At 60.2% G+C, this 57,671-nt stretch carries 48 protein-coding genes (1 of these 48 only partly in view); 27 read left to right on the plus strand and 21 right to left on the minus strand.

The genetic code is table 11. From position 1 onward, the window contains the following. Positions 1–78 precede the first annotated feature (78 nt). Positions 79–672, minus strand: a complete 594-nt coding sequence (locus tag ABFX23_RS16895; protein ID WP_230293266.1) for an RNA polymerase sigma factor — start codon at positions 670–672, stop codon at positions 79–81. 207 nt (positions 673–879) lie between these two features. On the opposite strand from ABFX23_RS16895, the gene ABFX23_RS16900 reads away from it, so the two are divergent. Both ABFX23_RS16900 and mrdA read left to right on the plus strand, forming a co-directional pair. After that, positions 880–1,602 (plus strand): lysophospholipid acyltransferase family protein, encoded by a 723-nt coding sequence (locus ABFX23_RS16900; protein ID WP_230293265.1) that lies wholly within the window; start codon positions 880–882, stop codon positions 1,600–1,602. 253 nt (positions 1,603–1,855) lie between these two features. Next, positions 1,856–3,763 carry a penicillin-binding protein 2 gene (gene mrdA / locus ABFX23_RS16905; RefSeq protein WP_346034092.1) on the plus strand — a complete coding sequence of 636 codons (1,908 nt, stop codon included), beginning with the start codon at positions 1,856–1,858 and terminating at the stop codon, positions 3,761–3,763. Positions 3,764–3,767: 4 nt separating this feature from the next. Here the strand turns inward: mrdA and ABFX23_RS16910 are convergent, their stop codons facing one another. The 5 genes from ABFX23_RS16910 to ABFX23_RS16930 all read right to left on the minus strand — a co-directional run bounded on the left by ABFX23_RS16910 (position 3,768) and on the right by ABFX23_RS16930 (position 11,349). Next, complete coding sequence (locus ABFX23_RS16910; protein WP_230293263.1) at positions 3,768–4,769, minus strand: hydroxyacid dehydrogenase; 1,002 nt, start codon at positions 4,767–4,769, stop codon at positions 3,768–3,770. Beyond that, the gene (gene ppsA, locus ABFX23_RS16915) at positions 4,766–7,186 is read right to left on the minus strand and encodes a phosphoenolpyruvate synthase (protein ID WP_322295896.1); all 2,421 of its coding nucleotides are present in this window, start codon (positions 7,184–7,186) and stop codon (positions 4,766–4,768) included. Before ppsA ends, ABFX23_RS16910 begins: the two co-directional genes overlap by 4 nt. Positions 7,187–7,330: 144 nt before the next feature. After that, on the minus strand, positions 7,331–8,545 hold the full coding sequence (locus ABFX23_RS16920; RefSeq protein ID WP_230293261.1) for a cation:proton antiporter: 1,215 nt from the start codon (positions 8,543–8,545) through the stop codon (positions 7,331–7,333). Next, on the minus strand, positions 8,542–10,194 hold the full coding sequence (locus tag ABFX23_RS16925; protein ID WP_428831682.1) for an L-lactate permease: 1,653 nt from the start codon (positions 10,192–10,194) through the stop codon (positions 8,542–8,544). Before ABFX23_RS16925 ends, ABFX23_RS16920 begins: the two co-directional genes overlap by 4 nt. Positions 10,195–10,305: 111 nt before the next feature. After that, positions 10,306–11,349 (minus strand): alpha/beta fold hydrolase, encoded by a 1,044-nt coding sequence (locus ABFX23_RS16930; protein ID WP_230293260.1) that lies wholly within the window; start codon positions 11,347–11,349, stop codon positions 10,306–10,308. On the opposite strand from ABFX23_RS16930, the gene ABFX23_RS16935 reads away from it, so the two are divergent. Continuing rightward, positions 11,348–12,277: a 1-phosphofructokinase family hexose kinase gene (locus ABFX23_RS16935; RefSeq protein ID WP_046904079.1), complete on the plus strand. Its 930-nt coding sequence runs from the start codon at positions 11,348–11,350 to the stop codon at positions 12,275–12,277. The two genes, ABFX23_RS16930 and ABFX23_RS16935, sit on opposite strands and share 2 nt — an antisense overlap. Before the next feature lie 85 nt (positions 12,278–12,362). Further along, positions 12,363–14,756: a heavy metal translocating P-type ATPase gene (locus ABFX23_RS16940; RefSeq protein WP_230293259.1), complete on the plus strand. Its 2,394-nt coding sequence runs from the start codon at positions 12,363–12,365 to the stop codon at positions 14,754–14,756. Between the two features lie 54 nt (positions 14,757–14,810). Here the strand turns inward: ABFX23_RS16940 and ABFX23_RS16945 are convergent, their stop codons facing one another. Continuing rightward, positions 14,811–16,466 (minus strand): acyl-CoA dehydrogenase family protein, encoded by a 1,656-nt coding sequence (locus ABFX23_RS16945; RefSeq protein ID WP_346034094.1) that lies wholly within the window; start codon positions 16,464–16,466, stop codon positions 14,811–14,813. Positions 16,467–16,548: 82 nt separating this feature from the next. Here ABFX23_RS16945 and ABFX23_RS16950 point away from each other — a divergent pair, with 82 nt between their 5' ends. The 5 genes from ABFX23_RS16950 (at position 16,549) to ABFX23_RS16970 (ending at position 22,890) form a co-directional block, all read left to right on the plus strand. Beyond that, the gene (locus ABFX23_RS16950; RefSeq protein WP_230293257.1) at positions 16,549–17,883 is read left to right on the plus strand and encodes a hypothetical protein; all 1,335 of its coding nucleotides are present in this window, start codon (positions 16,549–16,551) and stop codon (positions 17,881–17,883) included. Between the two features lie 86 nt (positions 17,884–17,969). After that, positions 17,970–19,334: an MBL fold metallo-hydrolase RNA specificity domain-containing protein gene (locus tag ABFX23_RS16955; protein ID WP_230293256.1), complete on the plus strand. Its 1,365-nt coding sequence runs from the start codon at positions 17,970–17,972 to the stop codon at positions 19,332–19,334. Next, positions 19,331–20,869 (plus strand): thymidine phosphorylase family protein, encoded by a 1,539-nt coding sequence (locus tag ABFX23_RS16960; protein WP_230293255.1) that lies wholly within the window; start codon positions 19,331–19,333, stop codon positions 20,867–20,869. The genes ABFX23_RS16955 and ABFX23_RS16960 overlap by 4 nt, the downstream gene beginning before the upstream one ends. Beyond that, positions 20,866–21,783, plus strand: coding sequence for a ribose-phosphate pyrophosphokinase (locus ABFX23_RS16965; protein ID WP_230293254.1), 918 nt, complete (start codon positions 20,866–20,868; stop codon positions 21,781–21,783). The genes ABFX23_RS16960 and ABFX23_RS16965 overlap by 4 nt, the downstream gene beginning before the upstream one ends. A gap of 57 nt (positions 21,784–21,840) precedes the next feature. Beyond that, positions 21,841–22,890: a type II glyceraldehyde-3-phosphate dehydrogenase gene (locus tag ABFX23_RS16970; protein WP_230293253.1), complete on the plus strand. Its 1,050-nt coding sequence runs from the start codon at positions 21,841–21,843 to the stop codon at positions 22,888–22,890. A 272-nt stretch (positions 22,891–23,162) separates the two neighbouring features. Here ABFX23_RS16970 and ABFX23_RS16975 read toward each other — a convergent pair whose 3' ends face one another. Further along, positions 23,163–23,792 (minus strand): RNA polymerase sigma factor, encoded by a 630-nt coding sequence (locus ABFX23_RS16975; protein WP_230293252.1) that lies wholly within the window; start codon positions 23,790–23,792, stop codon positions 23,163–23,165. Between the two features lie 136 nt (positions 23,793–23,928). Here ABFX23_RS16975 and ppk2 point away from each other — a divergent pair, with 136 nt between their 5' ends. Beyond that, positions 23,929–24,705, plus strand: coding sequence for a polyphosphate kinase 2 (ppk2, locus tag ABFX23_RS16980; protein WP_346034095.1), 777 nt, complete (start codon positions 23,929–23,931; stop codon positions 24,703–24,705). Between the two features lie 6 nt (positions 24,706–24,711). Here ppk2 and ABFX23_RS16985 read toward each other — a convergent pair whose 3' ends face one another. The 7 genes from ABFX23_RS16985 to ABFX23_RS17015 form a co-directional block, all read right to left on the minus strand. Further along, positions 24,712–25,818 (minus strand): ABC transporter permease, encoded by a 1,107-nt coding sequence (locus ABFX23_RS16985; RefSeq protein ID WP_046904073.1) that lies wholly within the window; start codon positions 25,816–25,818, stop codon positions 24,712–24,714. Between the two features lie 4 nt (positions 25,819–25,822). Then, positions 25,823–26,914 carry an ABC transporter permease gene (locus ABFX23_RS16990; protein WP_230293250.1) on the minus strand — a complete coding sequence of 364 codons (1,092 nt, stop codon included), beginning with the start codon at positions 26,912–26,914 and terminating at the stop codon, positions 25,823–25,825. Between the two features lie 23 nt (positions 26,915–26,937). Then, complete coding sequence (locus ABFX23_RS16995; RefSeq protein WP_230293249.1) at positions 26,938–28,659, minus strand: ATP-binding cassette domain-containing protein; 1,722 nt, start codon at positions 28,657–28,659, stop codon at positions 26,938–26,940. Positions 28,660–28,665: 6 nt separating this feature from the next. Beyond that, positions 28,666–29,670: an HlyD family secretion protein gene (locus tag ABFX23_RS17000; RefSeq protein WP_219148268.1), complete on the minus strand. Its 1,005-nt coding sequence runs from the start codon at positions 29,668–29,670 to the stop codon at positions 28,666–28,668. Beyond that, on the minus strand, positions 29,667–30,284 hold the full coding sequence (locus ABFX23_RS17005; RefSeq protein ID WP_219148266.1) for a TetR/AcrR family transcriptional regulator: 618 nt from the start codon (positions 30,282–30,284) through the stop codon (positions 29,667–29,669). The genes ABFX23_RS17000 and ABFX23_RS17005 overlap by 4 nt, the downstream gene beginning before the upstream one ends. A 156-nt stretch (positions 30,285–30,440) precedes the next feature. Continuing rightward, positions 30,441–32,393, minus strand: coding sequence for a cytochrome c/FTR1 family iron permease (locus ABFX23_RS17010; protein WP_219148264.1), 1,953 nt, complete (start codon positions 32,391–32,393; stop codon positions 30,441–30,443). 94 nt (positions 32,394–32,487) lie between these two features. Further along, a complete protein-coding gene (locus ABFX23_RS17015; protein WP_219148262.1) occupies positions 32,488–33,105 on the minus strand; it encodes a cation efflux transmembrane domain-containing protein in 618 nt (205 codons plus the stop codon). A gap of 75 nt (positions 33,106–33,180) precedes the next feature. Between ABFX23_RS17015 and ABFX23_RS17020 the strand changes: the two genes are divergently transcribed. Further along, positions 33,181–33,579 (plus strand): MerR family transcriptional regulator, encoded by a 399-nt coding sequence (locus ABFX23_RS17020; protein ID WP_219148260.1) that lies wholly within the window; start codon positions 33,181–33,183, stop codon positions 33,577–33,579. Between the two features lie 137 nt (positions 33,580–33,716). Here ABFX23_RS17020 and ABFX23_RS17025 read toward each other — a convergent pair whose 3' ends face one another. Both ABFX23_RS17025 and ABFX23_RS17030 read right to left on the minus strand, forming a co-directional pair. Continuing rightward, positions 33,717–35,111 (minus strand): aldehyde dehydrogenase family protein, encoded by a 1,395-nt coding sequence (locus tag ABFX23_RS17025; RefSeq protein ID WP_224801008.1) that lies wholly within the window; start codon positions 35,109–35,111, stop codon positions 33,717–33,719. After that, the gene (locus tag ABFX23_RS17030; RefSeq protein WP_224801007.1) at positions 35,108–36,748 is read right to left on the minus strand and encodes an acetolactate synthase large subunit; all 1,641 of its coding nucleotides are present in this window, start codon (positions 36,746–36,748) and stop codon (positions 35,108–35,110) included. The genes ABFX23_RS17025 and ABFX23_RS17030 overlap by 4 nt, the downstream gene beginning before the upstream one ends. Before the next feature lie 501 nt (positions 36,749–37,249). Here ABFX23_RS17030 and lspA point away from each other — a divergent pair. Continuing rightward, positions 37,250–37,741, plus strand: coding sequence for a signal peptidase II (lspA, locus tag ABFX23_RS17035; protein ID WP_090479092.1), 492 nt, complete (start codon positions 37,250–37,252; stop codon positions 37,739–37,741). Between the two features lie 26 nt (positions 37,742–37,767). Here the strand turns inward: lspA and ABFX23_RS17040 are convergent, their stop codons facing one another. Continuing rightward, the gene (locus ABFX23_RS17040; RefSeq protein WP_010412699.1) at positions 37,768–38,163 is read right to left on the minus strand and encodes a MerR family transcriptional regulator; all 396 of its coding nucleotides are present in this window, start codon (positions 38,161–38,163) and stop codon (positions 37,768–37,770) included. A gap of 138 nt (positions 38,164–38,301) precedes the next feature. Here ABFX23_RS17040 and ABFX23_RS17045 point away from each other — a divergent pair, with 138 nt between their 5' ends. The 14 genes from ABFX23_RS17045 (at position 38,302) to ABFX23_RS17835 (ending at position 55,937) form a co-directional block, all read left to right on the plus strand. Then, positions 38,302–38,943 (plus strand): cation efflux transmembrane domain-containing protein, encoded by a 642-nt coding sequence (locus tag ABFX23_RS17045; protein ID WP_219148254.1) that lies wholly within the window; start codon positions 38,302–38,304, stop codon positions 38,941–38,943. After that, the gene (locus ABFX23_RS17050) at positions 38,940–40,871 is read left to right on the plus strand and encodes a cytochrome c/FTR1 family iron permease (protein WP_224801006.1); all 1,932 of its coding nucleotides are present in this window, start codon (positions 38,940–38,942) and stop codon (positions 40,869–40,871) included. Before ABFX23_RS17045 ends, ABFX23_RS17050 begins: the two co-directional genes overlap by 4 nt. A gap of 159 nt (positions 40,872–41,030) precedes the next feature. After that, positions 41,031–41,375: a hypothetical protein gene (locus ABFX23_RS17055; RefSeq protein ID WP_219148252.1), complete on the plus strand. Its 345-nt coding sequence runs from the start codon at positions 41,031–41,033 to the stop codon at positions 41,373–41,375. Positions 41,376–41,439: 64 nt separating this feature from the next. After that, positions 41,440–42,693, plus strand: a complete 1,254-nt coding sequence (locus ABFX23_RS17060) for a TolC family protein (RefSeq protein ID WP_219148250.1) — start codon at positions 41,440–41,442, stop codon at positions 42,691–42,693. Positions 42,694–42,704: 11 nt separating this feature from the next. Continuing rightward, positions 42,705–43,853, plus strand: a complete 1,149-nt coding sequence (locus ABFX23_RS17065; protein ID WP_219148248.1) for an efflux RND transporter periplasmic adaptor subunit — start codon at positions 42,705–42,707, stop codon at positions 43,851–43,853. A 37-nt stretch (positions 43,854–43,890) separates the two neighbouring features. Beyond that, complete coding sequence (locus ABFX23_RS17070; RefSeq protein WP_219149915.1) at positions 43,891–47,154, plus strand: efflux RND transporter permease subunit; 3,264 nt, start codon at positions 43,891–43,893, stop codon at positions 47,152–47,154. A 13-nt stretch (positions 47,155–47,167) separates the two neighbouring features. Further along, complete coding sequence (locus ABFX23_RS17075; protein WP_224801004.1) at positions 47,168–47,593, plus strand: hypothetical protein; 426 nt, start codon at positions 47,168–47,170, stop codon at positions 47,591–47,593. Positions 47,594–47,709: 116 nt separating this feature from the next. Continuing rightward, positions 47,710–50,205 (plus strand): heavy metal translocating P-type ATPase, encoded by a 2,496-nt coding sequence (locus tag ABFX23_RS17080; RefSeq protein ID WP_224801003.1) that lies wholly within the window; start codon positions 47,710–47,712, stop codon positions 50,203–50,205. Then, a complete protein-coding gene (locus tag ABFX23_RS17085) occupies positions 50,202–50,831 on the plus strand; it encodes a cation efflux transmembrane domain-containing protein (RefSeq protein WP_224801002.1) in 630 nt (209 codons plus the stop codon). Before ABFX23_RS17080 ends, ABFX23_RS17085 begins: the two co-directional genes overlap by 4 nt. After that, entirely contained in the window at positions 50,828–51,694 is an 867-nt protein-coding gene (locus tag ABFX23_RS17090) for a hypothetical protein (RefSeq protein WP_224801001.1), read from the plus strand. The genes ABFX23_RS17085 and ABFX23_RS17090 overlap by 4 nt, the downstream gene beginning before the upstream one ends. Continuing rightward, on the plus strand, positions 51,694–52,647 hold the full coding sequence (locus ABFX23_RS17095; protein WP_224801000.1) for a cation diffusion facilitator family transporter: 954 nt from the start codon (positions 51,694–51,696) through the stop codon (positions 52,645–52,647). Before ABFX23_RS17090 ends, ABFX23_RS17095 begins: the two co-directional genes overlap by 1 nt. A 201-nt stretch (positions 52,648–52,848) precedes the next feature. Beyond that, entirely contained in the window at positions 52,849–55,083 is a 2,235-nt protein-coding gene (locus ABFX23_RS17100; RefSeq protein ID WP_224800999.1) for a TonB-dependent receptor family protein, read from the plus strand. A gap of 195 nt (positions 55,084–55,278) precedes the next feature. Continuing rightward, on the plus strand, positions 55,279–55,587 hold the full coding sequence (locus tag ABFX23_RS17830) for a redoxin domain-containing protein (RefSeq protein WP_428831680.1): 309 nt from the start codon (positions 55,279–55,281) through the stop codon (positions 55,585–55,587). 2 nt (positions 55,588–55,589) lie between these two features. Then, entirely contained in the window at positions 55,590–55,937 is a 348-nt protein-coding gene (locus tag ABFX23_RS17835; RefSeq protein ID WP_428831681.1) for a thioredoxin domain-containing protein, read from the plus strand. 163 nt (positions 55,938–56,100) lie between these two features. On the opposite strand, the gene ABFX23_RS17110 is transcribed toward ABFX23_RS17835, so the two are convergent. After that, positions 56,101–56,679 (minus strand): class I SAM-dependent methyltransferase, encoded by a 579-nt coding sequence (locus ABFX23_RS17110; RefSeq protein WP_224800998.1) that lies wholly within the window; start codon positions 56,677–56,679, stop codon positions 56,101–56,103. Positions 56,680–56,687: 8 nt separating this feature from the next. After that, entirely contained in the window at positions 56,688–57,050 is a 363-nt protein-coding gene (locus ABFX23_RS17115) for a DUF3703 domain-containing protein (RefSeq protein ID WP_010412645.1), read from the minus strand. Positions 57,051–57,132: 82 nt separating this feature from the next. Here ABFX23_RS17115 and ABFX23_RS17120 point away from each other — a divergent pair, with 82 nt between their 5' ends. Beyond that, on the plus strand, positions 57,133–57,519 hold the full coding sequence (locus tag ABFX23_RS17120; RefSeq protein WP_010412642.1) for a MerR family transcriptional regulator: 387 nt from the start codon (positions 57,133–57,135) through the stop codon (positions 57,517–57,519). Positions 57,520–57,566: 47 nt separating this feature from the next. Here the strand turns inward: ABFX23_RS17120 and ABFX23_RS17125 are convergent, their stop codons facing one another. After that, positions 57,567–57,671: the final stretch of an AlpA family transcriptional regulator gene (locus tag ABFX23_RS17125; RefSeq protein WP_137678726.1), read on the minus strand. Its footprint extends 162 nt past the window's final position; only the last 105 of its 267 coding nucleotides appear in the window; its start codon lies beyond the right edge, outside the window; the stop codon is at positions 57,567–57,569.

A 57,671-nucleotide genomic window follows, 5' to 3' on the forward strand; every position in this document is an offset into this window, starting at 1 on the left:
TACAGCGCAGACCTCGTTTCGGTCTCACTGAATAGGCATGACAAAGTCTCTGCCCGCCCACACGAGCGCGTCGGCTCCTCAAGCTTGCAAAGCAATAGGAGTGTCGGCCAGAGCATCGCGAAATGCGCCGCGCGCACGGTGGAGCCTTACGGCGAGATTGTTGGGCGAAATGTGGAGGCGCGAAGCGATGGCCGAAGGCTCTTCCCGTCCCAGGTCCATTTGCCGGATGATTTGCGTATAGGCTGGCCGAAGCGTCGCCAATACCTCCTCGACCACCTCGCTTTCATCGACCGATAAACTTTCTCCCAAGATTTCTTCCAAGGGTGAACCGCCGGGTTCGAGCGGGGTCGTTTTGGCGTTGAGCCGCGCCGAGGCCCGGTAATGGTCGAGCAGCGTCGTTTCGAAGAGACGCCGCAGCCATCCGTGGACGGCCTTTTCATCGCGCAGCTGGTGCGCGCGCTCAAGCGCTTTGACGCAGAAGGACTGAAGGACATCATCCGCCGCGACACGGTTGCGCAGACGCTTGAGCGCAAGACGGCGGATGATGACATAATCATCAACAAGAACCCGCTCAATAATCTCTCTGTTCGTCTCTTGTGGGCTCGAAGGTTCGGAACGCTCCTGCTCTTCGGCAACAATATCCTCTGATTGTGCGGCGTAAGATAATAGCATGAGTTCTTCCCCACCGAAGTTCCACCTACTTGGAATACGCAGGGAGAGGCCCCGCCCCTCAAATTTCTTTGGTGTTTCGGCGGATGATGGGAGGTTCTGGCCGGGAAACAACGCGCTGATGCGCTTCGTCCTGTAAGCCGAGCTGCGGCGACCCGTCTCTTGAATGAGCCCGTTTAGAAATCCTCTGCACCGAGACTAGAAAGCCCGATGAGCCGCCTGATCACCACTATGCGAAGTCTCGCCTTTGCAGTGTCGGCGGCGGTGTGGACTCTCCTTTTTGCGCCCTTGATCCCGCTATTGGTTCTTCTAGGTCGTCCGCCGCGGATCATTCGGCAGCTCACCCGGATTTGGGCGCGCGGCCTTCTCTGTCTCCTCGCTGCGCTGGCAGGAATCCGCTATACGGAAAGGGGACGCGTTAACCTGCCCGAGGGTCCCGTCCTCATCATCGCCAACCATCAATCGGCCTGGGAAACGTTTGCCGCACTCGTTCTCTTCCCTGACGTGGCGATTGTCACCAAGCGTGAGCTTCTGGCGCTGCCGGTGATAGGATGGTTCCTGAAGCACTCCCCCATGATCCCGGTCGATCGCGCTCAATCCGCGCGGGCGCTGCGTGAAATGCTTGCGGCCTGCCGCGCGCAAGTAGCGGCGGGTCGCTCGGTGCTCATTTTCCCCGAAGGCACACGCAAGCAGCCGGGAAGCCCCATCGAATTCAAGCGCGGAGTGGAACTGCTCTATCGTAATCTGGCGATACCCGCGGTAATCGTTGCCCACGATGCCGGCCGGCTCTGGCGGCAGGGCATGCGGCTGCATCCTGGATCGATTACCGTTTCGATACTCCCGCCGATCCCACCTACGACCGATCATCGTGTTCTTGTCGAGCAGGCACAGCGGTCCCTCACGGCCGAAGTCGCCAATCTGAACGAGGCCTAGACTGACCGCCGAAAGGGCCCGGATCCCTATGAGGACGAGGAGGCCTGCGCCCCCATGAACATGATCCTGCATCTCATGGCGAGAGGCAACACCCATTTGTTCCGAGCTTCGCCGTCGGCGGCGTTCTCGTAATCACCAAGCGCGCCATGCGTCTGTTTATCCGAATGAGGTGCCGCCCGGGCAGGCCAGCGCGCACCAGGAGCCGGTCTAGACGGGCGATCAAAACCGGGAACCCTGCAATCAGGAGCAGTCTGTGGCGAAACAGCCAACAAACAAAAGGATATTGGAGCAGAAGTTTTCTCGCCGGGCCGCTATCTTGGGCGCGTTGCAGCTCGGTCTCGGCGGTGTGTTGGCAGGCCGGCTCGCTTGGCTTGCGATCGCCGAAAACCAAAAATGGCAACTGCTCTCCGAGAGCAATCGGCTTCAGCTGAGCCTGATCCCGCCGAGGCGCGGATTGCTGCTTGATCGCACGGGCGTCCCCCTCGCCAGCAACAAATCGGTCTTCATGATCGATCTCCTGCCCGATCGCCTCGAGGACGCCGACGGAGTCCTGAAGCAGCTTGCCGAGCTGCTGGGTCTTAGCGCCGATGAGACGGACCGCCTCAGGAGCGACCTCGCACAAGCATTGGATCACCAGCCCGTGCGGGTTGCGAGCGATGTCGAGTGGGACCAATATGCCGCTGTAAATGTACGCCTTCCCGACCTCCCCGGCGTATCCCCGATGAGAGGGTTTTCGCGGCACTATCCAGCAGGAGCCGCGACAGCTCACTTGCTCGGCTATGTCGGGGCCCCTAGCCGCGAGGAGTATGAAAAAACCGGCGATCCCTTGCTAATGGTTCCGGGCATGCAAGTCGGCAAGGATATGCTCGAGAAGACGCTCGAGAAGGATTTGACGGGCAAGCCCGGCGCGCGCCGGGCCGAAGTGACAGCCACGGGCAAGGTCGTACGCGAGCTCGCAGTCCGATCCGACACTATAGGTAAAAGCGTACAATTGACCATTGATGGCGGGCTTCAAACCTATGCGTCCCGTCGGCTTGGAACCCAGTCCGGCTCGGTCGTGGTGCTCGACGTGATCAGTGGCGGTGTTCTCGCTATGGCTTCGATGCCGGCCTACGATCCGAACAGCTTTTCGGATGGGATCAGCCAGTTCGAATGGGACATGCTGTCGCAAGACGAACGCGTTCCGCTCAGAAACAAGACCCTCCAGGGTCTTTATCCGCCCGGATCGACCATCAAGCCGATCACGGCCCTGGCTTTGTTGCATGAGAACATCGACCCAGACGAAACCGTCCTTTGTACCGGCCGGATCAACATTGCCGGCGGCACGTTCCATTGCTGGCGCCGTAGTGGCCACGGTGTAGTCGACATGAACCGGGCAATCGCAGAAAGCTGTGACATATACTTCTATGTCATGGGCATTCGGGTGGGCATTCAGCCAATTGCCGACATGGCCAGACGTTTTGGGCTTGGCGAGCGGTTTTCAGGCCTGCCGGTTCCCTATCAGTATTATGGGACTGTCCCCGATCCGGCCTGGAAGCGGCGTCGATACAACGAGCCTTGGGAAGCCTATGACACTGTCAATGCGACAATCGGGCAAGGCTATCTGCTCGCCAACCCGCTGCAGCTTGCGGTCATGACGGCGCGGCTTGCCGCCGGTGAGAAAACCCATCCCAAGCTACTAGCCGCAAAGGTGGCGCCTGCCGCCCCGCTCGGAATTGACCCCCGAATGCTTGCGATCGTCCGCCAGGGAATGGAGGATGTTGTCAATGGCCGGGGCACCGCAACCCGCGCCCGCCTCCCCCTTGCGAACATCAAGCTGGCGGGCAAGACGGGCACCGCGCAGGTTCGTCGCATCACGATGGCCGAACGTCGCCGGGGCGTCCGCTCCAATGCCTCTCTCCCTTGGAAGCTGCGCGATCATGGATTGTTCATTGGTTATGCGCCGACAGACCGGCCCCGCTATGCGGTGGCGGTGGTAATCGAACATGGCGGAGGCTCTGGAGCGGCCTATCCCATCGCAAGCGACACGCTGCTCTATCTGTTTGACAAAGGCCAGGCCATGGAGCGCCTGGCATCGCTGGAGAATGGCTGGGGTGGCGGAATCGAGGAGCGAATGGCGCGCGAAGCGGCAGAATTCGCCGCCCGCACACCGAGCGACTGACCCCCTAAACAATGAGGTTCTGCGGCGAACCCATTGCAAAGGCTTCGATATTCTCGATTGTCGTCTCGATGATGCGCGCGACCGCCTCATGCGTGTTATAGGCGACATGCGGGGTCACGATGACGTTCGGAAAGCGCAGGAGCACATGATTGGCCACGAGGGCCTCCAAATTCTCCTTCTCAAGCGGCGGTCCGCGGAACACTTCTGCTTCTTCGCGGACGAGCGGCTCCTGCGGGAGCACATCGAGACCAGCGGCGCGAAGTTTCCCCTCCGCCAGCGCGCGCACCAGAGCGGGAACGCTGACGATGTTGCCGCGCGCCGTATTGATCAGGAGCGCGCCGGTCTTCATGGCAGCGAACTCGGCATCGGACAGGAGATCCTGGGTCTGAGGGGTTGCCGGCAGATGCAATGTGACGATGTCGGCTTGGGAAAGGAGTTCGGCGAAAGGCAAATAGGTAAAGCCGAGATTTGCTGCCGCAGAGCCATCCGGATCGACGTCGAAGGCTACGACATTCATGCCAAACCCGCGCGCGATCTCGATCGCGCGGCGCCCGATGCGACCGGTCCCGACGACGCCCAAGGTCTTCCCGCGCAGCTCGATACCGCGCAGATCATCCTGCGAAAAATTTCCGCGGCGTGTACGTTCGACTGCCGGAACGAGATGCCGCGCTGCCGCCAGCATCAAGGCAAAACTGTGCTCGGCTACAGTAACATCACCATAGTCGGGAACGTTGGCGATCTCGATGTCTTCGGCGGCGCACCAGGCCAGATCGATGTGGTCGTGGCCGGTCGAGCGGGTGGCGATCAGCCGCAGCTCGGGGAACTGGCGCAGGACTTCTGCATCAAGCCGTGAGTTGATGAATGTGCTGATCACTTCGGCATCGCTGTATCTTGCCGCATTATCAGATGTCAGCCGTTCCTTGACACAAGTGAGCTCGTGATTGCCGGAGAGCGCACGGCACGCCCGCGCCTCCCATTCCTCGGCCTCGAAGATGACGACCTTCATATCCGCGAGCCCTCAGCCGGTTGTGCTCGGCCTTTATCCGACATGGCCTCGGCTTGAGCGACCACCTTGACTGCGGCAACAAAACTGTCGGGGTTAAGCGAAATGGAGTCGATCCCGCAAGCGACCAAGAAACCGGCAAAGTCGGGATGGTCACTCGGCGCCTGGCCGCAAATGCCGATCTTTATCCCGGCTTGGTGCGCCTTGGTGATGGCTTCGCCAATCGCCCGTTTTACCGCGTCGTTGCGTTCGTCGAACTGATCGGCGAGAAGCTCGGAATCGCGGTCAATCCCGAGCACGAGCTGGGTGAGATCGTTGGAACCGATCGAAAATCCGTCAAAGCGCTGCGCAAATTCCTCCGCGAGCAGGACGTTCGCCGGAATCTCGCACATCATATAGATCTGGAGTCCGTTTCGGCCCCGTTCGAGACCGTTTTCCGCCATCACTTCGAGAACTCTATCGGCTTCGGCGAGCGTGCGACAGAATGGCACCATGATGACGACATTTTCAAAACCAATTTCCTCGCGTACGCGGCGTAAGGCGCGGCATTCGAGCGCGAAACCCGCCTTGTAACCGGGGCTGTAATAGCGCGAGGCGCCGCGCCATCCGATCATCGGATTTTCCTCATCGGGTTCGAAGGCCTCTCCTCCGAGAAGATGAGCATATTCATTTGTCTTGAAGTCGCTGAGCCGGACAATCACCGGCTGCGGATGAAACGGAGCTGCGAGCTTTGCTATGCCGAGCGCAAGCGTGTCGACGAAATAGTCGGCCGGCTCGGCATATCCGCGCGTAAGCTCGGCGATCGCGCGCCTGGCATCCTCGCTCGTGACCTTCTCCGGGGCGACGAGCGCCATCGGGTGAACTTTGACCAGGTGGTTGATCACGAATTCCATCCGCGCGAGGCCTACTCCGCGCGCGGGAAGGCGCCACCAGCGCATGGCGGCGGCCGGACTCGCGATATTCAGCATCACATCGGTTTCGGTCTCGGGCAGATCCGCCAGGTCGAACTCGATGGTTTCGAACTCGAGCGTCCCTTCATAGACCGCACCGCGGTCGCCTTCCGCGCATGACAGGGTGATGGGCTGCCCGTCCTGCAGGGTGCGCGTCGCTGTCTGTGTCCCAACGATGGCCGGCACGCCGAGTTCGCGGCTGACGATCGCTGCGTGGCTGGTAGTTCCGCCGTGATCAGTGATGATACCCGCTGCGCGCTTCATGATTGGCACCCAGTCCGGATCGGTCATGCCTGTCACAAGGATTGCACCATCTCGAAAAGCCTCGATCTGCGAGGCGTCCCGGATCGCGCAAACCTCCCCGGTGGCGATCGCCTCGCCGACCGCCGCGCCCGTAAGCAGCGGTTCGGCGCGCTGTTTCAACCTGTAGGTAGTCAGTCTTCCCGCTGCCTTGCCCGCCTGAACCGTTTCCGGGCGGGCCTGGACGATGAAGAGTTCGCCGGTTGCACCATCTTTCGCCCACTCCATGTCCATCGCGCGACCATAATGCTTTTCGATGGTCTTGGCGCAGCGCGCCAGCTCAAGTACCTCGTCATCGGAGAGGACGAAGGTCTCGCGTTCGCGGCGCGTGGTTCTCTTGGTCAACGTCCTGACGCTGCCGCCGGTCGCATAGATCATCTTGCGCTCCTTGGCCCCAAGACTGCGCTCGATAAGCGGAACCGTATCTGTACGTTCGAGAAAGGGTTTGAAGACACGGTAGGTGTCAGGATCGACCGAGCCCTGGACGACAGTCTCCCCAAGCCCCCAGGCGGCACTTATCACGATCACGTCGGGGAAACCCGTTTCGGTATCGACTGAAAACATGACCCCCGATCCAGCGAGATCCGAGCGCACCATGCGCTGCACTCCGATCGACAGGGCAACATCCATATGGTCGAAACCCTGTGCCTGACGGTAGCTGATCGCCCGGTCGGTAAAGAGCGAGGCAAAGCAGCGCCTGCAGGCATCGAGAAGTGCGCGCTTCCCGGTGACATTGAGAAAGGTCTCTTGCTGCCCGGCGAAGCTCGCTTCGGGAAGATCCTCCGCTGTCGCGCTGCTGCGGACCGCGACGCTGACCGCATCCTGTTCGCTGCGCGCAGACAAAGCGTCATAGGCTTCACCGATGGCCGCCTCGATCTCCGGTGGAAACGCCCCTTCCAGAAACGCATGCCGGATCGCAGCACCTGCCACTTGAAGCGAGGCGCGCCCGGCATCGAGCGCTTCGATCCAGCGCCTCATTTCGGGTTCAATGCCGTTGGCCGCGATATAGTGCCGATAGGCCTGCGCCGTTGTGGCGAAGCCTCCCGGCACTCTGATACCGCGCTTCGACAGCGCGCCGACCATCTCACCGAGCGAAGCATTCTTTCCGCCAACCATGGCGACGTCGCCGCGTCCAATATCCTCAAACCAGGCAATAAGGGCGTCGGGCATCGAAATCTCCGGGTCATTCGCGAGCGGTGCTCGGCAGTGGTCGAACGTGGACGTTGCCTCGAGCGGCGGCTAAATCTTACCCGTCGCCGCCGAAGCATCGTCCATATGGTGAGACGGTTTTCAGCCCGGCCGATTACAGGCTTTCTACCCCCGATCGCGAAAAAGCCAGCGCAGTCCGATGGGCGTGACAATCGTGGTGACGAGCGCCATCAGCACAAGAGCTGAGAAGAGATTGGCAACGACCGGGTCGGGATAATCAAAAAGCCCTGCTTCCAAGGCGATACTTACGATGATCAGTTCGACCGCTCCGCGGCCGCTCATGCCGAACCCGACCCCAAGCGCCTCTTTGCGGGTGAGACCAGAAAGCAGAGCAGGAATCCCTGCGCCGATGATCTTGCCGCCAAGTGCGGCTAGGATCAGCGCCAGCACGATGCCAGGAATGATGGCAAGGGCCGCGAAATCGACGCGAATGCCGATCGAAAGGAAGAAAAGCGGGGCCAGCAAGCCCATCGTGAGATCGCTGACCGCTGCTTTCAGGCGCGCGAAAGAGGCTTGACCCAGGCTCTTGGCGTTGAACAGAAGGGCGGCAGCAAAGGCTCCGATGATGAAGTCCATTCCGAGCACTTCGGCCAACCCTGAAAACCCCAACGCTGTCAGAATGAGCGCGGTAAATTCAGGGGCGGGGATCCGAAGCCGCGAGATCAGATTGGCGATCCTCGGCGCTCCGAAATAGCCCGTGCCAGCGACAATGAGGAAGAACAGCGCGGCTTTGCCAAGCAGCGGCAACATCGCCCCAATCCCCGGGACGGAACCTGCCGCAATTGCGCCGGTCAAGATCGCGAGCAGCACAAGTCCGATGATATCGTCGAGAATTGCAGCGGCGATCACCGTACGGCCGGTTGGCGTATGGACCATGCCGAGGTCCATGAACACGCCGATGGCGACCGGGACCGCAGAAATTGACAATGCAACGCCCACCAGCAGAGCCTGGACAAATTTCATCGGGTTGTCGGGAATCACCCACCACGCAAGGGCCAGGCCCAGGGCGAGTGGCAACAGCACGCCCCCGAGCGCAACGGCAGCCGAGCGACCCGAATGTCTGAACAGCTCTCCGGGGGCAATTTCAAGGCCGGCAAGCAGCAGCAGGAAGAAAATTCCGAATTCGGCGGTCAGATCGAGAAAGGCGCTGCGCGACAATTCGGCGAGAAACGGGGCGTTGAGGGAAGCCGCCAAAACCGCCAGTGCTAGCCCGGCACCTATCTCCCCCACCAGCGCGGGCTGGCCAATGCGCGTTGCGATCTCGCCGAAGGATCTCGCCGCCAGCAACAGGAGAATGAGATGCAGCACATGCTCGATCATCGTGCCAACCCGATTGCGGCAGCGGCGACAAGGCCAACGGCAGCAGTATAGGCGAGCATGGGTACGAGCGTGACCCGGATGATCTCTCCCTCGCGCCCGACACGGCCGACGACGGCTGCAGCTGCCACCACATTGACTACCGACACCATGTTCCCCGCGCTAGCGCCAAGGATCTGGGCGCCAAGGACGGTTTCCGGTGGCAGTCCGGCCTGATTGGCTGCGGTGAACTGAAACAGCGCAAATGTCATATTGCTGAAGGTCGCACTTCCTGAGAGAAAACTGCCCAGCGCTCCGATGAATGGTGCAATCACCGGCCAGTTCTGTCCGGCGGCATCGGCCGCAAGAACTGAAAGCGCCATTGGCATGCTCGGCAGACCGTTTGAATTGATTGCCGAATGCACAAAGACGCGCACCATCGGGACCGCCGCCGCCAGCGTCACCGCGCTTGCGACCGTAATTTTCAATGTGTCCCGGCCAGCGCGGCGGAGCCGCTCACGGTCGAGAGGCAGAAGGAAGACGGCCAAAAGACCCGCGATCAAAAACATCGAACCCGGCAAATATAGCGGCGCAATCGCAATGTTGATCGGTGTCCCCAAGACCGAAAGCCAGGCAAACGAGACATCCTGCATGACCTGTTTAACCGGCAACAGATCTGCGCGGCTCACGAGAAGGAGCGCGGCGAGCAAGAGATAGGGTGCCCAGGCTCGCTTCAGTGTAACGCGTGACGGTTCTACGGCAATCGGCGCACCCGGATCAGCCCCGCTCGAGCGGGGCATGAGAAAGCCGTGCCGTGCTGCTGGTACCACGAGCACGATGGCACAAAGCGCGCCGGCAAGCGCGGGAAGTTCCGGTCCTAGCGTCGCACTGACGATAAAGGCAGGTATGGTGTAAGCCAGACCGGCAAACAGAGCGAACCGCCAATAGCCCAGCGCACTGGACCAGCTTAGTTCTTTGGAAAAGAACCGCGAATAGATAAGGATGAGCGCGAACGGGACGAGCGATCCGGTAGTCAGATCAATTGCAGCTGCCATCTGCGCCGAGTTTTCGATCAGATTATCGAGCCCGCCATTTGCGGCAGGTTGACGGAGTCCTTCGCGCAGCCCGATGGCCACCGGCGTACCGATCGCACCGAAGGCAACCGGGCTGCTATTGGCAATCAGTGCAAGCGACACGGCTGCCATGGGTGTGAAACGAAGCGCCACAAGCAGCGGAGCGGTAATGGCGGCCGGTGTGCCGAAACCGGCGACGCCTTCGAGGAAAGCACCGAAGGTCCAGCTGATGACGATGAGCTGGACCCGCGGTTCCGGCGATATGGCCGCGAATCCTTCGCGTATCCGGGCCATCGCCTCGCCTTCGGTAAGGAGCCTCAAGAGAAGTATCGCACCAAAGATGATCCACAAGACCGAGGCCGCGATCGCCAAACCCTCGATCGAAGCGGCCAGGATTGTGCGGGGCGCCATGTGCCACAGGAAATAGCCGGCAGCGGCGGTTACGATATAGGCCAGTGCCATGGCCCGCGATGCGGGCATCCGCAGACCGACAAGGAAAAGCAGAACCGCGAGCAGGGGCGAAAGCGCTGCAAGAAATAGGCTGAATGTAATGTCGCCCTCCGCTCGGCCGTAAGCAGCGCCAGACTGCGTCTCGTCTATCGGACGGGAAAGAGGGCCGGCGATTACGGCGGAGATCGGCGCAGAGGCACCCTCGGCCCGCATCAGCGCGGCTCGGCCCTCCCCGTCCGGGGCCAAAGGAGTCAGGCGGGCTCAGCCATTCGGCAACATGGCTTCTCGCGCCGCTTGCTCGGCAAAGCTCGCGATAAGCTCACAGCACCTTTCCGGCTCGCGCAGAAAGGGGTGATGATCGAGCCCCTCAAGGACACAAAGCTGCACATTCGAGAAAGCTTCTGCCAGCGCTCTTACCGGCGCAAGCGGTGCCATGATGTCATCGCTCCCATGAATACAAAGCACGTTGTGAACGGGCTCTAGAATTCTCAGGTCGTCCGCAACGTCATGGCGATAGACAACATCCCATAGCGACGAGGTAGATGACCTCCACGTATGCTTGACAAGGTCTTCGACGACCTCGCGCGGAATATCTCGAATGAGATAGGGCAGGATTCTCCCTAACAGGCGGCGCGTGATGATGCAGGCTAGCATGGTCAACAGGACGTTGGTGTATATGAGCCCTCCTTTAACCGGTCCCTGGCGCATATATGTATACGCCGCGTCCTGCGATCCGAAGTGAGGCAAGCTGATGAGGACGAGGCGCTCGACAGTCTCGGTATGTCTGGCCGCATAGGCTGCGGCAATCAAAGCGCCCAGCGAATGGCCAACGAGCGTTACCGGCCCGAGAGGGGCGAGAACGCGCCGCAGGGCATCGACATGCCGTTCGACGCTATACTTCACCCAGGGCTTGGGCGATCGTCCGAAGCCCAAGAGGTCGACGAGCACAATTCTATGCTCTTGCGCAAGCTCGGTTACCCGCGTCTCCCAATATCGCGTGGTCCCACCCAGCCCCGCAACGAACACCAGGGTCCGGACACCGCTTCCAAAAATCTTCACAAATAGCTCAGGGTCGCGATCGCGTCTTGAAGGGAGGATCAAATCTTGCACCATTTCTCTGATTTTTCGCGCGTCGCCTGCGAGGACAGACGCCTTGGCGTCGCCAAGGTTACACGGGCGGCTCAGCCTGACGAGCGCCGACGAAACCAGACAGGCATACGAGCGGATCATGGCGGCGTAAGGCTGCGTATCCTGCCGCGTCTTAACCGGGGAGACCGTAAAAACGACAAAGGATCCCCTCGTCATGATAGCCACCCTGACGCTCAACCCGACTATCGATGGCGCGGCGCAGGCCGAGGTGGTGAAGCCGATGCACAAGATCCGCACATTCGATGAGCATTATTACCCTGGCGGAGGCGGTCTCAACGTTGCGCGCGTCATCAATGAACTCGGCGGCCAGTCCTACGCGCTTTACCTTGCAGGTGGAGCAACAGGCGGCGTGCTGCAGGAGCTCGTCAAGCAAGCAAGGGTGCGTGCCGAACGCTTCTCGATCTCCGGCTCCACGCGGATCAGCCACGCGATCTACGAACGGTCCACCAATCTCGAATTTCGCTTCGTGCCGCAGGGTCCGGAAGTCTCCGAACGCGACTGCGAAGTCGTCCTGCGAGCGCTGCAAACGCTCGATTGCAAATATCTCGTGGCAAGCGGGAGTCTTCCGCGCGGGCTGCGTAGCGATATCTACGCCGTCGTCGGTGCGATTTGCCAGCGCCGAGGCATCAAGCTGGTGCTGGACAGTTCTGGAGACGCTCTGCGGCATGGCATTGGTGGCGGCGTTCACCTGGCAAAGCCGAGCCTAGGCGAACTCGAAACGCTCGTCGGCCGAAGGCTGGCGACCGCGGCAGAGCAGGAAACGGCGGCCCAAGCCATCGTGCGCGATAATGGCCTCGACATGCTCGCTCTCACTCTGGGGCGCGATGGCGCCATGCTTGTAACGCCCGAGAAGACCGTGATGCACGCCGCACCGAAGATCAATGCACAAAGCGCCGTCGGTGCGGGAGACAGCTTCCTTGCCGCAATGACCGTTCGCCTTGCCGCAGGCGACGCGCCCGAGGCGGCCTTTCTTTACGGCATGGCAGCTGGCGCTGCCACGGCGCTTACACCAGGAACTTCGCTATGCAAGCGCAGCGATGTCGAGCGGCTCTATGCCGAACTCAGAGCGCGCAGCGAGGGTTAGGGTGGCAGGCAAGCAACTGTAAGAGCCAGCGCTCATTACCGTCTTGATCCAGAAGCACTATGGTTCAGCCTAGAGGGAATTCGCTTTGGCAACACTCACTTTAGAAGTCGGAAATCTCTTTGAAGAACTCGATCACCTCGGCGTGGAGAAGCAGCTGCGGCATGAAGCCGGCGTAAGCCGGGCCACTGCAAACCCCGCGGGGGGCAGCGTGACCGTGGAATACGACCCTGCGCAGACCGATGGGACGCGGCTTCAGAGCCTGATCAAAAGCTGCGGTTTCCGCTGCCGTGGCGGCATCATGCCGAAGCATGTCTGCAAACCGGCGGAAGCAAATCTTTCGGAATCCGGCAGGGGACCGGGGCGCGGTGCGGACAGCAGGGGAGAACAGGCAGTTCACCACGACCACCGCCAAGGCGGGGCGAAGGACGAAATGGCCCAGGAAATGGGCCACGGGGCAGGCATGGACATGCAGGAGATGGTACGCGACATGCGCAACCGTTTCTGGATTGCCTTCATCTTCACGATCCCGATTTTCATCTACTCCCCGATGGGCGGCTTTTTCACTCCTCCGGCCCCGCCGTTCGGCATGAATCTTGAGCTTTTTCTGTTCGGCCTGGCGAGCGCGGCCGTGCTCTATCCGGTCTGGCCATTTGTGGTCGCTGCATGGCGCGCCCTTCGCAATGGCATTCTCAATATGGCCGTGCTTGTCGTGCTTTCGGTCGGCACCGGCTATCTCTTCAGCGTCGGATCGACATTTTTCTTTCCCGGCGTGCAATTCTATGAGGCCGTCGCCATCCTGCTCGTGTTCATCCTCCTCGGGCACTGGCTGGAAATGCGCGCGCGCGCGGGCGCGTCGGCGGCGATCCGGGCTCTGCTCGACCTGGCCCCGCCAATGGCGGTCGTTCTGCGCGATGGCGAGGAGCAGGAAATCCCAACGGCCGACGTCCTTGAAGGCGACACCGTGCTCATCCGCCCGGGCAACAAGATCCCCGTAGACGGGGAGGTATTGGAAGGCAGCTCCCAAGTCGATGAATCGATGCTGACCGGCGAATCCATGCCGGTCGCAAAAGGACCCGGTGACGAGGTCATCGGAGCGACCATCAACAAGAGCGGCAGTTTCCGCTACCGGGCGACCAAGGTCGGCGCTGACACGGCGCTCGCGCAAATCGTGAAGCTCGTGCAGGAGGCGCAGAATTCCAAGGCGCCCGCGCAATTGCTCGCCGACCGCGCGTCGCAATGGCTTGTTCTGATCGCGATCGTCATTGGCCTCGGAACGTTTGCTGTCTGGTTCTGGTGGATCGGTGAGACATTGCTGTTTGCCGTGACCCTGACAATCACGGTCTTCGTGATCGCCTGCCCCGATGCGCTCGGACTGGCCACACCGATGGCGGTCATGGTCGGCACCGGGCTCGGCGCAAGTCGCGGCATTCTGTTCAAGAACGCGTCGGCGCTGGAAGACGCCACAAAGCTCAATGTCGTTATCTTCGACAAGACCGGCACCTTGACGATGGGCGAACCGCGCGTCGTGGATATCGTGGCCGCCGAGGGCCGCATGCCCGAACAGGTGTTGCTACTGGCCGCTGCGGTCGAAAAGGGATCGGAGCATCCGCTCGCCCTTGCCATCCTTGACAAGGCCGAAGGACTGAAGATCCCCGAAGCGCGCGATTTTCTCAACCGCGACGGGAGAGGGGCGCAGGCGGACGTCAACGGCGATACCGTTTTCCTCGGCAACCGCCGGCTGATGGACGAAGAATCAATCTCACTGGGAGGGCTGGCTGACAAGGCCGAGGAACTCAAGGGAGCGGGCCGCACGGTCGTCCATGTCGCTCACCAGGGGATTCTTGTAGGCCTGATCGCGATCGCCGATGCGCCGCGTCCGACGGCCAAGGCCGCGATTGCCCGGCTGCATGACAAGGGCGTCGAGGTCGCCATGCTCACCGGCGACAATGAGGGTACCGCGCGGCGCGTGGCCGAGGAACTGGGTATCGACATCGTGCTCGCCGATGTGCTTCCCGGCCAGAAGGCCGACAAGGTGAAAGAGCTTCAGGCGCAAGGAAAAAGAGTCGGAATGGTCGGGGATGGCATCAATGATGCGCCTGCCCTGACCCAGGCCGATGTGGGCTTTGCGATCGGGGCCGGTACCGATGTGGCCATGGAAAGCGCAGACGTCGTGCTGATGCGAAGTGATCCCTACGATGTTGTCGGCGCGGTGGAGCTGTCGCGTGCGACGCTGCGAAAGATGCATCAGAACCTGTTCTGGGCGGTCGCCTACAACGTCATCGCCTTTCCCGCCGCCGCCGGTGTCTTCTATCCGTTCATTATTAGTCCCGCTGTCGCAGCAATCGCCATGTCCGGCAGTTCCGTCCTTGTCGCGGTCAATGCCCTGCTGCTCAAACGCACCCGCCTCGACAGCTATACGCCTGGAGACTCCGCCCAAGAGGCCCCCGCCCCGCTTGTTCCCGGTCAGGCACCTGGCTGAGTGTCAGGCCTTGATGCCGAAGAAGCGTCCTTCACTGCAAGAGCGTCCGACGCCTCATTCGCTTGGCAGGGCACGGGCCAACAGCCGGTCGGTGTCAAGCGAAGCACTCGCAGCGCCATGAAGAAACGCACGGTTGTCGGGATCGAGCCGCGTCGCGCAGAACCCGGCGAGAACGGCAGATGGTGCATCGCGAAGGCAGGCTGCTTCCAGCGCGAGCGCGACCGTCTCGACGAAGGCGCGCGCTTCGGATTCCGCGGGAACACCATTGACACGAATGCCGTCGATGCGATCGATGGCCGCATCGAGCAGCGGATGCGCGCCCTGCGCCAGGCCAAGTTCCGCGCGCAGGGCTTCCCACGCCCCCGGTTCCCGCGTAAGCGCGCGGAGGGCATCGAGCGCGATCACGTTGCCCGACCCCTCCCAGATCGCATTCAGAGGGCTCTGCCGAAAAAGGCGCGGCATGGGCCCCTCTTCCACAAAGCCGGCGCCGCCAAGACACTCAAGCGCTTCGTAGACGAAGCCGGGTTGACGTTTGCAGACCCAATATTTTGCGATCGGCGTCGCGAGGCGCGCAAAGGCCGCTTCGCGTTCGTCGCTGGCCTGCGCAGCGTCGAACGCCGAGGCGATGCGGATCATCAGCGCCGTCGCGGCCTCGACCTCGAGCGCGAGGTCGGCGAGAACACCGCGCATGGCGGGCTGGTCGGCCAATTGGCGCTGGAAGGCCGTGCGGTGCCGCGTATGCCATGCGGCTTGCGTAAGAGCTGCACGCATTCCCGCGGCGGACCCTGCAATGCAGTCGAGCCGTGTACCCTGCACCATATCGATGATGGTCCGTATGCCCCTACCTTCTTCCCCGACACGCTGGGCCCAGGCGCCGTGATATTCGATTTCGGACGAGGCGTTGGAGCGGTCGCCGAGCTTGTCTTTGAGCCGCATGATGTGAATGGCATTGCGGGTCCCGTCGGGGCGCCAGCGCGGCACGAGAAAGCAGGTCAGACCGCCTTCTGCGTAGGCGAGGGTCAGAAAGGCGTCGGACATCGGGGCGGAACAGAACCACTTGTGGCCGATCAGCTCATATTCCCCCGTCCCGAGCGCATGCGCGCGTGTAGTATTCGCGCGAACGTCGCTACCGCCCTGCTTCTCGGTCATCGCCATGCCCATTGTCGCGCCAGTCTTCTCAGCCGCCGGGATAAACCGCGGGTCATATCGGCCGCTGGTAACGCGCGGCTCCCATTCAGCGGCTACGGCCGGTTCGGCGCGGAGCGCGGGAACGACCGCGTAAGTCATCGACATCGGGCAGGCCGTGCCCGCGTCGGCCTGGGTCATGAGGTAGAGGAGCGAAGCGTGCAGCGTATGACCCGCCTGTTCGGCGGTCCAGGCCGCCCCCGACACGCCCGATTCAAGACCGAGGCGCATGAGTTGGTGGTAGGCGGGATGAAACTCGACTTCGTCGATCCGGTGGCCGAAGCGGTCGAAGGTTTTCAGCTTTGGCGGATTTTCGTTGGCAAGGCGCCCCCATTCGAGCGCCTCGAAACTGCCGACGCGTTTGCCAAATACAGCAAGCTGGTCGCGGTGCGCAGCCGCCCCGTTTCGTTCGAGTGCGCTTTGCAGAGGAACGTCGAGCTCGAAGGCGTTGAAATCCACAAGGGGTGGAGGCTGATTGAGCACCTCATGCGTGGCAAGCTGGTCTGGCAAAGAGATTCTCGGCATATCCGAGTCTCGCCGAGACAGCGAAAAAGCGCAACTCCTCACTGGGCGAAGTGCTTTATCTGCCCATTATTGATGGAACCGAATGATGCCATGCGATGACAAGACCGACAGCTGTGCTGCAGAACAGGCTGAAGGGAAGGCGGCGGACTGGGCCAATGCCGAGTGCATGTGCGTAACGCTCGACCGGCAGCGTTTGGCGACCCTCCTCGATACGGAACTCGGCGAGAGCGGAGCCGGCGACACCCTCCTTGCATCGCAATCGACCCTCTTTGCCGCTGCCCCGGTATTCATCGATCCAGCTACGCTTTCGGCCATGACGCAGGTTGTCGCGGCCATCGAGACCGTCGCCAAAACCCCCGCCTTCCGCTCGGTTGTCATGGGCTGGGCGCCTTCGTCAGCCGCCCGAGATTTCGGGCCCAAAGGGGTTTTTATGGGCTACGACTTCCATCTCACCGCCAACGGTCCGCGGCTCATCGAGATCAACACCAATGCCGGCGGCGCTTTTCTGAACGCCTTGCTTGCCGATGCGCAAACCCAATGCTGCAGGGAAACACGACCGGCTCTGGCCGCAGACATCTCACAGGACACGTTTCGGACAAGAATTGCCCGGATGTTCGAGGAGGAGTGGCATGCGCAGGATCGTGCCGGTGAGCTCGAATCCATCGCCATCGTCGATGATGATCCTGAAGGACAGCCGCTTTTTCCCGAATTTCTCGCAGCAAGGACCCTGTTGCAGGAGCACGGATATGAAGCGGTGGTCGCCGGGCCCGAGGATCTCGAGCTGTCCCCCGCCGGATTACTCTTCGAGGGCAGGAAAATCGATCTTGTGTATAATCGCCTGGTCGATTTCTCGCTCGATCGCCCGGAGAGCCGGACCCTTCGGGAAGCCTATATGACAGGCCGCGTCGTGCTCTCGCCAAATCCGCATATCCATGCGCTCTATGCCGACAAGCGGAACCTCTGCCTGCTTTCCGATCCGGATTGGCTGGCTTCGTGCGGTTTGAGCGAACGCGAGAAAAAAGTGATCCTCGCCGCGGTGCCGAAAACAGCAATCGTCGATCGTTTTAACGCCGAGAAATTCTGGTCCGAACGGCGAGACTGGTTTTTCAAACCTGCCCGCGGTTATGGCAGCAAGGCCGCCTATCGCGGAGCGAAGCTGACGAAGCGGGTCTGGTCCGAGATCGTTGAGGGCGGCTATGTCGCGCAGCGGTTTACGCCTCCGAGCACGCGCAAGGTCCGCCTTGAGACGGATATCGTCGAGCTCAAAGTGGATGTGCGGCTTTATACCTATGCCGGAGAAATACTGTTGCGCGCGGCACGGCTCTACCATGGCCAGGCGACAAATATGCGAACCCCGGGTGGCGGCTTTTCGCCGATACTTCCCATAACGGATGATCCTGCCTGCGGATTCCGGTAAGTTCGGACGGTTGAACTGTAATTTCCGCCACGTGCTCCCGTCTGTTGGGGGTTACTAATCTATCCGATTGGCAGGGAAGAGGTCTGGTGAGCTACAAGCTAAGTTTTCTCGGAGCAGCGGGTACGGTCACCGGATCGAAGTATCTTCTTCAGACGCCTGATCACAGGATCCTCATCGATTGCGGGCTCTTTCAGGGTTTCAAACAGCTTCGTGAGCGCAACTGGAAGCCGTTTCCGGTCGATCCGGCGTCAATCGATGCGGTCCTTCTCACGCACGCCCACCTTGATCATTCGGGCTACGTTCCAGCTCTGATACGCGACGGGTTCAAGGGGCCCGTGCTGAGCACGCACGCAACGCTCAAACTGTGCGAATTGCTGCTTCCCGACAGCGGGTATTTGATGGAGGCCGATGCCCGCTATGCGAAAAGGAAAGGGTACAGCAAGCACAAGTCGCCTCGGCCCCTATACACCCAGGCCGATGCGAAAGCCGCGCTGAAGTCATTCAGGCCTGTGCCCTTCCAGGAGCCGGTCGAAGTTACGCGCGATTGCAAGGCGATCTTCCGGCCGATGGGCCATATTCTCGGCGCATCAAGTATCGAGCTGCAATGCGACGATATGAAGATTGTCTTCTCGGGTGACATCGGACGCTACGGCAGCGCGACGATGGTCGATCCTGTGGTAGTTCCCGAGGCTGATTACATCGTCACCGAGTCCACATACGGCAATCGCCATCATGGCGAGGCCGACCCTGAAAGTGTGCTCGAAGACGTAGTCGGAAGAACGGTCCGGCGCGGCGGGTCGGTCATCATTCCTTCCTTCGCGATCGGCCGCGCGCAGACGCTTCTCTACCATCTCGGTCAGTTGCGGCAGCGAGGCAGACTGCCGCAAATCCCGATCTATCTCGACAGCCCCATGGCGGTAAACGCCAGCTCGATTTTCTGTGACCATCTCGGCGAACACCGCCTGACCGAAAAGCAATGCCGCGATGCATGCGGAATTGCCGAATATGTTCGCGAAGCCGAAGAGTCCAAGCAGCTCAATCGCAGCGCCATGCCGAAGATCATAATTTCAGCGAGCGGCATGGCAACCGGCGGGCGGATTTTGCATCACCTCAAACACTATGCCCCCAGTCACCGCAACACGATCATCCTCGCAGGATTTCAGGCTGGCGGCACGCGGGGGGCGGCCCTGCGCGATGGCGCGACCGAACTGAAAATCCACGGCAGTTACATCCCCATCCGCGCCGAGGTGGCGCAGCTCGACATGCTTTCGGCCCATGCCGACCAGGGCGAACTGCTGCGATGGCTTGAAGGTTTCCGGTCCTCTCCGCGGCAGATTTTCGTAACCCATGGAGAGCCCGGTGCGTCCGACACCCTAAGACATCTTGTGACCGAACGTCTTGGCTGGAATGCGCGCGTCCCCGAGCACGCCGAAGAGGTCGTCCTTTCATGAGTGAGGCCATCCTTTCCCCTACCTCCTCCACAGACGCACTTGCTCATCCGTTGCGCGCGCGCGCCTTGCCGATCGAAACCGATGGCGAAGCGATGATCTTCATGCATGAGGATTGTCCGGTTGCGCGGTCCGAAGGGTTTCGCGCCCGCGTGGGGGTGGAACTTGTCGCGAAAGGAAGAACGCTTTTGGCGACGCTTTACCGGGCTACGGATGATCTCCTGGCCGACGATGAAGTGGGCCTGCCTCACCGGCTGATGGCACGGCTTTCCCTCGCCGAGGGCGACGAGCTTCAAGTCAGGCATCCTCATCCGTTGTCGTCGCTCAGCCACGTTAGAGCTAAACTCTATGGCCACCGGCTTGACGAGATCCGTCTAGGACACATTATCGCCGATATCGCGGACGGTCGGTATTCGGATGTCGACATCGCCGCGTTCGTGTCCGCTTTCGCTGCGCAGCCAGCACAGGGAGAGGAAACCGCTGCCCTCACCCGAGCGATGCTCGCTGCGGGCGACCGCCTCGAATGGAATACCGACCGCGTGATGGACAAACATTGCGTCGGCGGACTGCCGGGCAATCGGACAACACCTATCGTGGTCAGTATTATCGCGGCAGCCGGTCTCACGATGCCAAAGACGTCATCCAGGGCGATCACATCACCGGCCGGTACTGCGGATGCGATGGAGACCATGGCGCCCGTGACGCTCGATCTGGCGGCCATGCAGAAGGTGGTCGAACGAGAAGGCGGCTGCATCGTTTGGGGCGGCAGCGTCAATCTCAGTCCGGCTGATGACGTCCTCATTCGGATCGAGCGGGCTCTGGATGTTGACAGCGATGCGCAACTTGTTGCTTCGGTGCTTTCCAAGAAACTTGCTGCCGGATCGACGCACGTATTGCTTGACCTACCAGTAGGACCGACCGCGAAGATTCGGAGCACAAGGGACGCCGATGCGCTTGCGGGGCTCCTCGAGAACGTGGCGCGGCAATGCGGACTGCACGTCGCGACAGTCCAGACCGACGGGACCCAGCCAGTTGGACGCGGGATCGGGCCGGCCCTGGAGGCACATGATGTCCTTGCGGTCCTCGCCAACCGCGACGACGCGCCGCAGGATCTCAAAGCTCGCGCGCTGGCGCTGGCTGCCGGCATTCTCGAACTGAGCGGCGTATCGCGTACCGATGCTCTTCATCAGGCTACGCAATTGCTGGTCGAGGGGCGCGCAGAAAGCAAATTTCTTGCTATCTGCGAAGCACAGGGCGGCTTCAAAGAGCCAGGGCGGGCGCTCCAGACGCGCGAATTCCTCGCCACGCGCGCAGGACGGGTAGCCACCTTTGACAACCGCCTGCTTGCGCGCACTGCCAAACTCGCTGGCGCACCGCAGCGCGCGACGGCCGGGATCGCTCTGCATGTGCAGTCGGGCGATTTGGTCGAGGAAGGCCAGCCACTCTTCACCATTCACGGCGAAAGCATGGGCGAGCTTGATTACGCTTTCGCCTTTGCCTTGCGCAACAGCGATATGATCAGATTGGAGGCACAATGAGCAGGGTCGTCTTTTCCCTTAGCGCGGCACCGGGCATGGCCGAAGGACTTGCCCGGTGTTTCGAGGCCGATCTCGGCGAACTCGAGACGCGCCAGTTCCCCGATGGAGAAACCTACTTGCGAATCGCCACGCCGGTAAGTGGCCGAGATGTAGTCCTGCTTTGCACTCTTGACCGGCCCGATGCGAAAATCGCGCCATTGCTCTTTGCGGCGGATGCGCTGCGCGATCAGGGCGCGCGAAGCATCGCGCTCGTCGCGCCTTATCTGGCCTATATGCGCCAGGACAAGGCCTTCAATCCAGGCGAGGCCGTCACGTCCATTTCGTTCTCGCGGCTGCTGTCGTTCTATTTCGATTTCCTCGTCACCGTCGATCCCCACCTGCACCGCATCGACAATCTCGATGAGATTTATTCGGTGCCGAGCAAGGTCGTGCCCGCAGCACCGGCGATTGCGGATTGGCTAAAGGCGAACATCCCGGACGCCTTCGTCATCGGCCCCGACGAGGAGAGCGAACAATGGGTGCTCGATGTCGCAGAAAGGGCCGGCATACCTTCAGCTGTTCTGGAGAAGAAACGCTGGGGCGACTTCGATGTGGCGATCAGCGGCGGGAGCCTTCCCGATATGGACGACAAACAACCCGTCATCATCGACGATATTGCCTCTAGTGCGCGAACGCTCGTCGAAACAGTCAAGCTGCTCTCGAAGGCTGGAAGTAAGCCGCCGGTTTGCGTTGTGGTCCACCCCATCTTTGCCGGCAATGCATATGACGAGCTCCTGCAGGCCGGTGCCAAGCGCGTGATCAGCGTCAATGCCATCGCGCATCCAACCAACGCAGTGGATGTGTCGCCGTCACTCGCCGAGGCTTTGTGCGCATGGAGCGTCCAGAACGATGAGCTGATCGGCGCGAGCCACTAATCCCACCCTTTCGGCGTCACGAGTGCGCCCGCAACCACCAACTGGAGTTCATAGTCGATGACAAAGGAGCCAAACAAGATCTCGGTAGGGATCGTAGGAGCAGGGGTAATCGGTCGCCGCGTTGTCGGCGCCGTAAGGCTACAACCCGATATGGCATTGGCAGGCGTCGCCGACGTCGCCGCCGATTGGCGGATCGCAATGCTCGCGAAGGACGGCGTTCGCCTGTTTGCGGCCAGTTCGCAGGCCTCGCAAACCTTGCCGGAGTCGGGGCTCGACGTTGCTGGTTCGCTAGAGGATCTCATCGCGGCAAGCGACGTCATTGTCGACTGCACACCCAAGGGCATCGGTGCCCAAAACGCAGACATCTATCGCCGCGCAGGGAAGCCATTCATCGTGCAAGGAGGCGAGAAGCACGACGTGGCGGGGCACTCATTCGTCGCCGAAGCAACCTATGAGAGCGCACTCGGCCGCGATGCGACACGGGTCGTGTCATGCAACACCACGTCGATTGTCCGCACCCTAGGGGCGCTGAAGCGCGCAGGCCTGCTCAAAAAGGCGCGCGGCACGCTCATGCGCCGGGCCACCGACCCCTGGGAGAGCCATCTCGGGGGGATCATGAACACGCTCGTGCCCGAGCCGACAATCCCGAGCCATCAGGGGCCGGATGCCCGGCATGTGGATCCGGAACTCGATGTGGTGACGATCGCGATCAAGGTTCCTGAGACCTTGGCTCATCTGCACAGCTGGTATGTTGAACTCACCCGGCCTGCGACAAAGGAGGAAGTCCTCGACGCATTTGCGGCCTCGCCAAGAATTCTGCTCATCGATGGAGACAGCGGACTGTCGGCACTCAACAGCGTCAAAGAGGCGATGGCGATGGAGGGGCGGCCCAATGCAGACCTCTACGAGGTGGCCCTCTGGAGCAACATCCTCGCGGTCGATGGAACCGAACTGTGCTACAATTACATGGTCGACAACCAAGCCATCGTCATCCCTGAAACGATAGATGCGATCCGCGCCCTTGCGTCGAGCGAGGAGCAGCCCGAGGTCTCGATGAGGTTGACAAACAAAACGCTTGGTATCGGATCAGACGAGCTGAGATTGTAGCGATTGAAGGCAAGAGCCAAGCCGATGACGAACGCCCCCACGGACCGGCCACGATGCAAGCCAGAGACGCGCTCCTCCGGCCCGGAAGAGCGAGCGATCGACGAAGCCCTGAACGAATCGTTTCCCGCGAGCGACCCACCGTCCTGGACCTTGGGCGTCGACAGCGATCCACGCCAAAACGAAAAAGCTATGCGGCCATGCAGCTCAGGAGACGCGCGGCCCAAGGACGGTGACTAGCATCGCCCAGATAGTGCGGCCCCGACAGTCTGCGCCTACGGCGCGTGTGCTTGCTCCTTCTCATGCTGGCATTCGCAATCGAGGAAACCGTGAATGACACAGGTGCGGCACATCTGGAGCAGGCGCGTGCGAAGCGCGCCGCGCGCACGATGAAGACGCACGTTGATATTGTTGACACTCGTATCAAGGGCGCTGGCGATGCTTTCACGCGGCTCCTCGAGCAAATCAGCGCGCCAGATGACTTCGGCATAGTCCGGCCTGAGCGTTGGCAGGAGGCGATAGAGACAGTTGCATACGGCAGCCTCCATCTCCGCGTCAGAAATGACTTCTGCTTCTGCGAGTTCGGCGAGTTCCTGAGGATCAATGGCGGTTTCGTGTTTACGGCCGCGCGCAGCCTGTCGGTAAAAGTCGGCAATTGTCGTCGCCAGCACTCGGGAGAGCCATCCCTTGACCGAACCCACATCCCGCAGGTCCCCAGCCCGCTCGATCGCACGAAGCATGAAACGCTGGAGAACTTCCTCCGCCTCCTGGCGCCCCCGCATGCGGCCGATGAGGAAGCGCAGCATATCTTCGTGGCTATCCACCAGCGCCCGGCGCACTGCTTCATCCATCGGTCGCAACGCCTCCTCGGACCTGTCAGCTTTATCGGCTTCAATTCCAACCATGGAAAACCCCAAAACGCCAGTGCCCCAATACCGGAGAAGGGCCCGTCCCTTCCCGCAAAACGGTCGCAGGCGGTAGTATCGTCGCGACATGTTCGGGGTTTGTCCTGTTATCGCAGCTAAAGAGCCGGAGAGCAACATGTCCAGTTCGACTAAGAAGAAAATATCCAAAAGCGAATACAAGCAACAATTGCGCGCGCTGCAGATCGAACTGGTCAAGATACAACGCCAGGTCATCGCCCATGGCGAGCGTGTTCTGATCATATTCGAGGGGAGGGATGCGGCCGGAAAGGACGGTGTGATCAAGCGTGTGCGCGAACACATGAGCCCGCGCGAGACGCGGGTCGTCGCTTTGGGAAAACCTTCCGATCGCGACGCGCGCAGCTGGTATTTTCGCCGCTATAGCGAACAGCTGCCCGCCGATGAGGAGATCGCTCTGTTCAACCGCTCCTGGTACAACCGGGCGGGCGTCGAGCGGGTGATGGGATTTGCCGGCAAGGAGGAAGTTGTCGACTTCTTCGCCGATGTTGCGCAATTCGAAGAGATGCTGGCGCGCGACGGGACTACGCTTCTCAAATATTATCTCGACATCGATAGAAAAGAGCAGGCCAAGCGCCTCGAAGCGCGGCGCACTGATCCGCTCAAGCAGTGGAAGATCAGCCCCATCGACGCAGTGGCGCTCGAGAAGTGGAACGATTATTCCACCGCCCGGGACGAAATGCTGACACGCACAGATTTTGGCTATGCCCCGTGGATTGCAGTGCGCGCCAACGACAAACGCGCCGCACGCCTCAACATCATCCGGCACATGCTGCAATCCATCGCGTGCCAGGCGGTTGATCAACGCCTCGCGCGTCCCGACCCTTCGGTCATCCTGCCGATTGCCGAAGTCGGGATTGGTGGCTTGGCCCCGTGAAACTGTTTAACCCGTTCGGCGGCGGAACAACCAAGTCGCCGCCAGCAGGCTCGCGGCAGCGATAAGCGCCATGGGCCAGATGTGGGAGAAATAGAGCCAGAGTGGCGCTTCACGAAGATACACCGCTTTGCTGATGACTATGAAGTGGGTGATCGGCGTGGCGGCGGCAAGGCCCTGCAACCAGTCGGGCATGTTTTCTACCGGCGTGGCATAGCCCGAAATAAGCACGGCCGGGACCATATACATGAACAGCCCGATAATCGCCTGCTGCTGGGTCTTCGCGAGCGATGAGATAAACAGGCCGATACCGACTATTGCAGCGAGATAGACAACCATTCCGAAGAAAAGCAGGGCGAGAGAACCGCGGATCGGTACGTTGAGAAACAGCATCCCCAGAACCAGCATCGCACTTGCGCTCGTCAGCGCAATCAGGAGAGCCGGCACGCTTTTGCCGATCAGGATCTCGAAGGGGCGCAGCGGCGACACCAGCAATTGCTCGAAGGTACCGAGCTCGCGCTCGCGGGCGATCGACAGCGCGGACACCATGAAACCGACCACGGCTACGAGGACGGCAAAGAGCGCGGGCACTGCGGACCAGAGCGGCTCGAGATTGGGATTGAACCAGGTCCTTTGGACAAGACGCACAGGTGCCGTCGCGCGCAGTCGATCGAGCCGCTCCTGATTATAGGTTTCGACGATCCGGCTGCTGTATCCCAGCAGGATCTGAGCGGTGTTGGATCTGCGGCCATCGAGGATTAGCTGAACCTCGGCGCTTTCGCCGCGCTCGAGTCGCCGCGAGAAGTCTTCGCCAACGCGCATGACCAGCGTCGCACGGCGTGCGTCGATTGTCGGCGCGATATCCGCGCCTGCTCGCAAATGGATAATCTGATCGAATACTTCGGCACCCTCGAAGCGGCTGATAAGCTCGACCGAGGCATTGCCGTGGTCCTGGTTGTAGACCGCCAGGGTGACGTCCGATACTTCCTGCGTAATTGCAAAGGCGTAGATGAGGAGCAGAAAGGGCGGCGAAAACAGCACCACCCAACGGGTTTGCGGATCGCGCGCGCTTGCCAGAAGCTCCTTCACGATCAAGGCGTAGATGCGTTGCCACATGGTCTCAGTCGAGCCGGGTGCGTGTGAACAGAGCGCAGATCGCGAAGATCACAATCGCGAAGATGGCAAGGGCAGCGAGATCGGGCAGCAGAACCGACCAGACATTGCCGGCAAGAAACTGCGTCTGCAGAGTCGAGACGAAAAAGCGCGCCGGGATCGCGTAGCTGAAAAGCTGGAGCGCCAGTGGCATGCTGTCGAGCTCAAAGACGAAATTGGAAAAGTAGAACGCGGGCAAAAAGGCAAGCATCACCGCGACCTGCGCTGCCACGAGCTGGTTGCGGGTGAGCGTCGAAATGAGCAGTCCTTGGCCCAGCGAGCACAGCATGAAGAGTGCGGCTGCGAGCGAGAGCGCGAGAAACGATCCGCGGAAGGGAACACCAAAAAACGCCACGGCCACAAACACGGACAGCATGAACGAGCCGAGGCCCAGCACGAAATAGGGCACAAGCTTGCCCAGCAGCAGTTCGAGCGGAGCGACAGGGGTCGCAAGGAGCGCTTCCATAGTGCCGCGCTCCCATTCGCGGGCAACCACAAGCGCTGTGAGCAAGGCGCCGATTATGGTGAGAATGATCGCCACCGAGCCGGGGACCAGATAGTTGCGGCTCGAAATCTCGGCGTTAAACCAGACACGCGGCTCAATCGAGACGAGAGGCGCGAGGGGCGGTTGCCCGCGATCGAGCCATTCCTGCTCGAGCCAATTGATAACGAGCAATTCAATATAGGAGCCAACCAGTCCGGCCGTGTTTGGATCACCCCCATCGACCAGGATCTGGATCGGCGCCGCCTCTCCGCGGAGCGCAATTGCGCTGAAATCCTGTGGCAGGATGATGATCGCATCGAGCTCGCCCGCGGCCATGAGGGTTTCGAAGTCCTTTCGCACAGGCGCTGTTTCAATCTCGAAATAGCGCGTGTTGCGCAGCGACGCGACAAAGCTCTCCGTCTCTCCGGTCGGCTGTTCGACCACAACGCCGACCGAGAACTGCCGGGGGTCGAACGAAACCGCATAACCGAACAGGAAGATCAGCATGATTGGCAATAGGCCGGCAATCATGAGTGTGCTCGGGTCCCGAATAGCCTGCCGGGTTTCTTTGCGCATGATCGCTGCGAAACGCGAAAACCTCATGGCGCGTTTACCGCTTCGTTCTCTTCGACGAGAGCGATGAATGCATCCTCAAAGGTCGGGTTGGGCATGGTCGAGGAGGCCGCCTGCGCCTTGAGTTCGGCGGGAGTTCCCAAAGCGATCATCTGCCCGCGATATATGAGCGCAGCGCGGTCGCAATACTCCGCTTCGTCGAGAAAATGTGTCGTCACGATGACGGTTACGCCGTTCGTGACCATTGCGTTGATATGGGCCCAGAATTCACGGCGCGTACGCGGATCGACACCCGAGGTCGGCTCGTCGAGAAAAAGGACGTCAGGCTCGTGCATGACGGCGCAGGCGAGTGACAGACGCTGCTTGAACCCAAGCGGGAGCTGACCGGAATTCTCATCGAGCTTGTCCGTGAGGGCAAAGCTTTCGATCATACGCGCAATCATGGTACGCTGCCGCGCTCCGGTAAGGCCGTAAACACGTGCGAAGAACCGCAGATTCTGCATCGTGCTGAGATCGCCATACAGCGAAAATTTTTGCGCCATGTATCCGAGACGAGCCCGTGCCTCGCTCGCGGCAGTACGCAAATCGACACCGGCAATACGAGCCTCACCGCTGGTCGGCTTGAGAAGGCCGGAGAGCATTTTGAATGTAGTCGACTTGCCCGCGCCATTGGGTCCGATAAGCCCAAACACTTCACCTCGACGCACATCGAAACTGATTTCGGAAGCCGCAGTGAAGGAGCCGAACATCCGCGTTAGTCCGCGCGCCTCTACGGCAATCGCTATATCGTGGCTGCGCTCCGATCCACCCGCGAAAGGCGATTCGGCGCGAAACCCGCCGCCGATGAGATCGATGAACGCATCCTCGAAACGCGGCGCGACAGGTTGCAGCCGAGCTTCATCCCCCGCGCCAATCGAAGCCAGTGAGGGGGCATGCGCATTCTCGTTGAGCAACAGCCTGACGTCGCTGGCCTGGATTGTTCCATCCATCACAGCCTCGTGTTGGCGAGCCTTATTCAAAACGTAGCGCCGATCGCCCTCGATGCCCTCGATCATAAACACCCGGCCATCGACACGCGCGGCCAGATCGGCCGGCCGACCGTCGAAGATGAGATCGCCCTCGCTCAACACGAGCACAGTCTCGCATTTCTCGGCCTCATCGAGGTAGGCGGTTGCCCAAACGACCGTGATCCCTTCATCGGTCAGTCGGCTTACCATTCGCCAGAGTTCGCGCCGCGAAATAGGGTCTACGCCGACGCTTGGCTCGTCCAGCAACAGGAGTTCAGGTGTCACAACGAGAGCGCAGGCGAGCCCGAGCTTTTGCTTCATGCCGCCCGACAAGGCGCCTGCCAGTCTGCCGGTAAATGGCGCTAGGCCGGTAAAATCGAGAAGCCGCTCGAATGTCGCCTTGCGCGCTGATCCAACCAGTCCGCGCAGATCTGCGTAGAGATTGAGATTTTCCTCCACGCTCAGATCCTCGTAGAGGCCGAAACGTTGCGGCATATAGGCAATGCGCGCGCGCACCTCCTTCGCGTTGGCGACGGGATCGAAACCTCCCACGTCGATCCCGCCTTCATCGGCGCGCAGCAGTCCGGCGATCAGGCGCAAGAAGGTTGTCTTCCCCGAGCCATCGGGCCCCACCAGCCCGACGATGTGGCCCGATCTGATCTGTGTGCTCACACTGCGCAATGCCGGTTCGGCTTGCTTGGGGAACCGTTTGGTCAGGCCTTCGATGGTTACCAGAGCCACCACCCGTCAACGCCCGGGGGCGACGGGACGGACGATCACGGAGACCGGCATGCCCTGCTTCAGGATTCCGTCTTGATCTTCGGTACGCACACGCACCCGGTAGACAAGGCTGGTGCGCTGTTCGCGGGTCTCAACGGACTTGGGTGTGAACTCGGCTGTCGGTGAGATGTAGGCAATGCGGCCGGGAAATTCGCGGCCAGCCTCGGTCAACACTGTCGCGGGGATACCGATCTCGACGCGCTCGAGGTCGGGTTCCTCGATATAGGCCCGGATCCACATGGGCGAGGTGTGCGCGAGTGTGAATACGGTTTCGCCCGGCCCCACGATGGCCCCAACCTCGCGTGCGCGCGTCAGGATGATCCCGTCAGCGGGCGCGTAAAGGTTCGCGTCTACTAGGCGTTGCCGGGCGAGCGCAGCGGCAGCTCGCTCGGCTCCAAGCGCCGCGCGTCCTTGCCGGATTTCTTCGCGTCGGGGTCCCTCGCGGACAAGCGAGAGTTCTTCGAGCGCCGCCTGCCGCTGAGCGGCCGCGCGATCGCGCTGTGACCGCGCCTCGTCCTGGGTCTGCCGTGCGGCAAACCCGCGTTCGGCGAGGTGTTCGACCCTGTCCAGGGTTGCCTGGGCAACGCTCAGCGCGGACTCCGCTTCTGCAACCCGCGCTCTCGCCCGCTCGATCTCCTCCGGCCTGCTGCCCGATTCGAGAGCGGCGAGCGCTGCGGAGCGTTGGCTGGCACGCGCTTCGGCAAGCGCGATCTCGTTCTTGTAATCCTGAGGTTCAAGCGAGGCCAAAAGATCGCCACCTTCAATCCTATCTCCCTCATCGACCGCCAATCGGTCGATCCTGCCTGGAACCTTGAACGCCAGATTGACCTGACGAATATCGACATTTCCATTGAGTACCAGATGACCTTCTCGCTCATGCCGATCAGGCTGCATCAGCCAGATTGTCGCTGCCGAAGCGGCTAGCAATACGAGCAGGCCAATGCCGATGTAGACCTTCTGTCTGGATCTCATGATTCGCCTCCGGTCCTAGCATCACTAGGTTCCAGCAGGCCCAGGAGTTCGAACTCGGTGCAATGCCCTGCCAGCGACACGCTCGGTGCGTTCGGCGCGACAAAAACGGCGTAGTGCATTGCCCGCTCGATCATTCCGACAAGAACCCAAGCAATGAGTCGCGCCGGGAGATTTTTCACCAGGCCGAGCTGTTGGGCATCTTCGAGATACCGCGCGAGCGCGTCAGCGCCTTGCTCGAAATGTCGATTGATATGAGCGCGCTGCTCGGGCGGAAGCGCATGGCCCTCACGCAAGACCAGCCTGGTCAGAATATCATGCTTGCGGCCATACCGAATGATGGTCATCCAGATCTCCTCAACCTCGGCTGATAGCTGCTCTCCAGTTTGCAGCCGCTTGGCGGGATGGCGGGCAATGGTCTCCTCAATCAGTCCTGCAAAGAATTCATCGATAAGCGCGACAAACAGCGACGGCTTGTTTTCAAAATGCAGGTAAAAGGTCCCCTGCGCTACGCCCGCATTCGCGACGATGTCCGCGACGCGGGTTGCCGTATATCCGTGCTGAGTGAAAAGCCGGGCCGCGGCAGCTTTCAATTTTCTGGCGATGTCATCGGTCATTTGAACACCTCGGTGTGACTGACGCATCAGTCAGCGAGGTATTACAGACCTGCAGGGTTCTTTTTGGCCGTACTCTATGGTTGCCTTTAAGCGTGGGATAGTCCTTCGCACGCCCGCCCTGTGGCCGGATCGAGGAGACTGCGTAGCCGGGACCACTTATCCCGTAACGTTTGCCGGTGGCGGATTGGAAAAAGCCCGGTTTACGCGAAATCCGACAATCAGAGCCAGCAGCGTGAGCAACTGCGCGACTATTGTCTCGACAGTCGGGAAGAAGCCGAGTTCGGCGAGGCGCGGCAAGCCGGCAATGAAAGTGGCGGTAAGAACTCCGGCCTCCTGGAAAGCGCCCACGCCCTTGCCCGCGAGAATGACCGCAAGTATCGCAATCAGGATAGCACTGTAGCGGAAGAACTGGGTGATCGGCAGTTTGCGGCTGTAGCGCAGCATGGCCCATGCAATGAGCGCCAGCAGCGCGACTGCGGACAAGGCACCTGCCAGTATGATGCCACTGCTCTGCGGGTTCCACAGGGCAGCGTAGAACAGGATAGTCTCGAACGCTTCCCGGTAGACGACCACGAATGCGAGACCGAAGAGAAACCATGCCGATCCGCGCGAGAGCGCCTTGCCCATTTTTTCCTGGATATAGCGCCGCCATTCCTCGGCCTGGGATTTGCCGTGCATCCAGATCCCGACCGATACGAGTATGACAGCCGCAAGCAACGCGCCGATCCCTTCGGTCATCTCGCGGCTCGCACCGCTGATGCTGACGAAGTAGGTTGCTACGACCCAGGTGGCGACACCTGCAAGAAGAGCGGCGATCCATCCACCATGGACATAGGGCAATACCTCGGAGCGCTGCGACTTTTTCACAAAGGCGATCATGGCGATCACAACCAGAAGTGCTTCGATCCCCTCGCGCAGCAGGATGGTGAACGCGCCGAGAAAGGTCGAGATTTCGCTGGCCGCCTCAGGGGCTAACGCTCCCTCGGCGCTGGCCAGCAGACTATCGATGCGAGCCCTTAGTTGCTGTAGTTCGGATGGGTCCGCCCCGGACTCTATTCCGGCCCGGAATTGCCCGAGCGCCTGTTCTACCTCCCGCATCAAACCGCCATCGCGCGTTGCCAGGAGGGCCTCCAGGGGTTCGAACCCGTCGAGATAGGCAGACAGGGCAAGCTCCCGCGCTTCCTCACGGTCGCCAGCCTGATAAGCTGACAGGCTGCGATCGAGCATATCGCGAACGAAGGCGAGCGAACCGGCGTCATTTGCCTGTCCCACCGCATCCGGATTGGCGCGAAGATAGGCCATGACGGCGAGCGCACGGTCCTCGCCGATCTGCTCGGCCAGACTTTCCGGTGTGAGCGCGGCGAGCGTCTGGAGATCGGGGACAAGCTGGCGTATGCCATCATCTTCCCGCCAGATACGCTCGCCTTTGGCCACATCTTCAAAAGCAATGCTGCCGGCATAGAATGCAAGCGCCCAGCGATCCTCGTCGGATAGCGATGCGAAGCTGGCCATGGACGTTCCTTCAAGCCCCTGCGTGATGACCTGGTAAAGCCCGAACGCACTGCGCTGCCGTGCCCGGTCGATATCGGTAAAGTCGATCGGCGGGGGATCGAGCGCCTGCATTGCGGCTGGTGGCGCACTTCCGGCGGCGCCGTGGCACGAGGCGCAGTTCTGCGCGAAGAGAGTGCGGGCGCGGACAAGGTCGGGCGCCTGCGAAGGGGCGAGCGGAACCGGGTAGGCTGTCAGCAACGAGGCTGCCAGCGCGCGCGCGAAGCGCCCAACTCGCTCGGCGGGTTCCTTGTTGGCGATCAGAGCTCGCAGCTGGTCCGATCGGCGGATGAGTGCTTGATTGTCTTTAGTGTCCGGAAATGCAGCAACCTGCCGCGCCACGACATCGGAAAACTCCACCATTTCGCGATATTCGAATTCGTCGGCAACACGTCCGTCGGAAACCGCGGAGGCGTAGTCGACCGCGATATAATCGAGCAAGCGCCAAGTGGTTCGCACATCGGGCTCTTCCGCGCTCGCGGTGGCGGACAGACACAGCGCAAGCGCCAGCAGAATGAGCCGCATTGCCGGATGGACGGTGGCGGAGACGATGCGATGCATGCGGGGGCTCTATATCTGTTGCAATTAATTCGCAATAGCAGGGTAAAGACGGAAACGTATTTTCCCAATCCGCAATCGCGGCATATTCTGGAGTTTAGGTAGAGCGCAGTTCGCCACGTGCCTGTTTGAAGACTTCGGCACTTCCCCACACCGCCAGTCCTGCCATGATGCTCGCCACAACCAGATCGGGCCACGCACGGCCGGTGCCGAAAACGCCAATCGCTGCCGCCAGCACGGCGATATTACCGATCGCGTCGTTGCGCGAACAGATCCACACCGAGCGCATGTTCGCATCGCCCGAGCGATACCGGAACAGCATCGCGGCGACGGCGAGATTTACCGCCAGAGCAAGAGAACCGATGGCACCCATCGTTCCCGGGTCGGGCGACGCCCCGACAAAGAAACCCCAGATAGCCGAGCCAAGCACCCACAGGCCGAAAGCCAGCATGGTCGCTGCCTTTACGAGAGCCGCACGCGCGCGCCAGACGATCGCCATCCCCGCTACGCCGAGACTGATAGCATAGTTTGCCGCATCGCCGAGAAAGTCGAGCGCGTCGGCCTGCAAGGCGCGCGAATCCGCAGCAATGCCTGCCACGATCTCCACACCGAACATGATTGCATTAAGGCCCAGCGCGATCCACAGAATGCGCCGCCATGTTGGATCGTTGTTGTTTGCACCGGCCTCATCGCGACCGCAGCAGGTGTTTCCCATTTTCTCGACTCCTTGCGTCGATCCGCCCTATGCACCTTGTAGTAACTACAAGGTCAAGCGGTAGGAGCCGTTGTCATGAGAATTGGTCAACTTGCCCGGATAACCGGCGTCAAATCCGAAACAATCCGCTTCTACGAGCGCGAGGGTATCCTCGCTGCCCCTCCGCGCACGAAGGCCAATTATCGCGATTATGGACCTGCAGAGGAAGCGCGCCTTCACTTCATACGGCGCGCGCGTGATCTCGGCTTCTCGATGGCACGCATCAGGGAATTGCTCGATCTCTCCGATGATGCCGTCCGGTCCTGCGCGGGCATCGACGCTCTGGCGAGAAGCCATCTCGGCGAAGTCGAGCGCAAGATCGCGAGCCTGAAGGCGTTGCGGACGGAACTTGGGCGCATGATCGCTGCCTGCGAGCAAGACACGGTAGGCGATTGCCGCATAATCGATGTACTTGCCGATATCACCGAGCCTTGATGCCCGCGCCTCGTGCGCCAGTTCGGTCGGGCTCGCCAATGCACGGCTTTTGTCCGCCGCCCATCAGAGACTCAACTCCGGGTGAAGCCGACGAGTGCGAAGCTGCCCGTGTCGCCATCCCGGGTCTGTCGAACGGGTTATGATGCCGCTGTCGGCCAGTTCCAGACGGCCATTTTTTCAAGGCTCATATCCGCCATAGTATAGGCGATCCCGCCCACGCCAAGCCCGGAGCGGCGCAGACCTGCAAAAGGCATCCAGTCGACGCGGAATGCCGTATGGTCGTTCACCATCACAGCCGATCCCGCCAGAGACTTTATGCAATGATTAGCGATTGACAGCCGATCGGTGAATATAGCGGCCTGAAAGGCGTAAGGCAGGGCATTGGCCTGCTCGATAGCCCGGTCGATATCGTCATAGCCATACACGCAGATCACGGGGCCGAAGATTTCTTCCTGGGATACCTTGGCACTTTCCGGAGGATCGAGAATGACGGTCGGGGAGAAAAGAGTGTCACTCAGACGGCTTCCCCCGCACACCAGGGTGCCTCCTGCTGCGATGGCTTCATCGACCCAGCGTTCGACTCGGTCGACTTCCTCCGTCCGGATCAGGGGTCCGCATTGGGTTTCGGCATCGGCGGGATCGCCCACGACCAGCTTTTCGGCAGCTCGCCCTAGGTCATTGGCGAAGTCTTTCAATTCTGCAGCAGGGACGAATACGCGCTGCACGGAAACGCAGACCTGACCCGAATGATAGAACCCGCCTTTGAGCAACGAGGCGATCACTGCTGCGCGCTCCACGCCGCTGTCCACGATGACCGGCGCCGCGCCGCCGTGCTCGAGAGCAATGCGGGTTCCCGGCGCCAGCTTCGAGCGAAGCATCCAGCCGATTTTCGCAGAACCGATGAATGAGAAGAACGCCGTGCGCGGATCGGTTGCCATCCTTTCGGCGACATCGTTGCTGCACGGAGCGAACCGGCACCAGGCCTCGGGCAGGCCGGCTTCATGGAGAATGCTCACGAAGCTCTGGCATGACAGAGGCGTTTCCAGCGCAGGCTTGATGAGAACGGGGCACCCGGCTGCTACCGCCGGTCCAACCTGATGGACGATCAGGTTGAGGGGGTGATTGAATGCCGAGATCGCCACGACAGGACCGATCGGTTCGCGGAATGTATACGCCGTCCTACCCGCACCCGCTTCTGTCAGGTCCATGGGGATCTCGTGACCGCCGCCATCGCTGAGCGCCTGAACGCATAAGTCGACGCTGTTGATCGCGCGACCGGCTTCCACGCGCGCATCGACCAGGGGTTTGCCGCCCTCCCTGACGATCTGGAGAGCGAGATCCTCGGCTCGTTCGCGCATGATATCCGCAGCCCGCCGGAGGATGGCGATACGCTCGTGCACGGCAAGCCAGCAACTGCGGTCGCGGTGGAGCAACTGCGCTTCATTCAGCCATTCATCGATTTGAGCCCAGTCGACAAGCGCCACTTCTGCAATCGGCGAGCGGTCGAAGGGATTGTGAACGATCGTTTTCATAGCTCGCACACCTTCGCGCCGAGTTCGTCGATCAGCACCTTCTTGTTTTCGGAATAGTCGACGGGCAGATCGACAAGGTGCACGCCGCCAGCCTCGAATGCGGCGTTCAGGACCGAAACCAGATCCGCGCTTCGCTCGACATGGTGGCCGGTCGCTCCATAGCTTTGTGCGTAAGTGACAAAGTCGGGATTGGAAAAGGTCAGGCCGTAGTCCGGAAAGCCGAGCTGGTCCTGCTTCCAGCGGATCATCCCATATGCCGCATCGTTCAGGATGAGTACGACGAGGTTCAGGCCCAGCCGGACGGCCGTTTCCAGCTCCTGCGAGTTCATCATGAACCCGCCATCGCCGCATACCGCGAGAACTCTGCGCCCGGGCGACAGCATCGCTGCCATCATGGCGGATGGAAGGCCAGCACCCATCGTCGCCAATGCATTGTCGAGCAGGATGGTGCCAGGCTCATGAGCGATGTAGTTTCTGGCGAACCAGATCTTGTAGATACCGTTGTCGAGCGCAACGATATCATCGCGCGCCATTACGCTGCGTACGTCGGCAACCACGCGCTGGGGGACCATCGGAAAACGTTCGTCGTCGCTGGTCTCGGAAATGTGCGAAGCAATCTCGTGATGCAGGGCGGTATAATAGCTGCGGTCGCACTGCAGCTTGCCATCGAGGCGGCTTCCCAGCCGCTCGACCGATCCGGCGATGTCGCCGATGACTTCGAGCTGCGGGAAGTAGACCTGATCGACTTCAGCCGCCTTGTAATTGATATGGATGACGGTCTGCCCGCCCGGCTCCATGAAGAAGGGAGGCTTCTCGACCACGTCGTGACCGATATTGACGATCAGATCGGCCTTCTCGATCGCGCAGTGGACATAATCGCCCGACGATAGCGCCGCGGTGCCCAGATAAAGCTCGTTATCTTCGTCGACCACGCCTTTACCCATCTGGGTGTCGAAAAAGGGAAAGCCGGTATCGGCCACGAATTTGCGCAACGCCTTCGAAGCGCGGCGGCGGTTCGCTCCAGCTCCGATCAGCAGCAGAGGCCGCTGCGCAGCAAGAATACGCCGGGCTGCTTCATCCAGAGCGGCATCACCCGCTACGGCATAGCGCCTGTCATGCGGCGGTATGACCGGTTCGACCGTTTGCTCTTCAGCAATGTCTTCGGGCAGTTCCAGAAGGACGGCACCGGGCCTTTCTTCCTGCGCCAGGCGGAAACCTTCGCGAACGAGCGAGGGAATGCGATTGCCGTTCACGATCTGGGTCGAAGCCTTGCATAGCGGCGTAAACAGGGAAACAACGTCGACAATCTGGAACTGGGCCTGCTTCGATGTCTTTATCGGTTTCTGCCCGGTGATGATGACGAGCGGAAAGGCCCCGAGCGCGGCATAGGCCGCCGGAGTTGTCAGGTTCGTCGCACCAGGCCCGAGAGTTGCGAGGCAAACCCCCGCCTTGCCGGTTAGCCGGCCATAGGTCGCCGCCATAAAGCCCGCACCTTGCTCATGGCGCGTCAATACCAATTCGATTGAGGACGTGCGCAGGGATTCCAGCAGGTCGAGGTTTTCTTCGCCGGGAACGGCAAAGATGTATTCCACCTTTTCAGCCTCTAATGCAGCGATAAACAAGTCAGAGGCTTTCATTTTTGATATTCCCTTTTCAGAAGCATGAATGCCCTACGGCAATGCTTTCTCACTACAACCGCAAAGAGAGTCACAGACGCAAGGAGCCCCGCCTCATTCGCACCATGCCGTTCAGCGAATGTTCTGAAATGCGCGTAGCCGCAAAAAGTATCCTAAAAAACATGACCTTTGGATTTGGCAAGAAGGTAGGGACTGCGTTTCTTGACATTCCCACCGCCGCAGCATGAGTCCGCGATCCACCTCGTGTGCCCCCACGCGGAACCGGTGCAATTTGCGAGATCGGCGAAAATGTTTTGCTTGCCCATCAAGGCATGGCGGAGAAAGATATTTTCCCGCGCTGGAATCACGTGCCGATGACATTCGGATGCCTGAATGGCTAGGCCAGTGATCTGCGGTGCAGTTGACCTATCTGCATTGACATGATCGATGAGTACCGGGCCCAGGCCTAATTTCTATCGTCCGGAGAATCAGAGATATCTGCCGATCATCCAAGGAACCAATATGTACCGAAGTCTTGGTCTTTCGATCGCCGTCGCAGTCTTCGCGAGCGATCTCATTTCAAAATGGCTTATTGTGAATGTGGTCATGGACCCTGCCCGCACGATAGATGTTTTTCCATTCTTCAATCTGGTGCTCGGATATAATCGCGGTGTTACATTCGGCCTTCTGAGTTCCGGTAATCCAATCGCGCCCTATTTGCTGTCCGGGTTCGCGCTTCTTGTCGTGGGCGTTCTGGCCAGATGGCTCTGGCGCAGTACCGTACGCCTTGAATCCGCCGCGATAGGTTCGATCATTGGCGGTGCATTGGGTAACGTTGCCGACCGACTGGCGGACGGAGCGGTCACCGATTTTCTCGACTTCTATGTCGGCGGCTATCACTGGCCGGCGTTCAATCTCGCGGATGTCGGAATAGTCCTTGGAGTGGCATTGCTTCTCGTTACCTGGTGGTCCGGAGAAACGCAGCGCGACGATGGCACCGCGCCGAAAGTGTAGATTCTGCGCTTTTGCCGAGGCAATCTTTAGGCGGATTTTCTAGCAAGCCCGCCGATGATGCCGCAGTCGGTGGCAGTGCCCCCATCGCAGGCCCGTGCCAGGCCGATCAGTTCCTGTCTCATCGCCTGCAGCTGTTCGATCTGCTCCTCCACCCGGCGCAAATGATTTCGTGCCAAAGTCGCAGCGTCCTTGCAATCCCGGTTTGGTGCGTCCGACACTTCGAGCAGCGAGCGAACTTCGGACACCGAAAAGCCCAAACCCCGAGCCCGCCGGATGAATGCGAGCCGTTCGACATCGGCGTCTGCGTAAATCCTTCGTCCCGACTGGGAGCGCGGAGCGGGCTTCAGAAGACCGATCTCTTCATAATAGCGAACGGTGTTGACTTTGGTCCCGGTCGCGCGGGCAATTTTTCCTATCTGCATTCTTTAATCCTCGATGATAGCCATCGCAGGGTGTGTGTCTCCGCGACGCAATCGCACATCGGCCGTCAGACTTTCTGCGAAAGGTTCGCAGAAAGTCCTTGATCCTCCAGTAACTGGAGATTGTAAAGCTCAAAAATCATGAGTTTAGATGATTCGGAAGACTGTGGTTGCACCGGCGACCCCGAGAGGGCGGTTGACGATCCGCAATACCGCCGCGCGCTTTGGATCGTGATTATCCTCAATGTCGGTTTCGGCATGATCGAGCTGGCCGCCGGGTTTTTAGCCGCGAGCCAGGCGCTCAAAGCCGACGCGCTGGATTTCCTTGGCGATGGCTCGATCACCTTCATCGGACTGCTTGCGCTCGGATGGACGGCATCGACGCGTGCTCGGGTGGCGCTCGCGCAAGGTTTGTTTCTGGCGGCGCTTGGTGTGAGCGTGATCGGCGCGGCGATATGGCGCATGTTCGATATGGTGCAACCGGAAGCCGGAATCATGGGCTGGGTGGGGTTTGTCGCCCTGCTTATCAACCTTGCCGCCGTTTTTGTGCTCGCTCGCTTTCGCAAAGAAGGCGATGCTCAAGCGCGCGCGATATGGCTATTTTCGCGCAACGATGCCCTGGCCAATGTCGCGGTCATTGTCGCAGCCGGTTTGGTTTATTGGTTGGGAAGCGCATGGCCTGATATCATCGTGGCCGCTGCGATTGCATTTTTGTTCCTCCATTCGGCTCTCGAAATTATCCGCCATGCGCGCAGCGATATGAAAACGCAGCAGATTGCATGATGAAATATTTGGCGCGCCTGTCCGGCATTTGCCTGGCCCTTCTGTTGTCGTTCGGCAGCGCGCAAGCGTTGGCGGCAGAACCCAACACGATCTGGCGCCTGCTCGATTACATGGCGGTAGATTATGCAGCTGCCGTCGAGGACGGCGAAGTCGTCAACGAAGTCGAATATGAGGAAATGGTCGAATTCGCCGGTTCGGTACGATCGGGTATTGCGGAATTGCCTGAACGCCCCGGTCGCGTTCGGCTAGAGGCAAACGCGAAGCAACTTGAAGCCGATATCCTCTCGATGGCCCCCGTTGATCAAGTTGCCACGGCAGCCAGAAAGCTCGCTGCGGATCTCCTAGCCATCTATCCGATCACGCTCTCGCCTTCGAGGGCGCCCGATCTTGAGCGCGGAAGACTGCTGTACCAGGAGACTTGTGCCAGTTGCCACGGGGTGTCAGGAAACGGTCGCGGGCCGGCGTCTGCGGGCCTTGATCCGCCGCCGATCGCATTTACCGACGTCGATCGCGCGCGCCAGCGTAGCATCATGGGTCTCTATCAGGTTATCGACCAAGGGATCGATGGCACCGCCATGCCCGGTTTCTCACAGCTCTCCTCCGACGATCGTTGGGCCCTGGCCTTCTATTCGGGATCCGTCGCCTTTGAGCCGGCGGACGAAGGGGCGCGTCTATGGAAGTCAGATTCCGAACTACGTAAACGCTTTCCCGATCTTGCCGCTCTCACGAAGATCACGCCGGACGAACTGGCAGGAGAGATCGGGCAAGAGCGCGCGGACGCGCTCATGGCCTATCTTCGGGCCAACCCGTCGGCGATCGCCGATGCAGCGGGGCCTCTTGGCATCACACGTACCCGGCTCGCAGAAGCTGAACGCGCCCACGCGAACGGGAATATTTCCCGGGCCAAGGAGCTCGCACTGTCGGCATATTTGGACGGGTTCGAACCCGTCGAACCGATATTGGCGACACGCAATCCGGATCTTCTGGTGCGTATCGAGAGCGGGATGATGGACTTGCGTGCAGCCATCGACGCAGATCTGCCGACCTCTGCGATAAGCGAACGGATCCGGGCCATCGAGGGTTTGCTCGTACAGGCTGAAAATGTCCTTGCGCCGGAATCTGCGACGGGATGGTCAACCTTTGTGGCATCTTTCGCGATCCTCCTCCGCGAGGGTCTGGAGGCATTGCTGATCGTGATCGCCATGATCGCTTTCGTGAGGAAGGCGGGACAGGATCGGGCATTGCGATTTGTCCATGGCGGGTGGACCGGTGCGCTGGTAGCAGGCGCGTTTACTTGGCTTGCGGCGACCTATCTTCTCGACATCAGCGGTGCCGGCCGGGAATCGATCGAGGCATTCGGTGCGCTGATTGCAGCGCTGGTCCTCCTGTCGGTTGGCGTCTGGATGCACGGAAAATCACAGGCAGACAATTGGCAGCGCTATATCCGCGACAAGCTTGGCAAGGCGCTTTCGCGCGGATCGCTCTGGTTTCTGTTCGGGATCGTATTCCTTGTCGTCTATAGAGAGGTCTTCGAAACCATCCTTTTTTACGCTGCGCTGTCCGCTCAGGGAAGTACGGGCTATCTGCTGGCGGGCGCTGCCACGGCCGGTTTGCTCCTTGTCGTCATCGCCTGGCTGCTGCTGCGCTACAGCCGGACGCTGCCGATCGGAAAGTTCTTTGCCTACAGTTCGGTGCTCATCGCCCTGCTTGCGATTGTCCTGATTGGCAAAGGGATCGCGGGTTTGCAGGAAGCGGGTGTGATCGGAATTGCACAGATAGCCGGCGGTCCGCGACTAAGTATGCTTGGAGTTTATCCGACGTTCCAAGTGATTGGCGCTCAATTTGCAATGGCATCCGCACTTTTACTTGGTTTCTGGATTAATCACACCCGAGCATCAAACAATGACCGGTCACGCGATGCAGTGTGATAATATATCTTTCTATTACGGCGTTTGTGTCGACCCAGGTCGGTACATGAATAGCGCATTTGTTCGTTCTTATGCATTGAGCTGCGCGACGGCTTCGGCATTCGAAGAGAATATCGACTTGTGCCATGTGATTGGTCCTGCTAGCGGGGCCAAATTGTCATGACCCTCCGTACGCCCCTTCTTGCCTTGAAGCCGTTTTTCGCCATGCTGATTCTCTTCGGCCTGGTGTTCAGCGTAAGCGTGGACGCGGCGGTATGCGGGCCTGAAATTGGCGAACTTACAAGTGTCGAAGCTGCAAGTAGCGAGACTGGTCAAGACTTGCCGGACAGCCCGAATGAGCAGCATGGCATCTGCGCCCACGGCCATTGCCATCATGGAGTCCAGTTTGCAGGTAATGCGGATATCGGGGCCGGTGAGCGTTCATCCGGTGCACAGCATTTCTTCGAACCCGTCGGCCTGACTGCAGTCCAGCAAGCGATTTTGACGCCCCCTCCTCGAATCTGACGTCCAGTATTGCCGCCGCAATGTCGGCGCGCATTCGGCATGTCAGTAGAGGAAAAATCAATTCATGTTTGCCATTATTTGGCGAGGCGCCCTTTTTGCAGGGCTGAGCCTCGCAGTACTGCCCGGTGCGGTGCGTGCACAAGATCGCGCCGTGTTGACGCTCGACGAAGCTCTCGCGCGTGCGGGTGTGGACGAAAGCGCGCAGGTGCAATCAGACAATCCGCGTTTGATCGGGCCGCAGGCCGAAACGGACGCGGCACGCGCGCTTATCGATCAGGCACGGCTTCGGCCAAATCCTGAGCTTGCCTTTGAAGCGGAGAACATCGCAGGAAGCGGTGCCTTTTCAGGGCTGCAAGCAACCGAATATACGTTGTCTTTGAGTCAGCGCCTCGAGCTAGGCGGCAAGCGGGGCGCACGCATTCGCTCGGCCGAGGCCGAGGCGCGCGTGGCAATGCTTTCTGGAGAATTGTCGGTCGCTGAGCTGAGTCGCATGGTGCGCGAACGCTACATCGAGGCGGTCGCTTCAGCTGCGCGACTGGAACTTGCCCGCGACGTAGTCGAACGCAATCGCGAACTCGCGCGTATAGCTGGCCTGCTTGTCGAAGTTGGCCGCGAGCCGCCGCTGCGCTCGCTTCGTGCAGAAGCGGCCCTTGCTGAAGCCGAGGCGGAGTTTGAAGCCGCGCGAGCTTCAGAGATAGCGGCGCGGAGCGCGTTGGTGGCGCTCTGGGGTGAAACGTCCCCTCCCCCGGACGTGCCATCGGCGTTTCCCGGGATCGAACCTCCTGCGATGCTTCTTGCATCGCCTTCTGCTTTGCGTCTCCAAGTTGCGCGTGCCGAACGCGAGGCGGCGGACGCTGCGATCGACAGGGAGCGCTCTTTGGGTGTTCCCGATCCGGCCATCTCCGCCGGTGTCAGGCGGTTCGAGGAAAGCAGGGATCAAGCCTTCCTAGTGGGCGTCTCGATTCCCCTTCCTTTCCGCAATCGCAATCAGGGTAACATCGCCGCTGCCGAGGCCCGCTTCCGCGCGGCCTCCGCACGCGAGGCTGTCGCCCGCGCGGATTTCGAACTCGAAGTAACCCAGGCGCGCGGCCGCTTTCTCGCCGCCGAGGCTCGTGTAGAGACTCTGTCCCAAACCTCCCTGCCTCAAGCGGAAGAAGCCTTGCGCCTCGTCCGGATTGGGTATCGCAACGGCAGGTTCCCGCTGATCGAGGTTCTGGCTGCGGCCGAAGCCCGCGATGCAATCCGAGAAGCCTTGATCCAAGCCCAGGAAGATCGCGGTCGCCTGGCGGCGCAGTTGATCTGGCTTGGCGCCCAATGAGGAAAATACCCATGAACCGTAAGCGTTTGGCTGTACTGATCGGCCTGATCATTCTTGTTTTTGCGGCTGCTGTAATGCTGTGGCCGGACAACGGCGCAGAACCGCACAGCGAAGAGGAAACCGAAGAAAGCGATCTCCCGGAAGGACTGGTCCTACTCGGCGAAGAGCAGATTCGAAGCTCCGAAATCATGGTCGAGACCGTTGGTGAGGGCTCGGCGGTAGAGCTAGTGTTCCCAGCCACAATCGCCGCTAGCCCCACAGGCAGCGCGCGGATCGATGCGCGAGCGGCGGGCGTGGTGCGGAGCGTTCAAAAAACGCTGGGTGATTACGTCCGGCAGGGTGAAACCATTGCGCGTATCGAAAGTGCGGAAGCGGCAGCTTTGGCATCGCAATTGAGCGCGGCGCGCGCGCGCGTCAACGAATTGTCAGCCGCCTATGAGCGCGAACGCCGGCTTTTCGAAGCCAATGTTACGGCGCGGCAGGATCTCGAAGCGGTGCGCGCCAATCTCCAGGTCGCCCAGTCAGAACTGTCCCGCGCGCAGGCAGCGGTTGCGGCAGCGGGCGTGAGTGGCGACGGTCGGTCTTTGGCGGTTACCAGCCCTCTTGCAGGACGGGTAACGGCGGCGCCTATTGTCCTTGGTTCGTTTGTCGATGCGGGAGAGGAACTCTACCAAATCGTGAATCCTAATGCGATGCAGATCGAAGTCGCGCTCCCCTCTGCAGAAGCAAGCCGTATTCAGCCAGGCGATGAAGCCACGCTGGAACTTGCAGAAAACCGCGAGATCGGAGCGCGGGTCCGCTCCGTCACGCCATCGCTCGATCCTGAGAGCCGCAGCGCGACGGCAGTCCTTTCGCTCACGCGGTCCATCCCCGGTCTTCAACCAGGTGCCTTCCTGCAAGCGCGCATCCGGCCTTCGGGCGAGGTCGACACGGGCCGCATGTCGGTGCCCGAAAGCGCGGTGCAGTCACTCGACGGCCAGGAAGTGGTTTTCGTGCGCACTCGCCGCGGCTTCCAGACCCGTCCGGTGGTGACCGGCGCACGTTCCGGAGGCCGCGTGGTGATCGAATCCGGTCTCGAAGCGAACTGGCGGATCGCAACCGAGAATGCCTTCCTGCTCAAAGCCGAACTCGAAAAAGAGGAAGCCGAACATGGACACTGATCGCATGCAGGAAACGGAGCACTCGCACCGCCACGGCCTGATCGGCATGATCCTCGACATGGCCGTGCGTTTTCGCTGGGCCATGGTCGTTTTGACGATCGGTGTCGCCATCTATGGCGTGATGAACCTTCTTCGGCTTCCCATTGACGCCGTACCCGACATTACGAACGTTCAGGTGCAGATCAATACCGAAGCGCCCGCCCTTTCCCCCTCCCAGGTCGAAACGCAGGTAACCTATCCGGTGGAAACCGGTCTTGCCGGGATCGATGGTCTGGAAATGACCCGTTCGATTTCGCGCAACGGGTTCAGCCAGGTTACTGCAATCTTCGAAGAAGGTACTGACATCTATTTCGCGCGGCAGCAGGTCAATGAGCGCCTGACGCCGATCACCGCTTCGCTGCCCGAAGGAGCAGAACCGGTAATGGGACCTATCTCGACCGGTCTGGGCGAAGTGCTCATGTATACGATCGAGTTCGAGCATCCGGGGGGCAAGGAAGCACCGAAGGGCAATGCGGTCGGTTGGCAGTCCGACGGAAGCTTCGTTACCGAACGCGGTGACAGGCTCGATAGCGATGTCGCTAAGGCTGCTTATCTGCGTACCATTCAGGACTGGGTGGTCGCTCCACTCATGCGGTCGGTCGATGGCGTCGCCGGTGTCGATTCCATCGGGGGTTTCCGAAAGCAATATCTCGTACAGCCCGATCCTGCTCGCATGACAGGCTACGGGCTTTCATTCGATGAGGTGATCGAAGCGCTGGAAGCCGCCAACCTTGCCGAAGGCGCGAATTTCGTCGAGCGATCAGGAGAGGCCCTGCTGGCTCGTGTCGATGCACGGCTCGGCAGTGTCGAGGACATCGAGCAAGCAGTCATATCTACACGTGAAGGCGTTCCCATTCGCGTGGGAGATGTCGCAACGGTCAGCATTGGCGGTGATCTCAGAACCGGGGCTGCATCGCTGAATGGCGACGAGGCTGTGGTTGGTACCGTCCTCATGCGGGCAGGAGAAAACAGCCGCACTGTTTCAGCCCAGGCCGCTGAGAGGCTTGATGAAGTCCGCACCTCCCTGCCGCAAGGTGTGGTAGCCGAAATCGTCTACAATCGTTCGTCTCTTGTCGATGCAACGATCGCGACCGTCGAGAAGAATCTCGTCGAGGGTGCGCTGCTGGTCATAGCCATCCTGTTCCTTTTGCTCGGCAACATACGCGCCGCAATTATCGCCGCTCTGGTTATCCCTTTTTCGATGCTGATGGCATCGATCGGCATGAACCGGCTCGGAGTGTCAGGCAATCTGATGAGTCTGGGCGCGCTTGACTTCGGTCTGATCGTCGATGGGGCCGTGATTATCGTCGAGAATAGTGTGGCACGTCTTGCGGCCAGACAGGAGCATGAGGGCCGGCTCCTGACACTTGGCGAACGGCTGACGGAAACGCGGCTTGCCGCGCAGGAGATGATCAAGCCGACTGTCTATGGTCAGGCGATTATCCTTCTGGTGTTCGCACCGTTGCTGACCTTCACCGGAGTCGAGGGCAAGACGTTCTCGCCGATGGCCATCACGGTCATGCTGGCGCTCGCGTCGGCATTCGTACTCTCGCTGACTTTCGTCCCGGCGATGATCGCGATCCTGCTGAACAAAAAACTGACGGAGAAGGAAGTCAAACCGATCCGGATGGCCAAGGAACGCTATGGGCCTCTTGTCCGCAAAGCCATCGCCCGCCCTTGGCCGGTGATCGGGGCCGGTGCCGGCATTTTTGCCGTTGCTGCTCTGGTGTTCAGTTTCCTTGGCAGCGAGTTTACGCCGCAGCTCGACGAGCGCGATATCGCGGTGCAATCATTGCGAATCCCTTCCACATCTCTCGAGCGGTCTCTGGCGATGCAGCGGCGAGTAGAAGATCGATTGGAGGAATTTCCGCAAGTGCAGCTGGTATTCTCACGTACCGGTACTGCGGAAGTGGCCAGCGACCCGATGCCGCCCAACGCCTCCGATGCGTATGTGATCCTGAAGCCGCGCGATGAATGGCCTGACCCGGATCTTTCGAAAGACGATCTGGTGGCAGAAATGGAGAGTGCTCTGGGAGGCCTGGTTGGCAATCTCTATGAGTTCAGCCAACCAATCGAACTTCGCTTCAACGAACTGATCGCTGGCGTGCGCGGCGATGTCGCGGTCAAGATCTACGGCGACGATCTGAGCGCCATGACCTCGGCAGCGAACGGGGTCGCCGGCATCTTGCGCGAGGTCGAGGGAGCTGCGGATGTCAAAGTCCAGCAGGTCACCGGGTTCCCGACGCTTGATATTGCCTTCGATCGTCCAACGATCGCTCGATATGGGCTGAAGGTCGAAGACGTCGCTCAATCCGTCGCAATTGCTTTGGGCGGGCGGCCTGCCGGACTCGTGTTTGAAGGCGATCGAAGGTTCGAGGTCGTCGTTCGGCTTTCGGATGCGACACGCGATGATTTCGATCAGCTTGGTGCATTGCCGGTGCTGCTTCCGAACGGAGCAACCATACCGCTGCGCTCGGTCGCTGAATTCCGGGTTGTGGATGGCCTTGCCGAAGTCCGCCGTGAACAGGGACGCAGGCTGGTGATCGTTTCCTCCAATGTGCGCGAGCGCGATCTTGGATCCTTCGTTGAGGAAGCGAGGGCGAATGTCGAGGCGCAGGTCGAATTGCCCGCTGCAGCCTTTATCGAGTGGGGCGGTCAATACCAGAACCTGCAAGCTGCGCAGGAACGGTTGCAGATCGTTATCCCGATCGCTTTCGCGGTTATTCTCCTGTTGCTCTATATGGCAGTCGGAGGCTGGGTTCCCGCTCTGGCTGTTTTCAGCGCGATCCCGCTCGCCCTCGCTGGCGGCATCTTCTCGCTGGCTCTGCGCGGAATGCCGTTTTCGGTTTCGGCGGCAGTCGGGTTCATCGCCCTCTCGGGCGTGGCGACCCTCAACGGTCTCGTGATGGTGACTGCAATACGCCAGCGTCTGGACAAGGGGATGGCGCTCGATGAGGCCATTGTGGAAGGCGGACTGGCGCGTTTGCGTCCAGTATTGATGACCGCTCTGGTCGCGTCGCTCGGGTTTGTCCCCATGGCGATCGCGACCGGTACCGGAGCGGAGGTTCAACGGCCTCTAGCAACGGTGGTCATTGGCGGTCTGATCACCGCCACTGCGCTCACCTTGTTCGTCCTTCCCGCGATCCTGAAGCTCGTCTTCGCCACCAGAAAGGATGACCGGACGTGGCGTCAACGCTGGTGGGACCGCCTGCGCCGCAACGTCACTCCCGAGGAACGGCAAGAGCTGCAAGAGGTTACGTGAATGGAGAGCATCAATGATTAGTAGCCAGCTCAGAGTGACTCTTGCCGGCGCCCTGATACTTTCAAGTGTTCCAGCATCGGCGCAGGATCAGAGCACGCTTGTTCCGATCGCCGGTGTCTGGAGCCTTGGTGAAACGCGGTCTTGTGATAGCGGACCGGCCTGGGTGTTTTTCGCAGATGGCTATTATGCCGAAGTGCAGCTTCCGGACGGTGCCCCCGCCGCCGTCGGAATTTGGCGAGACGAGGGCGATGCCATCGCTTACACCCACGCGCACATGCCATTCGAAGGTCATGAACGGCCGATGCGGGTTCGTCATCTTACCATCGAAGAGCGCACCGCCGAAAAACTGACAACCCGCAGTTATCGCGGTGTCACGCGCACGTTTCACCGCTGTCCAGCGAATTCTCTGAAAGTGCCGGCAGGTCAGGACGCACATTGACGCTTTCGTTACGCAATATGCGGGCTTCGCTAGTCCCTTTTAGGGTTTCGCGAACCTGCAAGCTTACGGGTCTGCGGCACCGGGAGCGGTCAATTTCCAATGGGAAGCAATAGGCAATGACGCGAACCATCGAACTCGAAGTCTCACCGCTCCTTCCCGACCTCCCGAGCGAAACAGACCATTGCATCGCTCGCTTGCAGTCTTTGCTCAACTCGCGGATCGGCGTGCACGAGGTCACGATATTGCCGGGCGAGAAAAATGCATCCGCTCGACTAGCGATATCATACGATGCCGATCGCCTGACTGTCCCCCGCATCAAGGAGTTGGCCCATGTGGCCGGAGCGGAAATCTCCGAACGCTACGGACACGTTGTCTGGCAAGCCGATGGCATCAATTCCACCCGCCGTGCCCAAACGGTCGCGGACCTGCTGGCGAGCAAACCCGGTATCCTCGAAGCAAATGCTGATGCGAGCGGGAGGTTCGTTGCCGAATACGACCGTCAGCTAACCGATGAGCCTACGATTGCTGGCGAGCTCAAGAACCTCGGCGTGTCGGTTCTGGCGGGCGATGTCGTCAGGAACGCCGAGCACTCCTCCAAAGACCATAGTCACGATGATGAAGATCATGCCGGACACAGTCATGGCGGAATCTTCGGCGCGAACACCGAACTCTATTTCTCGCTCGCCTCGGGCGCATTTCTCGCGACCGGGTTCGGGATTGAGAAACTATGGTCTGGGCATCCCGGATGGCTGCCATTCGCATGCTATCTCGCGGCGTATTTCTTTGGCGGATTCTTTACCGTCCGAGAGGCGTGGGACAATTTGCGCCTGCGCCGGTTTGAAATCGACAGCCTCATGCTTGTCGCCGCTGCAGGCGCCGCCTTTCTCGGGGAATGGGCCGAAGGCGCGCTATTGCTGTTTCTGTTCAGTTTCGGCCACGCGCTCGAACACTACGCGATGGGGCGCGCTAAGAGGGCGATCGAGGCGCTCGCCGAGCTCGCGCCGGAAACGGCACGAGTAAAACGTGGGGATGACGTCGTTGAGGTTCCGGTCGAGGAGCTGGCGCTAGGCGACGTGGTAATCGTGCGTCCGAACGAACGCCTTCCGGCTGACGGTTTCATCCTGGACGGCGTCAGTGCCATCAATCAGGCTCCGGTGACCGGTGAAAGCGTGCCGGTCGACAAGAGCGCGGTTTCGAATGTCGCTTCTGCGCGCGCAAATCCTGACAATCTTGCGGATGACAATCGCGTCTTTGCGGGGACGATCAACGGATCGGGCGCGCTCGAAGTGGAAGTGACCCGGCGATCGAGCGATACGACCCTCGCCAAGGTCGTCCAAATGGTGAGCGAAGCCGAGGCTCAGCAATCTCCTACCCAGCGTTTCACGCAGCGCTTTGAGCGAATTTTTGTGCCCGCCGTGCTCGCTCTGGCCGGCCTGCTCCTTTTCGCCTGGGTTGTCATCGACGAGCCGTTCCGCGACAGTTTTTACCGGGCGATGGCGGTGCTTGTGGCTGCCAGCCCCTGCGCTTTGGCGATCGCGACCCCGAGCGCGGTCTTGTCCGGAGTGGCCAGAGCAGCACGCAGCGGCATTCTGGTAAAGGGCGGCGCGCCGCTCGAGGATCTCGGTGCGCTCAAAGCCATCGCTTTCGACAAGACCGGTACGCTTACAAAAGGTGAGCCCCGGATTACCGATGTTGTGGCAGCGCCCGGCGTGGCGGAACGAGAGTTGCTTGCGATTGCGTCCGCCGCCGAAAGCCTGAGCGATCATCCTCTGGCACAGGCGATCGTCAAGGATGGCCGCGAGCAGCTCGGCGATGAGACACTGCCCAAAGCGCGCGATCTTGAAAGCTTCACAGGCAAGGGCATCACCGCAATTGTTGGCGGTGAGCGGGTGTGGATCGGCAAGCTCGAGATGTTTGGCCAAGACGGCGTTCCTTCGCTCAGTGAGGGCCTGTCGGGAGAAATCGAGGCCATGCGCGAGCGCGGGCGGACAACAATGGGCGTTCGCTCGGAAACGCGCGATCTTGGAGCGATCGGTTTGCTCGACACGCCGCGGGCGGCAGCAAAGGCGACGCTCGAAGCGTTACGCGGCCTCGGGATCACCCGAATGATCATGATCTCGGGTGACGATCAAAGAGTGGCCGATGCGGTTGGAAAGGATGTCGGCCTCGACGAGGCCTGGGGCAATCTCATGCCCGACGACAAGGTCGAGGCCATCCGCAAGCTTGCCGGTCAGGACAAGGTTGCGATGGTCGGAGACGGGGTCAACGATGCTCCGGCTATGGCGAATGCCACCGTCGGGATTGCAATGGGTGCCGCAGGCTCGGATGTCGCGCTGGAGACAGCCGATGTCGCCCTTATGGCAGATGATCTTGCCCGGCTGCCTTTCGCCGTCGATCTGAGCCGGCAGACCCGCTCGATCATCCGGCAGAACATGATCGTCAGTCTCGGAATTGTCGCTGTGCTTATCCCGGCGACCATTTTCGGTCTCGGGATAGGCCCCGCTGTCGCGGTTCACGAAGGTTCGACATTGATCGTGGTCGCCAACGCGCTCCGGCTTCTGGCGTATAAAGAGAAGAGCGGTGCAAAGGCGATAATGGAGACGCAAGCATGAGCGGCGATGATAACTTCAATCTGGATACGTCTGACAAGCGCCGCACATTATGGATCGTCTTATGGCTTAACGTCGCGATTGCGGTCGGGTTTTTCGTCATGGGCTACTTTGGCGACTCGAATGCGCTGCTGGCCAACGGACTCGACAATTCGTCGGACGCGCTTGTCTACGCTCTCAGTCTCCTTGCGCTGAGTCGACCGCGCTCTTGGAAGCGAGGCGCAGCGCGCTTTTCTGGCGTCATGCTTTTGATCTTTGCCGGCGGAGTGATTGCTGATGCCGTTAGGCGGTTTGTTGAAGGTTCTGAGCCGGGTGGCATCCTGATGATCGCGATGGCTGCCGTCGCGGGCATAGTGAACCTCTATTGCCTTCGCCTGTTGCAAAAGATGCAGAACAAGGACGTCAACATGCGGGCCGCCACCACATTCAGCTTCAATGACTTCATTTCGAACGGCGGGATTATCATCGCTGGCGTCATCGTTATGATCACAGGCGCGAACTGGCCGGACCTTGTGGTCGGCGTCGCTGTGGCTGGCATAGCTCTTTACGGCGGGATCGATATCCTGCGCGACGCGCACAGTGACAAGCACGACGAGGCGGGAACGGTTCATGGCGAAACACGGGAATGAGCCTCGTCCACGAGATATTTGCAACTGAGGATTTGTCGGCGATCCTGACCTTGGCGATGCTGGCAAGCCTCGGCCTGGGTGCTGGCGTTGTCTGGGAAGAAAAGCACGGGCCTACCCCGAACGGAAATGGGTTCGCGGCGGCCGTCCACTCTGGCGCCCTTGCCGCACTTGCGCTTGTTTTGACCGGTCCTGCAGTTGGACAAGCAAGGGGTGACTTCATAGACGCAGCCCTGCTCCCCGCTGGCGGGACTCTCTATCTTCTGGCGGTGCTGATCGGAGGCTGGGCTTCGCATCGCGACTCAGTTGGAACCCTGTCCGACGCCGTGGGAAGACGCGGGCCGAAGATGACCATTGCGCTTCAAGGCGGTATTGCGCTGGGGTTTGGTGGCATCGCTCTGGGTGCAGCAGCAGCCGTGTCTGTCTTCGCCGGTTTCGCAGCAACACTAGGGGTTGGAATCACCTTTTTCCTGGTGGGGCGAAAGACAACAGCCGGATTTCGCGACAGCGCGATGAAACGCATGGATCGTCTGGCGATCCATGTTTTTCTGTCACTCGCCTTTGTTGCCGCAGCGGTAGCCGGGTTTTGGCTTCTCCACGGCATGAGCGAAACAGCCGACGCGCGGTTGGCAATTCTACTCGCAGGATACTTTCTTATCTGGTCGGTTCATTTTTTGCTGCAAATCCCGGGCAGACTGGGAGGTTTGAATTTGGCAGCACTCGCGGCCTTCATCTCCGGGCTTGCGATGTTCGGAATGATTGCAGTCGGATTTAACGCCGCGATCGGAGCAATCGATAATTCCGATGCGATCCTTCAGCATCCGGATACCGCCGGCAACGAAATCGTAAATAGCGGAGAGAAGTGATGGCGCACTCGCACGATCATGCTGGCCACAGTCACGGCGAGGAAAACCTTAGCGATCGTCAGCTGATCCTCGCGGTCGCGATCAATGTCCTCCTGACCCTTGCCCAGATCGTCGGCGGCATCCTTTCGGGGTCACTGGCGCTTATCGCGGATGCATTGCACAACTTCAGCGATGCGGCCTCTCTTGGTCTTGCATGGTTTGCGCGGCGCATAGGCCGGCGGCCGGCGGACAAGCTGATGACCTTCGGCTACGCCCAGGGAGAAGTCGTCGCCGCGCTCATCAATCTGACGACCTTGCTGATCATCGGATTCTATCTGATCGTTGAGGCGATCAACCGTTTCGCCGCGCCGCAGCCGGTCGAAGGCTGGACCGTGATCTGGGTTGCCGGGATCGCACTTGTCATCGATCTCGTCACCGCATTCATTGTCTATCGCGGCGCGCATGACAGCATTAACATGAAGGCTGCCTTCCTGCATAATGTTTCGGACGCGCTGGCCTCGATCGGTGTGATCGTCGCCGGAGTGCTAATCATTCTATACGATCTCGTCGTCGCCGATCTCATCATCACTCTCATCATCGCGGCCTATGTCATCTGGCAGGGCGCGACGCTCCTACCGCGAACCGTTCGTCTGCTGATGGGAGCAGTGCCGGACGAGGTGGAATTTGATCAGATGGTTGAAAACCTGCGCGCGCTTGGCGGCGTGCAGGATATTCACCACGTCCATGTCTGGAATCTGGGAGAACATCACCGGGCGCTCGAAGCCCATCTCACTCTTGTTGATTACTCCCAAACAGCATTCGAGGGAGTCAAGCGACGCGCGCGGGCGATGCTGGAAAAGGATTTCGGCATCGCACATGCCACTTTCGAGCCCTGCCTCGCTACGGACTGCGATGATGCGCTGATCCCTGCCCACCCGGCACCCAACAACGGGAAAGACACGGCCGGTGATTAAGCTTTCGCTGGCCTGTTCCTGCCCGACCGTTCGCAGACCCTGAGCCCTCATCGCGCGCCGGTCACGGACGGTATTGCAGTCCGGAACCGATGCACCGCGAGCCGCCCTAACCCGATATGGGCATAAAAGCCTACTACTGCTATTGCGAATACGTCTCAATAGCAGTAGTAGGCTGGTAAATGTCTCGAAAGGATTCTTCACATGTATCGCGCTACCGCCTCGCTCATAGCAATTGCACTGGCCGCCCCTGCTTACGCCAATGAAAAAGACCCGACCGATGAGCGGCAATCGCAGGACGGGATAGCAAACCCAAGCGAATCGATTATCGTGATTGGCGGTCGCATCGATGCGTATGAAGTGGCCGGTGCGGCGGACCTAATCGATGGCGAGGAACTGAGCGAATTCGAGCATGGTGACGTCAACCGTGTCCTGCGCCAGGTGCCGGGGGTCAACATTCAGGAAGAGGACAGTTTCGGGCTATTCCCGAATATTGGCTTGCGCGGCGCGCCGGTCGAACGGTCGAGCAACATCACCTTGATGGAAGATGGCGTTCTTATTGCCCCTGCCCCCTACGCCGCTCCGGCCGCGTATTACTTCCCTGCGATCGGTCGAATGGATGCAGTCGAAGTGATCAAGGGCGCGGGCTCGGTACGCTATGGTCCTCGCACGATCGGCGGGGCCATCAATTTCCGATCGACTCCGATACCGACCGAGAGCCTTGCTGGCGAAGCCTCCGGACAGCTTGGTTCTCGCGGCTATTATCAAGGTCATGGCTGGATTGGCGCTAGCGCCGGCAATTTCGGGGCGCTGGTGGAAAGCTATCAGCAAGGCAGTGACGGGTTCAAGACGATAGATGGGCTTCCCGGCGCTGAGACCGGTTTTCAACGTCAGGACTATCGCGCCCGCTTCGCCGTCCACACCAGCCCAGATTCGCCGGTCGATGCGCGCCTCGAGTTCGCCTATGGTCGATCAGAACTTGAGGCGAACGAAACCTATTTGGGCCTCGCCGACGCGGATTTCGCGAGCGATCCGTACCGGCGCTATTCGGCCAGCCAACGCGACGTTTTCACGGGCGAGCACGATCAATATCGGCTCACCGGCACCCTCCGGTTGCCCGACGACACGCAGTTCGCGGTTACCCTATATCGCAACGATTTCACACGAAGTTGGTCGAAGCTACAGGACATCGATTTCGATGGTGATGGCAGCTTTGATGCCATCCAACCCGTTTTCGATGCTCCCTCCTCAAACGAGAGAGGCCTCGCAATCCTGCGAGGCGCAGACAGCGCTGAAGGTGCCCTTCGCATTCGCAACAACAACCGCGTCTATCGGAGCGAAGGCGTCCAGCTTTCGTTCGAAAGACCTTTCGAGACCGGCGAGGTCAGGCACAACCTGGCTGCGTCGCTCCGGTATCACGAGGATGAAGAAGACCGGTTGCAGAATGAGGAATTCTATACGCAAACGGATGGAGATCTCGTTTTCGTCCGGCAGACGGCTCCGGGCGCTCAAGCCAATCGCGAGGCGAAGGCGAAGGCGATCGCTTTCTATCTGGAGGACCGGATCGAGATCGGCGGGCTTACTCTGACACCCGGCATTCGGTACGAAGGCATCGACCTTACCCGACTGGACTATGATCGAGCCGACCCCGCTCGTCTCGATGGACCTTCGCGCATACGTAAGACCAACATTGACGAATGGCTTCCCGCACTCGGTGCAACCTATGCACTGGGAGACGTGCTGTTGATTGCAGGCGCTTCGCGCGGTTTTTCTCCCCCCGGGCCAGGAAATCCGGAGGCGCGAGCCGAGAAAAGCTGGAACTATGAATTTGGTGGGCGTTTTCGGAATGGCGCCATTCAAGCTTCCGCGATTGCGTTTTATTCCGACTATTCCAATCTGCTCGGAAACTGCACACAATCCGTGGGGTGTAGCGTCGGGGATATTGGCGACCAGTTCAATGCTGGGGCCGTCTCCGTAAAGGGGTTGGAGCTGGCAGCTTCGACGGAGCATCAAGTGGGTAGGGAAATTTCAATTCCCTTCTCGGTGGTTTACACGCTCACCGACGCGCAATTCGAAAGCAGTTTCGAGAGTGCGTTCTTCGGTTCCGTGTCCCAGGGCGACGCACTCCCCTACATCGCTCGCCACCAATTCTATGCCGAAACGGGGCTCGCATTTGGACCGGCATCCTTGCTCGTGAGCGCCAATTACACATCGCAAGTACGCACCGAAGCAGGTAGCGGGGATATTTCGCCCGATGAGCGTATTGACGAAAGGATTGTCTTTGATCTCGCCGGCCGGTTTGCGCTGACGGAAGGTCTCTCTTTGTTTGCCAGAGTGGATAATCTGTTCGACAATGCTTATGCTGTAGCGCGTCGGCCTTCGGGTTTGAGACCGGGGGCTCCCCGGCGCTTCGTAGCAGGCGCTAGCGTGCGCTTCTGAGTATCTACGCCGGCCGATGATCGCGCAATCTTGTAGGAGGCGGGAGCGCCAGTGAGCATTTCCGCCCCACTAAATGCAGGTGAGGTCGAGACTCACGCAATCGATTGCGTCGACATTCGACGTGCCGCAGGCCACACACCCGCCAAAATATGAGGACGGCGGACACCTCCCCTCACGACAAATAGGATTATGCACATGACCCTCTCCATTGGCTCGACAGCCCCCGATTTCACAGCGGAAACGACCCAAGGCACCATCACCTTCCATGATTGGATGGGCGACAATTGGGCTATCCTGTTTTCTCATCCAAAGGCATTTACCCCGGTTTGTACGACCGAGCTGGGTTACATGGCCGGTCTCGGCGAGGAATTTGCCAAACGCGACACCAAGATTCTCGGCCTGTCGGTCGACAGCAGCCAAGACAATCGCGACTGGCTACCCGATATCGAGGCGCGGTCAGCGGCAATAAAGTCGATTACCCGGTGGTCGGCGACAGCGACCTGAAGGTGGCCAAACTCTACAATATGTTGCCCGCCGAGGAGACTGGCAGTGCGGAGCAAAGAACCGCAGCCGACAATGCTACCGTTCGCGCCGTCTATATCTTTGGCCCGGACAAAAAAATCCGTGCGATGCTACTTTATCCGATGAGCAGCGGACGCAATTTCGAAGAAGTGCTTCGATTGCTCGATTCAGTCCAGCTCACCGAAAGTAAAGGCGTGGCAACCCCGGTCAATTGGCAGAGTGGGGATGACGTCATCATTCCACCGTCTGTTTCCGATAAAGAAGCGAAAGCGCGCTTCCCGCAAGGTTTCACAACGCTGCGCCCCTATCTGCGCACGGTTAAAATCGACTGACCAGCGCAAGCGGATGTGGTGTATTTGGGCTCGAACTCAACAGGGGAACCCGCATGAAGCTAGACAAAAGCAGTCACGCAACTGCGGCTTCCGCCGCATTACGATTTGGCACCGACGAATTCGTAAGCGCATCCTGCCAGAAACTCGCGGAAATGGAGTTCGTTCAGCTCTCGGCGGGCTGGTAGCCACGGGCGGAATTCTTCGTATCGCGCGAGACGCCGAACGGTTTCGTAGCGAATATTCCGATTTCAATCAGCCATCGCGGCCAGCGCTCGGGGTGTTTCAGGCCAAGCAGGGCCATCCGGCCACCCGTCGGGAGAGCAGCCGAGGCGCGCTCGATGATCCCAGCGTAATCAGGTGGCATTTCCAGTCCAAAGGTGCTGATGACTGCGCTGGTCTCGCTCGGAAAGCGGAAGGCGGCTACGTCTGACTGCACAAATTCGACATTGCTAGCTCGCAGGCGCTTCGCTCGTCGACGGGCTTGGTCGAGCATGCCTTGCGAAAGGTCGACCAGCGTCACCTTGCCGCTTGGTCCTACTCTCTCAAGCAGAAACGCGAGGTTTGCGCCGGTGCCAGCACATAGATCGATCACATGGTCACCGGCGTTGAGTTCAAGCCGGTTAACCAGATCGCGTCGCCAGCGACCAAGACCGGCCCACCGAAACCCCGACACCAATCGGTCATAGATTCCCGCGTTCTTGTCGTAGAGACGTTCAACCTGTTCGTTGGATAGAATTGCCATGGCGCGTGCTAGCGAACCTCGTCCGAAGAGATGGTGAAAACCTCCGCGAGGTCGTCCGGGTATGGCATTGGCGCGAATGCGCTCACGTTTGCGCGTCCGGTATTGCCCCAGGGGAGCCGTCCGGTGAGATTACCAAGGGGAGCGAGCGCAAGACGTATGACCTGCCCCAGAACTTCGCGGCCATCGCGGGTTTCAACTGCATAGCCCAGCATCGTCATATGTGAACGAAGGTGCGGCCCGAAGAAGCCCTGGCCCAGAATATGTTCCCGCTCGAGCGCGGTCCAAGCCAAAGCCCGGTCACCAGACTGCCTGGCGGCACGGAAAACGCGCCGCTCAGCTTCGATAAGTTCAATAATGTCCTTCTTTGCCACAGGATTTTACCGTTCTGCTTGCATCTTCGAATCGTCTTATGCACCTTGTAGTGGCTACAAGGTCAAGCATTGCGAGAAACCCATGAAGATTGGTGCCTTGGCGCGGAAGACCGGCACGACCGCCGAAACGATCCGCTACTACGAACGGACCGGATTGCTGGAGGAACCACCACGCACCGCCGGAAACTACCGGGACTATGGCCCGACCGAATTGGCCAGATTGCGGTTTATCCGCCGCGCACGCGACCTTGGCTTCACCATGGCGGAGGTGCGCCAATTGCTTTCTTTGTCGGATGATCCATCGCAATCGTGCGAAGCCGTGGACTCTATTGCCAGCCTCCACCTACGCGAAGTGGATCGGAAGCTTGGTGACTTGCGAAAACTGCGAACCGAACTGCGCCATATGGTCGACGACTGCCAGCACGGAGCGGTTGGCGAATGCCGGATAATCGAAGTGCTTTCCGGCTAGCGGGACAGCGCGCGTTTATTCGAGCGGTGACGGGACGCAAACCATGATCATCTCGAAATTCGGGGCGTGTTCTGACATATCTCGTCGGTGCGTTCGACAACAGAACCGATCCAGTCATCGATCTCGGCTTCGACCCAAACCGTGCAACGGGG

The sequence above is a fragment of the Erythrobacter westpacificensis genome (genome assembly GCF_039542285.1).
GTDB classification, from domain to species: domain Bacteria; phylum Pseudomonadota; class Alphaproteobacteria; order Sphingomonadales; family Sphingomonadaceae; genus Alteraurantiacibacter; species Alteraurantiacibacter westpacificensis.

What these genes read in the sequence shown, in the direction of transcription:
- ABFX23_RS16895 (WP_230293266.1), bottom strand. Translation starts at nt 672, where the DNA reads ATGCTATTATCTTACGCCGCACAATCAGAGGATATTGTTGCCGAAGAG.
- ABFX23_RS16900 (WP_230293265.1), top strand. Translation starts at nt 880, where the DNA reads ATGAGCCGCCTGATCACCACTATGCGAAGTCTCGCCTTTGCAGTGTCG.
- ABFX23_RS16910 (WP_230293263.1), bottom strand. Translation starts at nt 4,769, where the DNA reads ATGAAGGTCGTCATCTTCGAGGCCGAGGAATGGGAGGCGCGGGCGTGC.
- ppsA (WP_322295896.1), bottom strand. Translation starts at nt 7,186, where the DNA reads ATGCCCGACGCCCTTATTGCCTGGTTTGAGGATATTGGACGCGGCGAC.
- ABFX23_RS16920 (WP_230293261.1), bottom strand. Translation starts at nt 8,545, where the DNA reads ATGATCGAGCATGTGCTGCATCTCATTCTCCTGTTGCTGGCGGCGAGA.
- ABFX23_RS16935 (WP_046904079.1), top strand. Translation starts at nt 11,348, where the DNA reads ATGATAGCCACCCTGACGCTCAACCCGACTATCGATGGCGCGGCGCAG.
- ABFX23_RS16930 (WP_230293260.1), bottom strand. Translation starts at nt 11,349, where the DNA reads ATGACGAGGGGATCCTTTGTCGTTTTTACGGTCTCCCCGGTTAAGACG.
- ABFX23_RS16945 (WP_346034094.1), bottom strand. Translation starts at nt 16,466, where the DNA reads ATGCCGAGAATCTCTTTGCCAGACCAGCTTGCCACGCATGAGGTGCTC.
- ABFX23_RS16950 (WP_230293257.1), top strand. Translation starts at nt 16,549, where the DNA reads ATGATGCCATGCGATGACAAGACCGACAGCTGTGCTGCAGAACAGGCT.
- ABFX23_RS16960 (WP_230293255.1), top strand. Translation starts at nt 19,331, where the DNA reads ATGAGTGAGGCCATCCTTTCCCCTACCTCCTCCACAGACGCACTTGCT.
- ABFX23_RS16965 (WP_230293254.1), top strand. Translation starts at nt 20,866, where the DNA reads ATGAGCAGGGTCGTCTTTTCCCTTAGCGCGGCACCGGGCATGGCCGAA.
- ABFX23_RS16970 (WP_230293253.1), top strand. Translation starts at nt 21,841, where the DNA reads ATGACAAAGGAGCCAAACAAGATCTCGGTAGGGATCGTAGGAGCAGGG.
- ABFX23_RS16975 (WP_230293252.1), bottom strand. Translation starts at nt 23,792, where the DNA reads ATGGTTGGAATTGAAGCCGATAAAGCTGACAGGTCCGAGGAGGCGTTG.
- ppk2 (WP_346034095.1), top strand. Translation starts at nt 23,929, where the DNA reads ATGTCCAGTTCGACTAAGAAGAAAATATCCAAAAGCGAATACAAGCAA.
- ABFX23_RS16985 (WP_046904073.1), bottom strand. Translation starts at nt 25,818, where the DNA reads ATGTGGCAACGCATCTACGCCTTGATCGTGAAGGAGCTTCTGGCAAGC.
- ABFX23_RS16990 (WP_230293250.1), bottom strand. Translation starts at nt 26,914, where the DNA reads ATGCGCAAAGAAACCCGGCAGGCTATTCGGGACCCGAGCACACTCATG.
- ABFX23_RS17000 (WP_219148268.1), bottom strand. Translation starts at nt 29,670, where the DNA reads ATGAGATCCAGACAGAAGGTCTACATCGGCATTGGCCTGCTCGTATTG.
- ABFX23_RS17005 (WP_219148266.1), bottom strand. Translation starts at nt 30,284, where the DNA reads ATGACCGATGACATCGCCAGAAAATTGAAAGCTGCCGCGGCCCGGCTT.
- ABFX23_RS17010 (WP_219148264.1), bottom strand. Translation starts at nt 32,393, where the DNA reads ATGCATCGCATCGTCTCCGCCACCGTCCATCCGGCAATGCGGCTCATT.
- ABFX23_RS17015 (WP_219148262.1), bottom strand. Translation starts at nt 33,105, where the DNA reads ATGGGAAACACCTGCTGCGGTCGCGATGAGGCCGGTGCAAACAACAAC.
- ABFX23_RS17020 (WP_219148260.1), top strand. Translation starts at nt 33,181, where the DNA reads ATGAGAATTGGTCAACTTGCCCGGATAACCGGCGTCAAATCCGAAACA.
- ABFX23_RS17025 (WP_224801008.1), bottom strand. Translation starts at nt 35,111, where the DNA reads ATGAAAACGATCGTTCACAATCCCTTCGACCGCTCGCCGATTGCAGAA.
- ABFX23_RS17030 (WP_224801007.1), bottom strand. Translation starts at nt 36,748, where the DNA reads ATGAAAGCCTCTGACTTGTTTATCGCTGCATTAGAGGCTGAAAAGGTG.
- lspA (WP_090479092.1), top strand. Translation starts at nt 37,250, where the DNA reads ATGTACCGAAGTCTTGGTCTTTCGATCGCCGTCGCAGTCTTCGCGAGC.
- ABFX23_RS17040 (WP_010412699.1), bottom strand. Translation starts at nt 38,163, where the DNA reads ATGCAGATAGGAAAAATTGCCCGCGCGACCGGGACCAAAGTCAACACC.
- ABFX23_RS17045 (WP_219148254.1), top strand. Translation starts at nt 38,302, where the DNA reads ATGAGTTTAGATGATTCGGAAGACTGTGGTTGCACCGGCGACCCCGAG.
- ABFX23_RS17050 (WP_224801006.1), top strand. Translation starts at nt 38,940, where the DNA reads ATGATGAAATATTTGGCGCGCCTGTCCGGCATTTGCCTGGCCCTTCTG.
- ABFX23_RS17055 (WP_219148252.1), top strand. Translation starts at nt 41,031, where the DNA reads ATGACCCTCCGTACGCCCCTTCTTGCCTTGAAGCCGTTTTTCGCCATG.
- ABFX23_RS17060 (WP_219148250.1), top strand. Translation starts at nt 41,440, where the DNA reads ATGTTTGCCATTATTTGGCGAGGCGCCCTTTTTGCAGGGCTGAGCCTC.
- ABFX23_RS17065 (WP_219148248.1), top strand. Translation starts at nt 42,705, where the DNA reads ATGAACCGTAAGCGTTTGGCTGTACTGATCGGCCTGATCATTCTTGTT.
- ABFX23_RS17075 (WP_224801004.1), top strand. Translation starts at nt 47,168, where the DNA reads ATGATTAGTAGCCAGCTCAGAGTGACTCTTGCCGGCGCCCTGATACTT.
- ABFX23_RS17080 (WP_224801003.1), top strand. Translation starts at nt 47,710, where the DNA reads ATGACGCGAACCATCGAACTCGAAGTCTCACCGCTCCTTCCCGACCTC.
- ABFX23_RS17085 (WP_224801002.1), top strand. Translation starts at nt 50,202, where the DNA reads ATGAGCGGCGATGATAACTTCAATCTGGATACGTCTGACAAGCGCCGC.
- ABFX23_RS17090 (WP_224801001.1), top strand. Translation starts at nt 50,828, where the DNA reads ATGAGCCTCGTCCACGAGATATTTGCAACTGAGGATTTGTCGGCGATC.
- ABFX23_RS17095 (WP_224801000.1), top strand. Translation starts at nt 51,694, where the DNA reads ATGGCGCACTCGCACGATCATGCTGGCCACAGTCACGGCGAGGAAAAC.
- ABFX23_RS17100 (WP_224800999.1), top strand. Translation starts at nt 52,849, where the DNA reads ATGTATCGCGCTACCGCCTCGCTCATAGCAATTGCACTGGCCGCCCCT.
- ABFX23_RS17830 (WP_428831680.1), top strand. Translation starts at nt 55,279, where the DNA reads ATGACCCTCTCCATTGGCTCGACAGCCCCCGATTTCACAGCGGAAACG.
- ABFX23_RS17110 (WP_224800998.1), bottom strand. Translation starts at nt 56,679, where the DNA reads ATGGCAATTCTATCCAACGAACAGGTTGAACGTCTCTACGACAAGAAC.
- ABFX23_RS17120 (WP_010412642.1), top strand. Translation starts at nt 57,133, where the DNA reads ATGAAGATTGGTGCCTTGGCGCGGAAGACCGGCACGACCGCCGAAACG.